46 protein-coding genes and 1 pseudogene (1 of these 47 running past the window's edge) are annotated in these 57,671 nt (G+C 63.8%); 22 read left to right on the top strand and 25 right to left on the bottom strand.

The features are described 5' to 3' along the window. A protein-coding gene (locus JKG68_RS17330) for an acyl-CoA dehydrogenase C-terminal domain-containing protein (protein ID WP_202062030.1) crosses the window boundary here: on the bottom strand, positions 1 to 141 show its 5' end (the start). It extends 1,653 nt beyond the left edge of the window; only the first 141 of its 1,794 coding nucleotides appear in the window; the start codon lies at positions 139 to 141; the stop codon falls past the left edge of the window. Positions 142 to 490: 349 nt separating this feature from the next. Next, entirely contained in the window at positions 491 to 901 is a 411-nt protein-coding gene (locus JKG68_RS17325; RefSeq protein WP_202062028.1) for a MerR family transcriptional regulator, read from the bottom strand. Between the two features lie 353 nt (positions 902 to 1,254). Here JKG68_RS17325 and JKG68_RS17320 point away from each other — a divergent pair, with 353 nt between their 5' ends. From JKG68_RS17320 to JKG68_RS17300, 5 genes are all read left to right on the top strand, one after another. After that, positions 1,255 to 4,494: an SEL1-like repeat protein gene (locus JKG68_RS17320; RefSeq protein ID WP_202062026.1), complete on the top strand. Its 3,240-nt coding sequence runs from the start codon at positions 1,255 to 1,257 to the stop codon at positions 4,492 to 4,494. Between the two features lie 102 nt (positions 4,495 to 4,596). Continuing rightward, positions 4,597 to 5,526, top strand: a complete 930-nt coding sequence (locus JKG68_RS17315) for a sulfite exporter TauE/SafE family protein (protein WP_202062024.1) — start codon at positions 4,597 to 4,599, stop codon at positions 5,524 to 5,526. After that, entirely contained in the window at positions 5,523 to 6,284 is a 762-nt protein-coding gene (locus tag JKG68_RS17310) for a TIGR02186 family protein (RefSeq protein ID WP_312890838.1), read from the top strand. The genes JKG68_RS17315 and JKG68_RS17310 overlap by 4 nt, the downstream gene beginning before the upstream one ends. An 83-nt stretch (positions 6,285 to 6,367) precedes the next feature. Further along, on the top strand, positions 6,368 to 7,345 hold the full coding sequence (locus JKG68_RS17305; RefSeq protein ID WP_202062022.1) for a nitrilase family protein: 978 nt from the start codon (positions 6,368 to 6,370) through the stop codon (positions 7,343 to 7,345). Between the two features lie 86 nt (positions 7,346 to 7,431). Continuing rightward, a complete protein-coding gene (locus JKG68_RS17300) occupies positions 7,432 to 8,037 on the top strand; it encodes a LysE family translocator (RefSeq protein WP_202062015.1) in 606 nt (201 codons plus the stop codon). A 4-nt stretch (positions 8,038 to 8,041) separates the two neighbouring features. Here the strand turns inward: JKG68_RS17300 and pdeM are convergent, their stop codons facing one another. Both pdeM and JKG68_RS17290 read right to left on the bottom strand, forming a co-directional pair. After that, the gene (gene pdeM, locus JKG68_RS17295) at positions 8,042 to 8,743 is read right to left on the bottom strand and encodes a ligase-associated DNA damage response endonuclease PdeM (protein ID WP_202062013.1); all 702 of its coding nucleotides are present in this window, start codon (positions 8,741 to 8,743) and stop codon (positions 8,042 to 8,044) included. Further along, entirely contained in the window at positions 8,740 to 11,448 is a 2,709-nt protein-coding gene (locus JKG68_RS17290; protein WP_202062011.1) for a ligase-associated DNA damage response DEXH box helicase, read from the bottom strand. Before JKG68_RS17290 ends, pdeM begins: the two co-directional genes overlap by 4 nt. A 388-nt stretch (positions 11,449 to 11,836) precedes the next feature. On the opposite strand from JKG68_RS17290, the pseudogene JKG68_RS17285 reads away from it, so the two are divergent. Beyond that, positions 11,837 to 12,655 (top strand): annotated as a pseudogene (locus JKG68_RS17285) (SDR family oxidoreductase). A gap of 57 nt (positions 12,656 to 12,712) precedes the next feature. Here JKG68_RS17285 and JKG68_RS17280 read toward each other — a convergent pair. Continuing rightward, on the bottom strand, positions 12,713 to 13,642 hold the full coding sequence (locus JKG68_RS17280) for a methyltransferase domain-containing protein (RefSeq protein ID WP_202062010.1): 930 nt from the start codon (positions 13,640 to 13,642) through the stop codon (positions 12,713 to 12,715). Positions 13,643 to 14,433: 791 nt separating this feature from the next. On the opposite strand from JKG68_RS17280, the gene JKG68_RS17275 reads away from it, so the two are divergent. From JKG68_RS17275 to JKG68_RS17260, 4 genes are all read left to right on the top strand, one after another. Next, complete coding sequence (locus tag JKG68_RS17275; protein WP_202062049.1) at positions 14,434 to 15,489, top strand: ligase-associated DNA damage response exonuclease; 1,056 nt, start codon at positions 14,434 to 14,436, stop codon at positions 15,487 to 15,489. Continuing rightward, complete coding sequence (locus tag JKG68_RS17270) at positions 15,486 to 17,246, top strand: cisplatin damage response ATP-dependent DNA ligase (protein ID WP_202062008.1); 1,761 nt, start codon at positions 15,486 to 15,488, stop codon at positions 17,244 to 17,246. The genes JKG68_RS17275 and JKG68_RS17270 overlap by 4 nt, the downstream gene beginning before the upstream one ends. Before the next feature lie 2 nt (positions 17,247 to 17,248). After that, positions 17,249 to 17,701, top strand: coding sequence for a secondary thiamine-phosphate synthase enzyme YjbQ (locus JKG68_RS17265; protein ID WP_202062047.1), 453 nt, complete (start codon positions 17,249 to 17,251; stop codon positions 17,699 to 17,701). Positions 17,702 to 17,829: 128 nt separating this feature from the next. Continuing rightward, on the top strand, positions 17,830 to 18,501 hold the full coding sequence (locus JKG68_RS17260; RefSeq protein WP_202062006.1) for a response regulator: 672 nt from the start codon (positions 17,830 to 17,832) through the stop codon (positions 18,499 to 18,501). Here JKG68_RS17260 and JKG68_RS17255 read toward each other — a convergent pair. Further along, entirely contained in the window at positions 18,498 to 19,439 is a 942-nt protein-coding gene (locus tag JKG68_RS17255) for an alpha/beta hydrolase (protein ID WP_202062004.1), read from the bottom strand. The genes JKG68_RS17260 and JKG68_RS17255 overlap by 4 nt on opposite strands. A 95-nt stretch (positions 19,440 to 19,534) precedes the next feature. Between JKG68_RS17255 and JKG68_RS17250 the strand changes: the two genes are divergently transcribed. Then, positions 19,535 to 19,795: a DUF6460 domain-containing protein gene (locus tag JKG68_RS17250; RefSeq protein WP_202062002.1), complete on the top strand. Its 261-nt coding sequence runs from the start codon at positions 19,535 to 19,537 to the stop codon at positions 19,793 to 19,795. A gap of 17 nt (positions 19,796 to 19,812) precedes the next feature. Beyond that, complete coding sequence (locus JKG68_RS17245) at positions 19,813 to 21,150, top strand: MATE family efflux transporter (protein ID WP_202062000.1); 1,338 nt, start codon at positions 19,813 to 19,815, stop codon at positions 21,148 to 21,150. Between the two features lie 12 nt (positions 21,151 to 21,162). On the opposite strand, the gene JKG68_RS17240 is transcribed toward JKG68_RS17245, so the two are convergent. Continuing rightward, positions 21,163 to 22,248, bottom strand: coding sequence for a quinone-dependent dihydroorotate dehydrogenase (locus tag JKG68_RS17240; RefSeq protein ID WP_202061998.1), 1,086 nt, complete (start codon positions 22,246 to 22,248; stop codon positions 21,163 to 21,165). Beyond that, the gene (locus JKG68_RS17235) at positions 22,245 to 22,589 is read right to left on the bottom strand and encodes a DUF952 domain-containing protein (RefSeq protein ID WP_202061996.1); all 345 of its coding nucleotides are present in this window, start codon (positions 22,587 to 22,589) and stop codon (positions 22,245 to 22,247) included. The genes JKG68_RS17240 and JKG68_RS17235 overlap by 4 nt, the downstream gene beginning before the upstream one ends. A gap of 152 nt (positions 22,590 to 22,741) precedes the next feature. Between JKG68_RS17235 and JKG68_RS17230 the strand changes: the two genes are divergently transcribed. Further along, positions 22,742 to 23,374, top strand: coding sequence for a S24 family peptidase (locus JKG68_RS17230; protein WP_202061994.1), 633 nt, complete (start codon positions 22,742 to 22,744; stop codon positions 23,372 to 23,374). A 112-nt stretch (positions 23,375 to 23,486) separates the two neighbouring features. Here JKG68_RS17230 and JKG68_RS17225 read toward each other — a convergent pair whose 3' ends face one another. Then, positions 23,487 to 25,208 (bottom strand): lysine--tRNA ligase, encoded by a 1,722-nt coding sequence (locus JKG68_RS17225; protein WP_202061993.1) that lies wholly within the window; start codon positions 25,206 to 25,208, stop codon positions 23,487 to 23,489. 102 nt (positions 25,209 to 25,310) lie between these two features. Then, positions 25,311 to 26,189, bottom strand: coding sequence for a transporter substrate-binding domain-containing protein (locus JKG68_RS17220; RefSeq protein WP_246515533.1), 879 nt, complete (start codon positions 26,187 to 26,189; stop codon positions 25,311 to 25,313). A 286-nt stretch (positions 26,190 to 26,475) separates the two neighbouring features. Between JKG68_RS17220 and JKG68_RS17215 the strand changes: the two genes are divergently transcribed. Further along, a complete protein-coding gene (locus tag JKG68_RS17215) occupies positions 26,476 to 28,140 on the top strand; it encodes a glycosyltransferase (protein WP_202061989.1) in 1,665 nt (554 codons plus the stop codon). Here JKG68_RS17215 and JKG68_RS17210 read toward each other — a convergent pair. The 3 genes from JKG68_RS17210 to JKG68_RS17200 form a co-directional block, all read right to left on the bottom strand. Continuing rightward, positions 28,083 to 28,250 carry a hypothetical protein gene (locus JKG68_RS17210; RefSeq protein ID WP_202061980.1) on the bottom strand — a complete coding sequence of 56 codons (168 nt, stop codon included), beginning with the start codon at positions 28,248 to 28,250 and terminating at the stop codon, positions 28,083 to 28,085. The two genes, JKG68_RS17215 and JKG68_RS17210, sit on opposite strands and share 58 nt — an antisense overlap. Before the next feature lie 64 nt (positions 28,251 to 28,314). Further along, a complete protein-coding gene (recD2, locus tag JKG68_RS17205) occupies positions 28,315 to 30,504 on the bottom strand; it encodes an SF1B family DNA helicase RecD2 (RefSeq protein WP_202061978.1) in 2,190 nt (729 codons plus the stop codon). 108 nt (positions 30,505 to 30,612) lie between these two features. Next, on the bottom strand, positions 30,613 to 31,278 hold the full coding sequence (locus JKG68_RS17200; RefSeq protein WP_202061976.1) for a trna delta -isopentenylpyrophosphate transferase: 666 nt from the start codon (positions 31,276 to 31,278) through the stop codon (positions 30,613 to 30,615). 363 nt (positions 31,279 to 31,641) lie between these two features. Here JKG68_RS17200 and JKG68_RS17195 point away from each other — a divergent pair, with 363 nt between their 5' ends. After that, positions 31,642 to 32,292: a hypothetical protein gene (locus JKG68_RS17195; RefSeq protein WP_202061974.1), complete on the top strand. Its 651-nt coding sequence runs from the start codon at positions 31,642 to 31,644 to the stop codon at positions 32,290 to 32,292. On the opposite strand, the gene JKG68_RS17190 is transcribed toward JKG68_RS17195, so the two are convergent. The 3 genes from JKG68_RS17190 to JKG68_RS17180 are packed head-to-tail and all read right to left on the bottom strand — an operon-like array spanning position 32,289 to position 35,409. Beyond that, positions 32,289 to 33,284 carry a metallophosphoesterase family protein gene (locus JKG68_RS17190; RefSeq protein WP_202061972.1) on the bottom strand — a complete coding sequence of 332 codons (996 nt, stop codon included), beginning with the start codon at positions 33,282 to 33,284 and terminating at the stop codon, positions 32,289 to 32,291. The two genes, JKG68_RS17195 and JKG68_RS17190, sit on opposite strands and share 4 nt — an antisense overlap. Then, positions 33,281 to 35,116 (bottom strand): AAA family ATPase, encoded by a 1,836-nt coding sequence (locus JKG68_RS17185; RefSeq protein WP_202061970.1) that lies wholly within the window; start codon positions 35,114 to 35,116, stop codon positions 33,281 to 33,283. Before JKG68_RS17185 ends, JKG68_RS17190 begins: the two co-directional genes overlap by 4 nt. Continuing rightward, positions 35,113 to 35,409: a hypothetical protein gene (locus JKG68_RS17180; RefSeq protein WP_202061968.1), complete on the bottom strand. Its 297-nt coding sequence runs from the start codon at positions 35,407 to 35,409 to the stop codon at positions 35,113 to 35,115. The genes JKG68_RS17185 and JKG68_RS17180 overlap by 4 nt, the downstream gene beginning before the upstream one ends. Before the next feature lie 287 nt (positions 35,410 to 35,696). On the opposite strand from JKG68_RS17180, the gene JKG68_RS17175 reads away from it, so the two are divergent. The 3 genes from JKG68_RS17175 to JKG68_RS17165 are packed head-to-tail and all read left to right on the top strand — an operon-like array spanning position 35,697 to position 37,020. Further along, positions 35,697 to 36,302 (top strand): hypothetical protein, encoded by a 606-nt coding sequence (locus tag JKG68_RS17175; RefSeq protein ID WP_202061966.1) that lies wholly within the window; start codon positions 35,697 to 35,699, stop codon positions 36,300 to 36,302. 5 nt (positions 36,303 to 36,307) lie between these two features. After that, complete coding sequence (locus tag JKG68_RS17170) at positions 36,308 to 36,715, top strand: hypothetical protein (protein ID WP_202061964.1); 408 nt, start codon at positions 36,308 to 36,310, stop codon at positions 36,713 to 36,715. A gap of 29 nt (positions 36,716 to 36,744) precedes the next feature. Next, a complete protein-coding gene (locus tag JKG68_RS17165; protein ID WP_202061962.1) occupies positions 36,745 to 37,020 on the top strand; it encodes a hypothetical protein in 276 nt (91 codons plus the stop codon). Positions 37,021 to 37,100: 80 nt separating this feature from the next. Here the strand turns inward: JKG68_RS17165 and JKG68_RS17160 are convergent, their stop codons facing one another. Next, positions 37,101 to 37,910, bottom strand: coding sequence for a class I SAM-dependent methyltransferase (locus JKG68_RS17160; RefSeq protein WP_202061960.1), 810 nt, complete (start codon positions 37,908 to 37,910; stop codon positions 37,101 to 37,103). A gap of 217 nt (positions 37,911 to 38,127) precedes the next feature. Here JKG68_RS17160 and ssb point away from each other — a divergent pair, with 217 nt between their 5' ends. After that, a complete protein-coding gene (gene ssb / locus JKG68_RS17155; RefSeq protein ID WP_202061958.1) occupies positions 38,128 to 38,625 on the top strand; it encodes a single-stranded DNA-binding protein in 498 nt (165 codons plus the stop codon). 94 nt (positions 38,626 to 38,719) lie between these two features. Here the strand turns inward: ssb and JKG68_RS17150 are convergent, their stop codons facing one another. Then, a complete protein-coding gene (locus tag JKG68_RS17150; protein ID WP_202061955.1) occupies positions 38,720 to 39,637 on the bottom strand; it encodes a hypothetical protein in 918 nt (305 codons plus the stop codon). 341 nt (positions 39,638 to 39,978) lie between these two features. Between JKG68_RS17150 and JKG68_RS17145 the strand changes: the two genes are divergently transcribed. Beyond that, positions 39,979 to 42,921, top strand: a complete 2,943-nt coding sequence (locus JKG68_RS17145) for a bifunctional diguanylate cyclase/phosphodiesterase (RefSeq protein ID WP_202061953.1) — start codon at positions 39,979 to 39,981, stop codon at positions 42,919 to 42,921. Positions 42,922 to 43,251: 330 nt separating this feature from the next. Here JKG68_RS17145 and JKG68_RS17140 read toward each other — a convergent pair whose 3' ends face one another. The 7 genes from JKG68_RS17140 to JKG68_RS17110 form a co-directional block, all read right to left on the bottom strand. After that, positions 43,252 to 48,333, bottom strand: a complete 5,082-nt coding sequence (locus JKG68_RS17140) for a cadherin-like domain-containing protein (RefSeq protein WP_202061944.1) — start codon at positions 48,331 to 48,333, stop codon at positions 43,252 to 43,254. A 40-nt stretch (positions 48,334 to 48,373) separates the two neighbouring features. Next, the gene (locus JKG68_RS17135; protein WP_202061942.1) at positions 48,374 to 49,483 is read right to left on the bottom strand and encodes an HlyD family secretion protein; all 1,110 of its coding nucleotides are present in this window, start codon (positions 49,481 to 49,483) and stop codon (positions 48,374 to 48,376) included. Positions 49,484 to 49,498: 15 nt separating this feature from the next. Then, the gene (wecB, locus tag JKG68_RS17130; RefSeq protein ID WP_202061940.1) at positions 49,499 to 50,623 is read right to left on the bottom strand and encodes a non-hydrolyzing UDP-N-acetylglucosamine 2-epimerase; all 1,125 of its coding nucleotides are present in this window, start codon (positions 50,621 to 50,623) and stop codon (positions 49,499 to 49,501) included. Positions 50,624 to 50,641: 18 nt separating this feature from the next. Further along, on the bottom strand, positions 50,642 to 50,830 hold the full coding sequence (locus JKG68_RS17125) for a hypothetical protein (RefSeq protein ID WP_202061938.1): 189 nt from the start codon (positions 50,828 to 50,830) through the stop codon (positions 50,642 to 50,644). A gap of 726 nt (positions 50,831 to 51,556) precedes the next feature. Next, the gene (locus tag JKG68_RS17120) at positions 51,557 to 52,078 is read right to left on the bottom strand and encodes a LuxR C-terminal-related transcriptional regulator (protein ID WP_281399144.1); all 522 of its coding nucleotides are present in this window, start codon (positions 52,076 to 52,078) and stop codon (positions 51,557 to 51,559) included. 6 nt (positions 52,079 to 52,084) lie between these two features. Then, entirely contained in the window at positions 52,085 to 52,225 is a 141-nt protein-coding gene (locus tag JKG68_RS17115; RefSeq protein ID WP_202061934.1) for a helix-turn-helix domain-containing protein, read from the bottom strand. Further along, positions 52,222 to 53,910 carry a sensor histidine kinase gene (locus tag JKG68_RS17110; protein ID WP_202061932.1) on the bottom strand — a complete coding sequence of 563 codons (1,689 nt, stop codon included), beginning with the start codon at positions 53,908 to 53,910 and terminating at the stop codon, positions 52,222 to 52,224. The genes JKG68_RS17115 and JKG68_RS17110 overlap by 4 nt, the downstream gene beginning before the upstream one ends. A gap of 533 nt (positions 53,911 to 54,443) precedes the next feature. Between JKG68_RS17110 and JKG68_RS17105 the strand changes: the two genes are divergently transcribed. Then, positions 54,444 to 55,490 carry a calcium-binding protein gene (locus JKG68_RS17105; protein WP_202061930.1) on the top strand — a complete coding sequence of 349 codons (1,047 nt, stop codon included), beginning with the start codon at positions 54,444 to 54,446 and terminating at the stop codon, positions 55,488 to 55,490. 339 nt (positions 55,491 to 55,829) lie between these two features. Beyond that, positions 55,830 to 57,167: a glycosyl transferase family protein gene (locus JKG68_RS17100; protein WP_202061928.1), complete on the top strand. Its 1,338-nt coding sequence runs from the start codon at positions 55,830 to 55,832 to the stop codon at positions 57,165 to 57,167. Positions 57,168 to 57,671 lie beyond the last annotated feature (504 nt).

Raw genomic sequence — 57,671 nt, 5'->3', positions numbered from 1 at the left:
CTTGGCGCCCTCGGCCAGGATCGCCTCCACCACGTCGGTCGTCGCATCGGCAAAGCCGGGCAGGTTGTTGTGACGCTCGATGGGGAAAACGTCGTTCAAGAGAAACATGACGTCTTCGACGGGGGCCTTGTAGACCGGCATTGCAGCTCCTCCAGGATCGAAAGCCGGCGCGTTCTTCCCCAAAGGCAAGCGCGTCGGCCCAGCAGATAGTTCACATATAAACTATCTCGCGATCTTGGAAAGAGGCAGGGCGACAAATCTTAGGCCGAGCAGACGAAAGTTCATGCTCGGCCGAGCGGCTAGGGTGAGGATCCGCAGAGGCCATCCTGCCATGTCGGGCAGACCGCGTCCCGCCGCTCCGTGAGAGCAGCACGGTCAAGCGGAGGATGCCGCAAACAAAAACGCCCCGACAGGATCAGGGCACGTTAGCCTGATCCTGTCGGGGCGCAGTTCGAAAGTTGCAGGTTGTGGCCTCGGGAGACTCCGAAGCTCAGGCTGCTTCGGCGAGGCTGCTGCGGCGGGCATGAAGCTCCGCGAGGGCCTGCTCGATCTCGGCCTTCTGCTGCTCGAGATGGCGGATCTGGTCTTCGATCTGGTCCAGGGAAAGCTTGAGGTTCATGGCCGGCCCGTTGCCCGACCGCTCCTCGGCCACCATGGCGCGGATTTCGGTGAGCGTGAAGCCGAGCTGCTTGCCCTTCAGGATCACCGAAAGGCGGTCACGGTCGCGGGCATCGTAGATGCGAGCAGTTCCGTCGCGGCGCGGGGACAGCAGGCCCCGGTCCTCGTAAAAGCGCAGGGTGCGCAGGGTGACCCCGAACTCGCGGGCAAGATCGCCGATCGTGTAAGATTTTGCACCTTCGCCGGCCTCGCCGGAGCTGGTGGTGACTGCATGATAGTTCATTGTCGCCCCGTCGTTACGATTATGAGCAGTGCCAAGGCACCTTCCCTCAGTAATGAAATAATATAACGTTTAGTTATGAACTTGCAAGAGTATTGCATACTTTCACTGCCGCAGGGGCAGAAAGATGCGACGGCGAAGGCTTCACCCAGGGTAAATCCCCGCTTCCGGGGCCGAACGACATCTTCGGAACCGCCATTTAACCCGTTTTTTACCACGCTGCCCGATTGTGCCGTTTGCGGCGGCAGGTCTGAAAGCGTTGTGATTCGCGCTTTCTGGAACCTGCACCGCCACGGTCGGCACGGGCACGGGACCATGCCGGCCTGAAGAGTTCCCGAGTACCCCGCAGGCCCGCCATGAGACGACACGTCCTCTCGAGACTAGACAGCCTGGATCTTGATGCCCGCGCGCTGGCCGCAGCCGCGGCTCGTCGGGCAGGCTTGAGCCTTGAGGAATGGGCGGCCGCCGTGCTGGGCGGAGACGGGTTCGAGGAGGAGGAGCACGGTTACGCGCCTCCGCCGCCCCGCCGGAAGGCCGGCAGCGACCTCGACAGCCTGATCGCCCGGATGTCCGGCGCCCCCCGCCTGAAGCCAAAGGGGGACTACGAGGCCCTCATGGCGGCCGTGGCGGCCGAGAGCGAGCGCCAGACCCAGGACCAGGCGTCCCGCACCGCGGTCGCGCTCGAATCCATGGCAAGCTGGATCGAACAGGCGGAGATCCGCCTGAACGAGAGCGCCCGCGCCTCGGTCGATCAGCAGGACCGCATCGCCGCGATCCTGGCGCAGGCCTTGTCGTCCCTGAAGGATCGGCTCGACTCGGTGGAGCGCCAGGTTGCCTCGGACAGGGCAGCGCCGCCGCGCATCGACTTTCCCATGGAGGAGGCCCTGAAGGCGCTTGCTCCGGTGTCCGAAACCCTGACGGGCCTGCGCAAGGACATGTCCCGGCTTGCGGCACGCCTGGAGCAGCCCAGCCCCGATTGGATCCCGGCGGTCAGCGGCATCCGCGCCGACATCGACGGCCTGCGGGCCGGCATGGAGAGCTTGGCGACCCGGGAGGAGATCGCAGGCCTCGATGCCGCCCTCGGCACCATCGCGAGGGATCTCGAGCAGGGGCAGGCCACCAAGGACCTTCGCACCCTCGCAGGTTCGATCGCCGCTCTGTACGGGCAGATCCAATCCGTCTCGGCGGACGTGAACGAGGGGCTGCACGGGCGGATCGGCCGCGAGATCGATCTCATCAAGGGCAAGATCGACAGGATGGCCGAGAGCGGCATCGACCGCTCCGTCATCGATTTCCTCAGCGGCCAGATCGTGGACATGCGCCAGGAGCTGGCCCATCGGGCCGAGCCCCAGCAGATGACGCAGCTGTCCGAGAACATCGGATCGCTGGGCCGCCAGATTGCGGAGCTTCGCCTCAATCAGGTGGGAAAAGGCGACCTTGCGGCCGTCAAGACCTCCCTCGACGATGTCTGCTCGGCTCTCTACGTCACCGCCACCGCCCAGGAGGCGAGCACGGTGTCCGAGCAATTGGAGGGGCTGGGCCACCGTCTCGACGTCCTGGCGCGCCGCCCCGAGCCGGCACCTTCCAACCTCGATCCGATCACCCGGCAGCTGGCGCTTCTGACGGACCGCATGGCGGACCTCGCCGGCAGCCGCCCCGAGGCGAGCGACGCCCTCTCGACGATGATGGAGCGGCTGTCCTCCCAGCTGCAGGCCGCCGCCGAGCGGGAGACCCCGTCGCAGGAAGCCCTGCAGGAAACCTTGACCCAGCGCTTCGACCGGATCGAGCACGAGCTCCGGCAGCTTGGCCAGCGCACGGACACGGCCGACATGGCTAAGATGCTCCACGCCATCGACGGGAAGCTTGAGCGCATCCCCGCCCAGCCCGCGGGCATCGATGCCCTGGAACGCCAGGTCAGGACCCTCGTGGATCGCCTCGCGCAAGCGCCGGCGGAGCCTCTTCACAAGGCTCTCGACGAGGCGACGGGCCACCTGAAGAACCTTCACGACGAGGCGGCCGGCATTGCGGAACGGGCCGCCCGGACCGCCCTGAACGACATCCGGTCCAGCCTGCCGGATCGTGGCGATCTCGACGCCCTCAAGCACGGCTTCGTGGAACTGAAGGCTCTTCACAACAGAACCGACAGGAAGACGCAGGACACCCTGCGCAACGTTCACGAGGCCCTGGAGGCGCTGGTCTCCCGCCTTCCGGGTCAAGCCGCTTTGGCGGCCGGCCCGGCGGCCAAAGCCGAGCCTGAACCCTTTTCGGACGCATTGCCTACAGCGGACCGGCTCGAAGCGGCGGTGCGCAGGCTCCACGCGGCCACCCTGTCCCACATCGAGGAGGTTTTTCCCTCCCGGCCGGAGATCGCCACGGGCGATTCCGGGGCTCCCCTGTCTACGGGCCCTGATGCGGCAGCCCTCAATGCAGCCCCCTCCCCGGCCCCGGAGGCTGGCCTTGGCCAGGTGCGCGCCAGCTTCATCGCGGCCGCCCGGCGAGCGGCGCAGACAACGGCGCCCGACGCCATCAGCCCCCCGTTGACGCAGGACGCAGACCGCGCCATCGGGGCCGGGCCGCCAAGCCCAGACCATCCCGCCCCGGAGTCCTCGTCCCTGTTCGAGCGCCTTCGCCGGACCTTCGACAGCCAGCGCCGCCCGCTCCTGTTCGGAATCGCCCTCCTGATCCTGGCAGCCGGCACCGCCCGGATCATTGCGAACGCAGAGAACTCTCCGGCTTCCGCCTCCGGAGCCGCAATCGAACGCCAGGACACGGGAGCGTCAGCCGGGGCCAAGCCCTCGGATCGGGCCGAGGCGTCCGGGGACGCGCTGGACACAAGGGTCCTGCACACCTCGAGCCTCGCCAGGGCATCCGCCTCGTCCGCTCCGCCGGCGGCCGGAAAGTTCATGGTCGATCCCGGCACGGTTGGCGGGATTCCGGCGGGAACGCCCGCTGCCTTGCGGCAGGCCGCCCTTTCCGGCGACGCAGCCGCCCTCTACGAGATTGCCGCACAGGCGGCCGACGGGCGCGGCATGGCGCAGGACGTGGCCCTGGCCGCTCGCCTGTTCGAAAGAGCATCCCAGGCGGGACTGCCTCCAGCCCAGGAGCGTCTCGCCATGCTCTATGAAAAGGGAACCGGCGTTCCGCGGGACCCCAAGCAGGCGGCCTCCTGGTACGAGCGGGCGGCCCTCGGCGGCAACATCCGCTCCATGCATAACCTGGCCACCCTGCTGGCCTCTGGAGGCACCGGGAAGCCGGACTACCCTGCCGCCCTGCGGTGGTTCGGCGAGGCCGCCGAGGCCGGGTTCCGGGACAGCCAGTTCAACATGGGCATCCTGCTCGGCCGCGGCATCGGAACGAAGCCCGATCCTGCAAAGGCCTTCCAGTGGTTCTCCCTTGCCGCGGCGCACGGCGATGCCGAAGCCGGCAGGAAGCGGGACGAAATGGCCGCGCGCCTGAGTGACGCCGATCTGAAGGCTGCGAAATCCGCCCTCGCTCAATGGCGGCCAAGGGCCGTCGATCCGGTCGCCAACGAGCCCCCGGCCGTTGCCGAGGGCCGGACGGCTGCCCTGGATCGAACCCCGGACGACAGGAGTTAAGGGCAGGTAGGCTCCGTCATCTTCCGTTCAGAACATGACCGTTACACGGCCTGCATGATGCTGTAACAACAATGTGGCTGCACCGGCCATAGGGGAACCGGGTTGCAAATCTATTTGCCTATCGCTGAAATGCCCGTGAGCGTTCTTCTCATCCTCGGGATGGGTGCGGCGGTGGGCTTCATCTCGGGCATTTTCGGCATCGGCGGCGGCTTCCTCATGACGCCGCTCCTGATCTTCCTCGGCATTCCCCCGGCGGTCGCGGTTGCCACCCAGTCGGCGCAGATCGTCGCCTCCTCCACCACCAGCGTGCTCGGCGCCATCCGGCGCAACGCCCTGGACCGCAAGCTTGGCGCGATCCTGGTGGCGGGCGGGTTCGTCGGCTCGGCTCTCGGAGTCTGGTTCTTTGCGGCCGCGCGCCGGGCGGGGCAGCTCGACCTCGTGATCGTCATCTCCTACGTGACGCTGTTTACCGTGGTGGGCAGCCTGATGCTCAAGGAGAGCATCCGGGAGTTCTGGCATCGGCGAAAGGGCGGCGCGGTGCGCCTGCGGCGCAAGGCGGGCGAGCATGCGCCCTATCTCGGCTGGCCCCTGCGCATGCGGTTCTACCGCTCCAAGCTTTATGTCAGCGTCATTCCGATCGTCGGGCTCTCGCTCTTCATCGGCTTCGCCGGTGCGCTGCTCGGCATCGGCGGCGGCTTCATCGTGGTGCCGGCGCTGCTCTACGTCTTCCGGGTGCCCACCACCGTCGTCGTGGGCACCTCCCAGTTCCAGATCGTCTGCACCACCCTGGTGGCCCTCATTCTCCATGCGGTGATGAACCAGGCGGTCGATTTCGTCCTGGCGATTCTTCTCATCATCGGCGGCGTCTTCGGGGCCCAGTTCGGGGCGCGCATGGGCCGCCACCTGAGAGCGGAGCTGTTCCGCTTCCTGCTGGCGATCCTGCTGCTGGCGGTGGGCCTGCGCTTCGGCCTCGAACTGATCATGCAGCCGGACGAGCCCTTCTCCATCACCGTGCAGGAGACGCGCACGTGAGGGCGGTCGGCATCCTCCTGATCCTGCTCGGCACCATGGCCTCCGCCGGGGCGGAAACCCTGATCACGTCCCTGTCGAACCACCGGGTGCTGATCAACTCCAACTACACGGGAACGCTGATTGCCGTGTTCGGCGCCATCGAGCGCGATGCCCAGACCGTGGCCCGCGGCACAGGCTACGACGTGGTGGTCACGGTGCGCGGACCGCGCCAGTTCCTCACCGTGCGCGAGCGGGAGCCGCTGGGGCCCATCTGGATCAACCAGGAACAGCAGAAGTTTCCGAGCGTTCCCGCCTATCTCAGCGTTCTGAGCTCCCGGTCGCTGGCGGAGATTACGAGCGATCAGCTGCGCCAGCGCCAGAAGATCGGCCTGAACGCGATCGTCAGCGCCTCGGACTTCACCAACCATCGCGGCGGCGCGGACAAGCCCTTCCGGGAAGCGCTCTACCGCATCAAGGCGCAGGAAGGCCTCTACCTGGAGGACGAGCGCGGCGTGACGTTCCTCACGCCCGATATCTTCCGCGCGAGCATCCCGCTTCCGGCCACGGCCCCGCCCGGCAACTACGACGTGGAGGTCACCCTTTTTGCAGACACCGTGATCCTCGCCCGCACGATCACGAATTTCGAATTGGTGAAGACCGGCTTCGAGGAGCAGGTGGGCGCGGTGGCCCGCGACTGGTCCCTGTTCTACGGCGTCGCGACGGCGGTGATCGCCCTGTTCTTCGGCTGGCTCGCCAACCTGATCTTCCGGCGCGATTAGCGAAGGGCGCGTCGCGCGTCCCCTCTTTACGATGCCGCTCCGGCGGGCGATCCTGCGCGCCGACCAACCATGAGGACAACCCGATGATGCTCCGCTGCGGAACGGTTCAGTTCCACCACAAGGCCGACGACAAGGCCTACAACATGTCGGTGGTGGAGCGCTTCTGCCGCGAGGCCGCCGAGCAGGGCGTGAAGATCCTCGCCTTTCCGGAGATGTGCCTGACCGGCTACTGGCATGTGCGCAACCTCGACCGCGCGCAGCTGGAAGAACTCGCCGAGCCGGTGCCGGCCGGCCCCTCCACCCAGGCCGTCACGAAGCTCTCGGCCCAATACGACATGGCCATCGGCGTTGGGCTGATCGAGCGCGGAGACGATGGGCGGCTCTTCAACACCTACGTGGTCTGCATGCCCGACGGGCAGGTTCACCGCCACCGCAAGCTCCATGCCTTCGAGCACGACGAGATTGCCAGCGGCGACGGCTACACGGTGTTCGACACGCCCTGGGGCGTGAAGATCGGCGTGCTCATCTGCTGGGACAACAACCTCGTGGAAAACGCCCGCGCCACGGCGCTGCTCGGCGCGGACGTGGTCATGGCGCCGCACCAGACCGGCGGCTGCAACTCCCGCAGCCCCCAGGCCATGGGGTTGATTGACCCGGCCCTCTGGGCGAACCGGCACACCGATCCCGACGCCATCGAGGCGGAGTTCCGTGGCCCTAAGGGCCGCGAGTGGCTCATGCGCTGGCTGCCCGCGCGGGCGCACGACAACGGCTTTTTCCTGCTCTTCAGCAACGGCGTCGGCGAGGACGACGGAGAGGTGCGCACCGGCAACGCCATGATAATCGACTGCTACGGGCGGATCGTCGAGGAGACCTGGAAGGCCGCAGACGCCCTCGTCGTCGCCGACCTCGATCTCGATCTGCTGCCCCTCGCCACGGGCCGGCGCTGGATCCGCGGCCGACGCCCCGACCTCTACGGATTGTTCACCCAGCCGCAGGGGCACGAGCTTGCTCCGCGGCAGGCGCGGTTCTCGGAGGCGCCCGTGGTGAAACCGGCAGGGTGACCTGACCAGAGCACGACTGGACGAGAGCCCGATCCTCTGCAAGACTGCGCCAATATAACGTATTGCCTTTGACGAGGAAGATGGGCATGCCTCTGGAGACCCTGGCGACCTTTTCTCTCGCGTTCTTCGTTTTCGCAATCAGTCCGGGCCCTGACAACCTCACCATTCTTTCCAAAACGATCACGCGCGGCCCTCGGTACGGCATCGCGTATGGCGCAGGTGTGGTGCTCAGCATCTTCGGCTTCGTCATCCTGTCGGCCATCGGCTTCAATGCGCTTGCCCAGCATATCAACGAGCATCTCCGCATCGTCCAATATGTGGGCGCGCTCTACCTGATCTATGCGGGCATCGCCATGTGGCGAGCCAGCAGCTCCATCGAACCGCGCTCCCTGCGCGGAGGGGTTCTCGGGCTTTTCGGTGCAGGATTTCTGCTCAACATCAGCAATCCCAAGATGCCCATCTTCTACCTGGCCCTCCTGCCGGCCGTTCTAGGCAAGGAGGATCTGACCCCTAGACGTGTGGGTCTGTTGCTCCTGCTCATCGCCGGCATCGAGGTCATCGTCATCGGCGCTCATGTCTTTCTCGCCTATCGCGCCAAGTCCTTCTTGAACGAACCGCGCCGTCTTCGGCTTCTCAATCGAGGCGCGGGATCCCTCATGATCGGCGCGGGCGTGCTGGTGGCAAGCCGTTGAAGCCTCAATCCCGGCAGAGCATCGCCTTGGCAATGGCGAAGATGCGCTCGGTGCCGATGAGATGGGCGGTGAACCCGTTGGCGAAGAGCGGCTTGAAGGCGGCGTCGCAGGCGTTCAGGCCGCCCGCATAGGCGCCGAGCGCCGGCATCACGCAGCGCTTGCCGTCGGTGAGGAAGCACCGCCGCCGGGTCGCGCGCCCGCGCATCACCACCTTGCCCACGGGATGCAGGTGACCGGCGACCTCCGCCTGCTCGCCCGCCAGCGGCTCGTGGCGCAGGGTCAAGGAGCCGAGCGCCATCTCCTCGACCACCTGACCGCCGATGCTGTCGGGCAGGATGCGGTCGTGATTGCCCGTGACCCAGATCCAGTCGCGCCCGGCCTGCACCTCGGAGAGCGTCCCACGCTCCTCGTCGCCCAGCCGGTCCGGGCCGCCGATGTCGTGGAACGAGTCGCCCAGCGCGATCACGGTCTTCGGATCGAACCGGAACACCGCATCCGACAGGGCCATCAGGGTCTCGCGGGTGTCGTAGGGCGGCAGCATCATGCCGCGGCGGGCAAAGGAGGAGCCCTTCTCGAAATGGAGATCGGCCACGAGCAGGGCATCATGCTCCGGGAGATACATCGCCCCCGTGAGGTCGAGCAGAGCCGCCTGCCCCTGGAGGGCGATTTCGTGGGTTGTCTGTTTGTTCTTGCGCAAAGCCGTCACGCCAAAGCCTCGTCGAGAAGCGCCGCCTCCGCCTCGGCCAGGATCTCGTCCGCGTTGTCGCTATAGACGCGCTCGCGGCCGATCTCCAGCATGACGGACACGCTCAAAGGAGAAACCCGGTCGAGCGGCTTGTGAATGATTCGCCCCCGGATGCGCTGTAGCATCATGCCGAGGCGCCTCACGTCGAGGAGTCCCGTTGCCGCATCCGCCCTGGCGGCGCGCAACAACACGTGATCGGGCTCGTGCTTGCGCAGCACGTCGTAGACGAGATCGGTGGAGATCGTGACCTGCTTACCGGTCTTCTGCTGGCCCGGGAACCGGCGCTCGATGAGACCCGCGATCACGGCGCACTGCCTGAAGGTGCGCTTCATGAGGGAGGATTCCGCCAGCCAATCCTCCAGGTCGTCGCCGAGCATGTCCTCGGAGAACAGCTCGTCCATGAAGCCGGGATCGCGGCCCGCGCGGGCGGCGATGTCGCCCGAGGCGTAGACCGCGATGCCGTAATCGTTGGCCACGAACCCGAGGGGCTTGAGCCCCGCCCGCTCCATGCGGCGGGTGAGCAGCATGCCCAGCGTCTGGTGCGCCAGCCTGCCCTCGAACGGAAAGCAGGTCATGTAGAACCGGTTGGCCCTGGGAAAGGTCTCGACCAGGAGGTCGCGCGGTCCCGGCACGATGGAGCGGCGGCGCTGCTGCAGGAGCCACTCGGTCATCTGGGGCGGCAGGCGGTCCCACTCGAACGGATCGGCGAGGATCGCCCGCACCCGGGCGGCCAGAAAGGTCGAGAGCGGGAACTTGCCGCCTTCATAGGACGGGACCATGGGGTCGGTGCCCGCGCGCGCGCGGGTGGCCAGCACCTCGTCCTCGGCGATGCCCTCGAAGCGCAGCACCTCGCCGGCGAACAGAAAGGTGTCCCCGGGCGTCAGCGTCTCGGCAAAGCCCTCCTCGATCTCGCCCAGGATGCGTCCGCGCGGCAGCACGGTGCCGGGCCGCGAGCGCATGCTCCGGCCGAGCCGCACCTTGATCATGCTGGATTCGACGATGGTGCCCACATTCATGCGGTATTGCTGCGCCACCCTGGCGTCGCGCACCCGCCACAACCCGTCATTGCCCTTCACGATCTTGGCGAAGCGCTCATAGGCGCGAAGGGAATAGCCGCCGGTGGCCACGAAGGCCACGCAGGCCTCGAAATCCTCCCAGGTCAGGCCCGCATAAGGCGCGGCCGCGCAAATCTCCTCGTAAAGCTCCTCCAGCCGGAAGGGATCGGCGCAGGCCATGCCGAGGATGTGCTGGCAGAGCACGTCGAGCGCCCCGATGCGCGCATCGGGCGTGTCCTGCGCCGCCTCGTGCACCGCGTCGAGCGCTGCGCGGCATTCGAGGATCTCGAAGCGGTTGGCGGGCACCAGATAAGCCTCGGACGGCTCGTCCATGCGGTGGTTCGAGCGGCCGATGCGCTGCATGATGCGGGAGGCCCCTTTCGGCGCGCCCACATTCACCACGAGGTCCACGTCGCCCCAGTCGATGCCGAGATCGAGCGTCGCCGTGCACACCACGGCCTTGAGCTTTCCCGCCGCCATAGCCTCCTCCACGCGGCGGCGCTGCGACACGTCGAGCGAGCCGTGATGCAGCGCGATGGCGAGGCCGTCCTCGTTCAGCTTCCACAGTTCCTGGAACGTGTATTCCGCCTGCAACCGCGTGTTGACGAAGACCAGCGTCGTCTTGTGCGTGCGGATGAGCTCGTAGATCGACGGCATGGAGAGCGAGGCCGTGTGGCCCGCGAGCGGCAGGCGCGCGTCGAGCTCCAGCATGCGGATGTCGGGCTGAGCGCCGCCCTGCACCACGACGAGGTCGGCGAGGCGGTCTTCATCCTCCCCTCGAATCTCGGGTGCTCCCGAGATTCGTTTTTGCTCTTCCAAGTCGGAAACATCCGACTTGGGTGGGGGAGGATCGGAGCGCGTCAGCGCTCCGGGGTGGGGTGGCAGCGCAACATTCGGAGAGGTCGCGGTTCCCACCCCCTCCCGCACCTCCGGTGCGACCTCCCCCCTCAAGGGGGAGATATTCGGGTCACGCTGCGGCACCAGATACTTTCGCAGGTCATCCGGCTCGCGCACGGTGGCCGACAGCCCCACCGCCGTGGCCTGCGGCGCAATCGTCATCAGCCTTGCCAGCCCCAGCGACAGCAGGTCGCCGCGCTTCGAGGTGACGAGCGAATGCAGCTCGTCCAGCACCACGCGGCGCAGGTCCTTGAAGAACTCCCGCGCCTCCGCGTGGGCCAGCAGCAGCGCCAGCTGCTCCGGCGTGGTGAGCAGGATGTCCGGCGGCCGCTCGATCTGCCGCGCGCGCTTGTGGGACGGCGTGTCGCCCGTGCGCGTCTCGATGCGGATCGGCAGCGCCATTTCCTGCACCGGCGTCTCGAGGTTGCGGGCGATGTCGGTGGCCAGCGCCTTCAGGGGCGAGATGTAGAGGGTGTGGAGCCCGCGCTTGTCCTTGGCCGTGCCGCGGCCCGGTCCCCGCTCCGCCAGCTCCACGAGGCTCGGCAGGAAGCCGGCAAGCGTCTTGCCGGCGCCCGTGGGCGCCACGAGCAGCACGGAGCGCCCTTGCCCGGCTTTGGCGAGCAGGTCCAACTGGTGCTCACGCGGCTTCCAGCCTCGATGCTTGAACCAGTCACGGAAGGTTTTGGGGAGAAGGGAAGCGGAAGCTTTCGGCATGCAGGATCGAAGATAGGGCTCCTCGGCGGTTCCGCTATGGGCGGGACATCGGGATTTCCTCGGTGTCATTCCCGGCAGCACACGAAGGCGGAAGGGACAGGAACCCACATGCTGAGGGTGAACATGGATCCCCTTCCCTCGCTGCGCTCGCCAGGGATGACAGCGGAGCACTAACCTGGGTGTCATTCCCGGCCGCAGCGCAGCGGAGGGGAAGGGAATCCACTCACGCGCGCAAAGCCATGAAGCGCCTTCCCCTGCTTCGCCCGAGGACGGCATTGGCCGTGCCGCCTCGGATCATGTGAACGGCCTCGTCTACCCACTTGCCATCCGGGCCGGGATCGATTCAGCTCAACCAACGCCAACCACGACAATGAGAAGGCAGAGCGCCATGCCGCACGACACCCAGTTCGAAAACGCCGTCGCCGTCGTCACGGGAGGCACGCAAGGATTGGGGGAGGCCATTGCCCGGATGCTCGCCGAGCGCGGCGCCAAGGGCCTCGTGATCTGCGGGCGCAACGAGGAGCGCGGGCATGCGGTGGCGCGGGAGCTTTCCAACCAAGGCTGCCAGACCGAATTCGTGCGGGCCGATCTCGAAAGCGTCGAGGAGGCGCGTCAGGTCACGGCGCGGGCCGACAGCGTGTTCGGGCGCATCGACGCCCTGGTGAACGCGGCCGGCATCACCGACCGCGGCACCATCTTCGACACCACCCCGGAGCTGTTCGACCGCATGTTCGCCGTGAACGTGCGCTCGCCGTTCTTCCTGATGCAGGAGGCCGCCAAGATCATGCGGCGCGAGAAGATCGAGGGCGCGATGGTGAACATCCTGTCCATGTCGGCCCATGGCGGCTAGCCGTTCATCACGGCCTATAGCGGCTCCAAGGGCGCGCTCGCCACGCTCACCAAGAACGCGGCCTTCAGCCTGATGCCCTGGCGCATTCGCGTGAACGCGCTGAACATCGGCTGGATGGACACGCCGGGCGAGCACCGGACCATGAAGACCTATCACGACGCGCCCGACGACTGGCTCGAGAGGGCCGCGCAGCAGCAGCCCTTCGGCCGCCTGCTCGATCCGACGGAGGTGGCCCGCGCGGTGGCCTTCCTGGCCTCACCCGAGTCCGGCATGATGACCGGGTCCGTGATCGACTTCGACCAGTCGGTGGCGGGCTGCTACGAGAGCGCCCCGCACCCGTCGATGCCGGCGCCGTAAACCTCCCACGCAAACACCTTCTCAGGATGGGATTGGGGGCGACCGAACCGAAGGTTCCTAGCGCTGCAGCACGCCGAGGAACCCGGGAACCGGCACGCCGCGATCTTCCCGGGTCGAGACCCGCTCGAAGATCGCCACCGTGAGACCGGAAGCCTCGGCGAGGCCGCGCAGATAGCTCTCGCCGTGGGCGTAGCGGGGATCCTCCCCGAGAACGAAGCCCTCGCCCTCATGGGCCTGCACGGTGAACGCGAAGAGACCCTCGCGGCTCAGAACCCGATGCGCCTCGCGGAACACCGCATCGAGCGCCGCCATGTAGACGAACACGTCTGCCGCCACCAGGAGATCGGCCTCGGCCGCTGCGCGTCCGCTCAGGAAACCCACGAGCTCGCCCTCGTGCAGGGCCTCGTAGAGCCCTGTCTTCTGCGCCTTTTCCAGCATGCGGGGCGAGAGATCGACCCCTTCGATGGCGGAGCACGCCCCCTCCAGCGCCTGCGCCATCAAGCCGGTGCCGCAGCCGAGATCGAGGGTGAGGCCGAAGCGGTAATCCCGGCTCTGCCAGGAGCAGGCCCGGCGCAACGCATCCGCGATGAGCTCCGGCCCGCGATAGGCCAGGCTCCCGGTGAGATGCCGGTCGAACTTGGGCGCGTAATCGTCGAACAGCGCCCGCACATAGCCGTCCGTGATCGCCTCGTCGGGAGGAAGCGCCCCAAGCTTGGCGAGATCGAGACGAACGCCGAGAGCGTCCTCGGGCTCCAGGGCCAACGCCTGGCGAAGGGCGCTCACCGCCTCTTCCCGCGCCCCCGTCTCGGCCAGGGAGCGCCCCAGCATGGCGTGCGCTGCCGCAAAGCCCGGCACGAGCTCGAGCACCTGCCGCGCCAGGTCGGCGGCGGCCTCGAAATCCCGCTCGTCGAAAGCCGCGCGGGCATATTCGTAGCGGCGGTCGGCACGGAAATCGCCGGAGGATCGGACATTGGAGGTCGAAGACATGGCTTTTGGATGCGGGAGACCGGAGGGGCTGTCAATGGCACCGGCCGAGGGTCGGGGAGCGGCGGCACATTCAGGCTGTCGTCCCCGGCGGCAGAAGGCCTGGAGAGGGGATCCACCCACATGCCGAGCGCCATGGATTCCCTTCCCCTCCGCTGACGCTCCGGCCGGGAATGACACCGAGGGCGGAGCTGCGGGGGCAGAACCGGGAGGTCAGCGCCCCGCTGTCATCCCCGGCGAGCGCAGCGAGGGAAGGGGATCCATAGCCGCTGACAGCGCAGGAGGAGCACAGCCGCCCGGCACCATCTCCTGCGACCATCCTGGTTCCGGCACCCCGCCTGCCCAGGCACGACACGGCTGGGCCGGTGCGATGTTCCACGTTTGTTCTTGACAAACCTCCTCTTCTTAGCTATATCGTTGCACAGCCTGGTCCTGACGAGGGGCGCGCTCGCGAGGCGTCGCAGTGTGGGAGCAGGCACGGTCCTGTGCATGAGCGTGACGCAGGCTCATGGGGCAGGAGGCCCTGGTGAGGGGCCGGAAGCGGGTTGGGCCCAAGGCCTCCAGCATGGCCGCCTTGGGCCAGCGCCGCACCGGTCGCACCAGTCCGCCTGAAAAGAACCGTGCGCGAAGAGGCAGTTCGGCTCTTCCCTTTCATACCACAGCGAGCCGGGCTGCAGCTTGCGCCACCCTCGTGTGCTCTTCAGGCTCGCAGCGCAACGCTGCGGGCCCGAAGGCCCATGCGTGACTGCGCCCCTTGGCCTGACATCGCGGAGCACAACCCTATATTCCCACCCATGGCGCTGCGTTCCACCGACATCCTCACCCAGACCCCGCAAGGGCTCTATTGCCCCCTTGGCGATTTCCACATCGATCCGGTCCGCCCGGTGAAGCGGGCGCTCATCACCCATGGCCATTCGGACCATGCCCGCGCGGGCCACCAATCGGTCATGGCGACCCGGCAGACCCTGCTCATCATGGGCGTGCGCTACGGCGAGGATTTCGCGGGCTCCACGCAGGAGGCGGCGCTGGGCGAGAGCATCCGCGTCGGCGACGTGACCGTGCGCTTCACCCCTGCGGGCCATGTGCTGGGCTCGGCGCAGATCGCCATCGAGGCCGGCGGCACCCGGGTCGTGGTGTCGGGCGACTACAAGCGCGCCGAGGACCCCACCTGCCTCCCCTACGAGGTCGTGCCCTGCGACGTCTTCATCACGGAAGCAACCTTCGGCCTGCCGGTCTTCCGCCATCCGGATACCCGCGCCGAGGTCCGCAAGCTGCTGAATTCCGTGGCCCTCTTTCCCGAGCGCGCCCACATTGTCGGAGCCTATGCGCTCGGCAAGGCCCAGCGGGTCATGGCCCTTCTCAGGGAGGAAGGCTACGACCAGCCGATCTACCTGCATGGCGCCATGGAGCGGCTGACCGAGTTCTACAAGGCGGAGGGCATCCCCTTGGGCGACACGCCGAAGGTGGTGGCATCCGAGCGCTCCAAGCTCGCCGGCGCCATCGTGGTCTGCCCGCCCTCCTCCATCCAGGACCTCTGGTCCCGCCGCTTTCCCGACCCGGTCACGTGCTTTGCCTCCGGCTGGATGCGGGTTCGTGCCAGGGCCCGGCAGAAGGGCGTGGAGCTGCCGCTGGTGATCTCCGACCATTCCGACTGGGACGATCTCTGCCGCACGATCCGGGAGACCGGCGCGGGCGAGGTCTGGGTCACCCACGGGCAGGAGGATGCCCTGGTCCATTGGTGCACCACCCACGGCATCAGGGCACGGCCCCTGCACATGCTGGGCTACGGCGACGAGGGCGAGGCCGAGGAGGCGCAGGCCGCAACCGAGCAGGCCGGGGGTGCCGCATGAACCGCTTCGCCGCCCTCCTCGACCGGCTGATGTTCGAGCCGCGCCGCAACGCGAAGCTGCGGCTGCTCATGGACTACTTCAGCCATACTCCCGACCCGGACCGCGGCTATGCGCTCGCCGCCATGACCGGCGCCCTCATGTTCAAGGAGGCCAAGCCCGGCCTCATCCGGGGCTTGGTCGAGGAGCGGACCGACCCGGAGCTGTTTCGCATGTCGTACCACTATGTGGGCGACCTCGCCGAGACGGTAGCGCTGATCTGGCCCGCGCCGGGGCATGATGCGGCGGCCAGGATCGCAAACAGCGCCGACAGGCCCTCTCCCCCACAGGAAGGGACGGGACAGGCGCCGGCCATCGGCCACAACAACCCGCCGCCCCATGTGCCGACCCTCACCGAGGTCATCGAAGCCCTGGCGACCACGAGCAAGAGCGACCTGCCGGCTCGGGTTGCGGGGTGGATGGACGCCCTCGACGAGACGGGGCGCTGGGCCCTGATCAAGCTCATCACCCGGGAGCTGCGGGTCGGCGTCTCGGCGCGGCTCGCCAAGACAGCGGTCGCCCAGATGGGGCAGATCGAGCCCGACGAGGTCGAGCTGGTCTGGCACGGGCTGGAGGCGCCTTACGAGGAGCTCTTCGCCTGGGTGGAAGGCCGGGGCCCCAAGCCCGAGTCCGGCAACCCGGCCCCCTTTCGTCCCTCCATGCTGTCGCATCCCCTGGAGGACGAGGATTTCGGCAAGCTCGACGCGTCCGAGTTCCTGGCCGAGTGGAAATGGGACGGCATTCGCCTCCAGGCGGCCTCGGGGCACGGCAGCGACGGGCGCCCGGTGAGGCGCATCTACTCGCGCACCGGCGAGGATGTCTCCCGCGCGTTTCCCGATCTCGTGGAGGCGCTTGCCTTCGAGGGCGCCATCGACGGGGAGCTGCTGATCGTGCGCGAGGGCCGGGTGCAGAGCTTCAACGTGCTCCAGCAGCGCCTGAACCGGAAAGCCGTGACGCCCAAGCTCATCGCCGAGTTTCCCGCACACTTGCGCGTCTACGACATCCTGTTCGAGGGCGAGGAGGACCTGCGCGCCCTCCCCTTCGCCGAGCGGCGGCGGCGCCTGGAGGCGCTTGTCACGCGGCTCGACGATCCCCGCATCGACCTGTCGCCCATGGTGCCCTTCTCGTCTTGGGAGGATCTGGCGGCGGCCCGCGCCGACCCGGCCGCCGTCGGCGCAGGTCCCGATGCGGACGCCATCGAGGGCTGCATGGTGAAGCGGGCGAACAGCCCCTACCTGCCGGGCCGCCCCAAGGGCTACTGGTACAAGTGGAAGCGCGACCCCTACCTCGTCGATGCGGTGATGATGTACGGCCAGCGCGGGCACGGGAAGCGCTCGTCCTTCTACTCCGACTACACCTTCGGGGTCTGGCGCGGCGGACCGGGGGAGGAGGAGCTGGTGCCCGTGGGCAAGGCCTATCACGGCTTCACCGACGAGGAGCTGGTCAAGCTCGACCGGTATGTGCGCAACCATACGGTCAAGCGCTTCGGCCCGGTCAGGGAGGTTGAATACGGCCGTGACCGGGGCCTGGTGCTGGAGGTGGCTTTCGAGGGCCTGCAGCGCTCGACCCGGCATAAATCGGGCGTGGCCATGCGCTTTCCCCGCATCAACCGCATCCGCTGGGACAAGCCGGCGGCGGAAGCCGACCGGATCGAGACCCTGGAAAAGATCCTGGAGCGGGGCGAACAAGAGGTTCACCCGTTGAAGGATCAGGAGGCGTGATGATGCTGAATGTGGAAACCCTCGTCGAGGGCAGCGTGACCCAGCAGGTCAACGGCCGGCTTCTGGTGGAAACCGACGGCCAGGGCCTGACCGAGATCACGGAAGCCGTGTCGCGCTGGGTGTTCGGGACCGGCATCCTGCATGGCCTCCTGACGGTTTTCTGCCGGCACACCTCGGCCTCCCTCATCATCCAGGAGAATGCCGACCCGGACGTGCGCCGGGATCTCATGACCGCCTTCGACCGGCTGGCGCCGCGGGATGCGGGCTATATCCACGCCGCCGAAGGCCCGGACGACATGCCCGCCCATATCCGGACGGTGCTGTCCGGGGTCTCCTTGAGCATTCCGGTGATGGAGGGCCAGATGGTTTTGGGAACCTGGCAGGGCCTCTACCTCGCCGAGCACCGGGACAGGCCGCACCGCCGCGACCTTATTGTGCACCTGATCGGGGCATAATCCGCATCCCGAACCCCTTTACCCCCTGCGGTTTCTGGTAGAATGGCGGCGGTTTTCGATTGCCGCCTTGCAATTTCGCCGGGGATGCGGCTAAGGCTCAGGGAAGCCTCTCGTGGGAGAAGACAAGCGTGCAGAGTCAAACCACCACGATCATCATCGCCGATGACCATCCGTTGTTTCGTGGAGCCCTGAGGCAGGCTGTTGCCTCCATGATGCCCCAGGCCCGGGTGGTCGAGGCGAGCGGCATGGATGAGCTGAACGCGACTTTGACCCAGGAGCGGGACGTCGACCTGATCCTGCTCGACCTGACCATGCCGGGTGTGCAGGGATTCTCCGGCCTGATGTCGCTGAGAGCCCAATACCCGGAACTGCCGGTCGTGATCGTGTCCGCAACGGAAGAGGCCACCGTGATCCGCCGCGCCATGGATTTCGGCGCCTCCGGCTTCATCCCGAAATCCATCGACATCGACAGCATCGGCGGCGCCATCCAGGCGGTGCTCGCGGGCGACACCTGGACCCCGCCGGACGTGGACCTGTCCGCCTCGGAAGACGCGGAAACGGCCGATTTGGTCCGCCGCCTCGGCACCCTGACGCCCCAGCAGGTGCGGGTGCTCACCATGCTGTCCGAGGGCCTGCTCAACAAGCAGATCGCCTACGAGCTCGGCGTGTCGGAAGCCACCGTGAAGGCTCACGTCTCCGCCATCCTCGACAAGCTGGGCGTCGACAGCCGCACCCAGGCCGTGATCGCCGCCTCCAAGATCGGCGTGACCCAGCGCCCCTCCCCGGCCGGGGCCGATTAGAGTTCCTCGATAAACCCATCGATCCGCGACAGCGCCTGCTCGGTGAGCGCGCTGTCGAAGCGGATGAACACGTGGCAGCCGCCCGGCCAGACTGCGAGATCCGCCTTGTTGCCGGCGGCCACCCAGCGGGAGGCCATGAACAGGGTGTCGTCGAGCAGCAGGTCGCGGGTACCCACCGAGAACAGCGCCGGCGGCAGGCCCTTAAGGTCTGCATAGAGCGGCGACACCGCGGGGTCGCGCCGGTCGAGATCCGGCTCGCAGAAATTGTCCGCGAAAACCTTGACCCCTGGGGTGTTCAGGATGAGCGGCTCGTCGCCCCAATTAGCCACGCTCGGGGTCATGCTGACGTCGTAGCAGCCGGCGAAGAGGTTCGCGCCCCGGAACGGCTTGAGGCCGTGCTTGTCGCGCAGACGCAGCAGGGTCAGGGCAGACAGATGCGCTCCGGCCGACTCGCCGCCGATGAACAGGCGCGAGGTACCGAACCGGCTCTCGGCCTCGCGCAGGAGCCACAGGGCCGCCGCCTCGCAATCGTCGGGGCCGGCCGGGAAAGGGTGTTCGGGCGCCAGCCGGTATTCCACCGACACCACGGCCAGGCCGCACCGTTCGGCCAGTCGATCGAGCCAGGGGTCCTGCTCGTCCGCCGTGCCCCAGGTCCAGCCGCCGCCATGGATGTGGAAATAGACGCCGCGCGGGTTCTCGGGAGCGATGATGCGCAAGGGGATCGGCCCGCCGGGGCCATCGATCGCGATGGTCGTGGCCCGGGGGCTCTTCGGCATGAGCGGGAAAGGCCCCAGGCCTTTCCGGCGGTTCTCCCGCACCACCTCGGGAGGCATGGTCCAGAGAGCTCCCAGATTGGAGAGCTTTGCCACGATCTCGGCGTTCTGGGCGCGGATCTCGTCGCTGATGGCGGAGGGGTCGAAAAGGGCGGGATCGATCATGCGAGGCTCAAGGTGGTTGCGTTCATCGCCGGCCCTTGCGATGAAGCACACGCAATGCCCCAGGTCCAGTTACGCTTTCTGACAAGATGAGAAGCATGTCCAACTTGAACCGTTTTCTCGGCGGCTCACCCGGCTCCGTGCTGGTGAAGCTCGTCTTCCTGTCCCTGCTCGTCGGCGCCTTCATGGCTTTCCTCGACATCACGCCCTTTGGGCTGATCGAAGGCCTGTTCGACTGGATCAGCTCCGTCCTGGATCTCAGCTTCGAAACCGTGCGGGAGGTGGGCGTCTGGGTGCTTTATGGCGCAATCATCGTCGTGCCGCTCTGGCTCCTCTCCCGCCTGTTCAGCCGCCGCTGATCGTTTCGAGGATCGGCATGGACGGCGCTCCCCTGGCTCAGAGGCCCGAAATCTCCCACCGGCGGATGCTCGCACTCGCCCTGCCGATGACCCTGTCGCACGTGACGACGCCCCTGCTGGGCCTCGTCGACGCGACGGTGATCGGGCGGCTGGGAGAGGCGCATCTTCTTGGCGCCGTGGCGCTGGGCGCCGTCATCTTCGATTTCGTGTTCTGGAGCTTCGGCTCCCTGCGCATGGCAACCGCAGGCCTCACGGCTCAGGCCACCGGCGCGGGCAACCGGCACGAGGTCGACCTGACCCTTGCTCGCGCCCTCCTGGTGGCGGGATTGACAGGCCTTCTGCTGATCCTGCTGCAATGGCCGATCGCCGCCATCGCGTTTTCCATGGCGGGTGCGAGCCAGGCCGTGACGGATGCGCTGTCCACCTACTTCTTCATCCGCATCTGGGCTGCACCGTTTACGCTAGCCAATTACGTGATCCTCGGCTCGACGCTTGGACGCGGCCGCACCGATCTCGGCCTCTTTCTGCAGGTGGCGATCAACGTGGCCAACATCGTGCTGACCATGATGCTGGTTCTCGGCTTTGGGCTCGGCATCACCGGGGCCGCCATCGGCACGGCCCTGGCGGAGGTGCTGGGCGCGGGCCTCGGCATCCTGGTTCTGCGCCGCCTCGGCTCGAACCCTTTCGCCGTCGCCCTGCCGGAGGTGATGAACCGGGCGGCCATGCTGCAGACGCTCGCCATGAACCGGGACATCATGATCCGCAACGTGGCGCTGATCCTGGCCTTCTCCATCTTCAGCGCGCTCGGCGCGAGATCGGGCGACGTGACGCTCGCGGCGAATGCGGTGCTCTACAACATGTTCCTGATCGGCGGCTATTTCCTCGACGGCTTTGCCACCGCGGCCGAGACCCTGTGCGGCCAGAGCATCGGCGCGCGGGACGAGCGGGGTTTCCGCCGGGCCATTCGCCTGAGCCTGGGATGGAGTCTTGGATTTGGCCTTGCCGTATCGGCAGTCTTCCTGATCGGCGGCGGGATGTTCATCGACTTCGTGTCGACCAATCCGGACGTGCGAGCCTATGCGCGGGACTACCTGATCTTCGCAGCCCTGACGCCCCTCTTCGGCGCCGCCGCCTTTGCCTTCGACGGCATCTATACGGGCGCTACATGGACCCGGTCGATGCGCGACCTCATGGTAGCGTCCTTCCTGGCCTATGGGGCGGTTCTGCTCGCGGCGGGAGGCCTCGGCAACACGGCTTTGTGGATCGCGCTGCTCGTCTTCCTGAGCGCGAGAGGCATCGGCCAGTTCATTCTCTATCCGCGGCTGGCCAAGAGGACCTTCGCCAGCCTGTCGTGATCGCGGTGTCGCTCAAAAGCGGCCCTGCGCGATTGCAGAGGCATCGCGGCCAAGGACTTGAGCCATTGAGGTCTTCTCAGCTTCAAGCGTCCGCAGCAGGCCGCTCTTGATGTCACCGATGAGACCCGGTCCCTTGTAGACCATGGCCGAGTAGAGTTGCACGAGACTCGCCCCCGCGCGGATCTTCGTCCAGGCGGCTTCCGCGGAAGCGACGCCACCAACACCGATGAGCGGGATCTTGCGCTCCACGCGCAGGAAGGTCTCAGCGAGCAGCTTGGTCGACGGCACGAAGAGCGGCTTGCCCGACAGGCCACCGGTTTCCGATGCGAGGGTTTTTTCTCTTAGGCTGTCCGGGCGGGCAATCGTGGTGTTGGAGACGATGAGTCCATCGATGCCGCGCTGGAGCGCAGCGGCGACAATGGCATCGAGCGTGTCGAGCGAAATGTCAGGCGCGATCTTGAGCAGGATAATCGTCTTCTGCCGGCCCTGATCGGCCTTGTCGCGCGCCTCGATGCTGCGGGCGAGAAGATCGTCGAGGAAAGCCTCTCCTTGCAGATCGCGCAGGCCCGGCGTGTTGGGGGAGGACACGTTGATCGTCAGGAAAGTGGCCAGCCCGCACAGGCGCTCGACGCACAGGGCATAATCGGCGATGCGGTCAGTCGAGTCCTTGTTCGCCCCGATATTCACGCCGACGATTCCCGGTCGTCCTCTGCGGCGGGAGAGACGCTCGCACGCGATGGCGAGACCATCGCTGTTGAGACCGAAGCGGTTGATCACCGCCTCGTCGCGGGTCAGCCGAAAAACCCGCGGGCGCGGGTTGCCCTCTTGCGGCTTCGGCACGACACCACCGAGTTCCACGAAGCCGAAACCAAGGGCTAGGAGCTGGTCGGGAACCTCGCACTGCTTGTCGAAGCCCGCCGCAAGCCCGACCGGATTGGGAAACGCCTTACCGAACACATTCAACCCGAGCCTCGGGTCGTCCGCTGGCGCGGACGTCACGGGCATCAGCGAAAGGCCTCTGATCGTCAGCTGATGCGCCGTCTCCGCATCGAGCGCGTGAAGAGCGGGTTTCGCCAGGGAAAAGAGCGCGCCGATCATGGAGCAAGATCCGGAAAAGCGTGTTGACCATCGGTGCCGAGAGGAAGCGGCTTCACCCACAGCACGGCGGACAGGTTCAAGGGAGCGTAGAGATGCGGAAACAGATCCCCACCGCGTGAGCTTTCATATCGCAATGCATCGCCCAGCGAGTCGGCATCGATGGCGATCAGCAACAGATCGTCTTGTCCGGCAAAATGCCTTGCTGCCGTTTCAAAAACCTGCTCGGCGGTAGAAAAGTGGAGGTACCCATCCTGGATATCGATGGGAGCTCCCTGAAAAGATCCGGCGTTTTCAGCCTCCCGCCACAGAAAAGCGGGGCAAATTTTGTAAATAATGCTCATGGAATTCAGGTAACCGTGCGTCGCTTCTGGAGCAATCCCTATTAGACATATTGTCTCAATAGTTAGTTGCCAGTTGTTTAGCCTTAGAACACTCTTAATTCCTAATCATAGGTTCGCTTTCAGTAATTTCGCTCTAGGCGAAGGTTTGTACAATGTTATCTCACGAGCGCGTTTGGGCTGCTATCGATGCGTTGGCCTCTCGTCATGGCATGACCGCATCCGGACTGGCTCGCAAGGCTGGTCTCGACGCGACCAGCTTCAATAAATCGAAACGCGTCAGTCCCGAGGGCCGGGAGCGCTGGCCCTCGACGGAGTCGATTTCCAAGATCCTGAAAGCCACCGGTGCGACCCTGGAGGACTTCCTGCGTCTCGTCGAGCCCTCGGGCTCCCTGCGCCGCTCCATGATCCCGCTGATCGGCATGGAGGAAGCAGCCTCCGGCAAGATCTTCAACGAGGAGGGCCTGCCGAGCGGCGGCCCCGGCTGGGACGAGATCGAGTTTCCCGATTTCGGCCAGGAGAAGGTGTTTGCCCTTGAGGTCACAGGAGACGGCTTGGCTCCGCTCTACCGAGACGGGGACATTCTCATCGTCTCGCCGACGGCCAGCACGCGCAAGGGCGACAGGATCGTCGTGTGCACGACCACCGGGGAGATCCTGGCCAAGGAGCTCAAGCGCCGCTCGGCCAAGACCGTGGAGATGACGTCCCTCGGCAAGGATCAGGAGGACCAGGTGATCTCGACGGAAGAGATCGTATGGGCTGCCCGGGTCATGTGGGCGCGCCAATAGTCTTTTGCGCATCGTGGGAAAAGGTGAACCCGGTTTTTCGCACGATGCGCTCGTTCAAGAATGAGCAGCGGAAAGCCTCCAAGAGTGCAAATTCACTTTTGGGTCCGATGCTCTAGGCCGCGCGCTCCTTCAGGAAGGCCTCGTGCTCGCGCACGAGATCGCCGGCCAAGGCTTTCCTGATCAGCGCCCGCGACTCCTTCACGCCGTACAGGGCCACGAAGGAACCGAAGCGCGGACCGCGAGGCTCGCCGAGCAGAACCTGATAGATCGTGTTGAACCATTCGATGGACACGCCGGGGCGCTCGGGCGTTGCGCCCTTGGCCTTGAAATCCTGATAGCGCGGCTCGGTGCGTCCGACATTGTAGATCTCGTCCTGGATCGCCTCCGCCGTTGCAGGGCGGCCTTCCGCCTCGAACGATCCGAGCGCCTCCTCCAGGCGCCGCAGGGAAGCGGCCTCGACCTCGTCGGGCAGACGATAGGTCTTCTGCGGCTTCACGAAATCCTCGAAGTAGCGCACGGCCCGCTTCGCAAGGCTGTCGAGACGCGGATGGGTCTCGGGCGAGACGCCCGGCGCGTAGCGGCGGATGAAGCCCCAGAGCACGCCGGGATCTTCCGAATTCGCCACGGCCACCAGGTTGAGGAGCATGGAGAAGGAGATCGTCGTGCCAGGCTGATTGCCTCCGCCTGACGACACCAGCTCGGGAGCCGGCGGGTTGCCCGCATGGAGATGCCAAACCGGGTTCATCAGGCGCATCCTGGCGTCCTGCGCCGGGTACTTCTCCAGGAATGTCAGGTAATCGTCCACCTGCCGCGGGATCACGTCGAAATAGAGCTTCTTCGCCTCGCGCGGCTTGTTGAACATGAACAGCCTGAGGCTGTCCGGCGTGCCGTAGGTGAGCCACTCGTCGATGGTCAGCCCGTTGCCCTTGGATTTGGAGATCTTCTGGCCCTTGTCGTCCAGGAAGAGTTCGTAGTTGAACCCGTCCGGCGGCAGGCCGCCGAGAGCCTTGGCGATCTCGCCCGAGAGCTTCACGCTGTCGATGAGGTCCTTGCCGGCCATCTCGTAGTCGACGCCGAGCGCTACCCAGCGCATGGCCCAATCGGGCTTCCATTGCAGCTTGGCATGGCCGCCGGTCACCGGCGTCTCGAAGCGCTCGCCCGTCGCCGGGTCGCGCCAGACGATGGTGCCCGCGTCCAACTTGCGTTCGTCGATGGGCACCTGCATCACGATGCCGGTCTTCGGATGAACCGGCAGGAAGGGCGAGTAGGACTGCTGACGCTCCTCGCGCAGGGACGGCAGCATGATCGCCATCACCGCATCGTAGCGCTCGAGCACCGTGAGCAGGGTCTTGTCGAACCGGCCTGCCTTGTAGCACTCGGTGGCGGACAGGAACTCGTAATCGAACCCGAAGGCATCGAGGAATTCGCGCAGGCGGGCATTGTTGTGGTGCGCGAAGCTCTCGTGCGTCCCGAACGGATCCGGCACCTGGGTCAAGGGCTTGCCGAGAGCGGAGGCGACCAGCTCCTTGTTGGGCACGTTGTCCGGAACCTTGCGCAGGCCGTCCATGTCGTCCGAGAAGGCGATGAGGCGGGTCGGGATGGTGTCTCCGGTCAGAACCCGGAAAGCATTGCGCACCATGCTGGTGCGGGCCACCTCGCCGAAGGTGCCGATATGCGGCAGGCCCGAGGGGCCATAGCCGGTCTCGAACAGGGCCTCCTTCTTTCCGGTCCGTTTGAGCCGCTCGACGAGCTTGCGCGCCTCCTCGAAAGGCCAGGCGGTGGCAGTCTGGGCGGCTTCAATCAGAGCGGGATCGAGAGACAAAGGTTGAGACATGGGCCTATGCTTGCAGGAAATGCTTCCAGAAGCGCGGCACACTAGGGACCGGACACGCAAGGGTCAATGCGGTAACCGGTCTGTCCCTGGGCGGAGCAAGCGCTAGAAGGGACTGACAGGGAAGAAGCGCAGATAAAGCTCGGCGTATTTTCCTTCCTTCCAAAGCTGCTGCAGGGCGAAGTCGAGGGCCCGGCGCAAGGCCTCGTCGTCCGTCCGGGTGATGAATCCGATCCCCTCCCCGAAAAAGCGGCTCTCCAGATAAGGACCGCCGGAGAAGTCGCAGCAGCCGCCGGCCTCCTCCCCGCCGATCCAGAGGGCCAGGCCGAGGCCGTCGGCAAACAGGTAGTCGATCTCGCCCGCCTTGAGAGCTGTCTGCGCGGCAACAAGCTCAGGATAGGGCTTGAGCGCCGCACCGGGAACGAAAGCCTTGACGAAGGCCTCGTGGGCCGTGCCCTGGACGACGCCGATGTTCTTGCCGCTCAAAGCCTTTGCGTCGGGAGAGGGCTGATTGCGATCCCGACGGACGGCAAAGCGCGCCGGGATCTTGAAATAGGGGCTGGTCACGGCAAAGCGTTGCCTGAGGTCGGCCGTCACGGGAATGGCTGCGGCCACCACGTCGCCCTGGCGCTCGCTCAAGGCGTCGAGCAACGTGTCGAAGCGGCGGACCTGCACCGTGCAGGTCAGGGTCAAACGCTCGCAGGCGGCCCGGGCGAGCTCAACCGACAGTCCGGTCGGGTTGCCGTCCAATCCTGGAAAGTGCAGCGGCGGGAAATCGTCGTCCACAAGGAAGCGGATCGTGCGCGTCGCCGGCAGCTCCGGCCGTTCGAGCTGAGCCCGTGGATCCCAGAAGTTCGGGATGGCCACACCCTGAGCCTGGGCGGTCCCGAGCAGCAGAAAGAGCGACAAGGCTGACCAGCCGAGGCGAGAGGGCTTGATCTTGTGCCGAAAGCAGGCGACCAATGTAACGATATTCTGAACCATCAAGACGCCATTCTCTTGCACGCTGCTACGCATCGCCGACGAACACTTCCAACCCGTGTCCCTCGCTCATGAGGCAGGGTCTAGCGGAGAGACGCTCACAGTCAACAGCGCTGCCAATCGAGATCGGCTTCCTGGCCCATCATGGCCACGCGCCGGAATCCTTGCATCAGGCTGCTATCCTGGCCCAATGGACAGGGGTCTCGGCAGACGAGTTTCTCCTCAAACACGGTCTCGTCGACGAGAACGCCTTCTATCGGGCCCTCGCGGCCGAGCTTCAGATGCCTTTTTGGCAACTCCCCGCCTGTCAGCGGCAGCACAATATCCCGGAAGCATCCTGGCAGGCTTGGCGCCCCTGACGGGGCATGGCTACGTGCTGGCCCCTCGTGGGGCTTCGCTCGTCCACCTCCTGAAGGCCCGCCCTCGTGGCCGGCCGCTTGCGATCACGACGCCATCGCGTTTGGCAAGGGCTGTCTTTCAGGCCCAAGCGCCCTCAATCGCCCATCGCGCAGCCTTTGACCTGCCCAAACGAGCGCCCGATCTTTCTGCCCGGAATGGCATCAGCCCGTTTCAGCTGGCCGTGCTGTCGGCTCTGGCCATGGTCCTCTCATTTGGCGGCTTTCTGGCTCCAGGCCTTACCCTGGGGATCCTGGGAGCTTCCATGAGCCTTCTGTTTCTCGGGATCATCGTTCTCCGTCTTGCGGCATCGCTTCTGGACAACCCTGTGGAGCCGGCGATCCGGACGCTCCGTGTCGAGGACGCCGCCCTGCCGGTCTACACGATCATCGTCGCGCTCTATCGGGAAAAGCGCATCGCGGCGCGCCTCATCGACGCCTTGGCGCGGATCGACTACCCCGCGGCCAAACTGGACATCAAGCTCGTGCTCGAGACCGACGATCTGGAAACGCTCGAGGCTCTCGGCTCCATCGCCATGCCCGGCAATATCGATAGGGTGATCGCCCCGAGGGGCGCACCACGCACCAAGCCGCGGGCCCTCAACGTCGCCCTACCCCTGGCACGTGGGCAGTATACCGTCATCTACGATGCCGAAGACGTGCCGGATCCCGGGCAGTTGCGCCTGGCTGCGGCACGGTTTGCACAGCTTCCGTCGAAGGTCGCCTGTCTTCAGGCCCGGCTCACCATCGACAACACCGACGATTCCTGGCTGACGCGACTCTTCACCATCGAATATGCCGCCCTGTTCGATGTGCTCAATCCAGGGTTCGCGGAGATCGGCAGCCCGATCCCCTTAGGTGGAACGTCCAACCATTTTCGCACCTCGGTGTTGAGGGACATCCATGGCTGGGATGCCTGGAACGTGACGGAAGATGCCGATCTGGGCCTGCGCCTCGCCCGCCTCGGGCACGACGTGATGGATCTTCCCTCCTCCACCCTTGAGGAGGCGCCGAGCACCCTCAGGGCCTGGATGCGCCAGCGGACACGATGGATGAAAGGCTATGTGCAGACCAGCATCAGCCATTCGCGCAAGCCCTGGACCATGCTCTCACAGCTGGGGATCTGGCGCTTCTATGCGGCGCTGGTCCTGAGCATGGGAAGCGTTCTCAGTGCCCTCGTCTACCCGATCCTGACCGGGATGTTGGTGACGGCATGGGGTTACGGAGCCTCCCGGCCCCCGCATTCGCGCTGGGAGGCCGCCGTGCATGCCTGCAGCCTGACCCTGTTCTTCTTCGGCGCGGCATCGATCTTCATTCCAGCCTGCCTAGCCCTTCACAGACGCGGCCTCTGGCGGCTGCTGCCCTGGGTTCCGTTGCTGCCTGTTTACTATGTGCTCGTCAGCATGGCGGCCTGGCGGGCCTTATGGGAGCTGGCCGTCGCGCCGTTCCGCTGGAACAAGACGAGCCATGGCCTCGCCCGCACATCGCGGGCCGGGTTGTTTCAGAAGCACCAGGCCAGGCTGGTCAGCACGAGATCGTTGAAGACCGCGCCGCCATAGCGCCACCATAGGAGACCGCCCGACCCGAGCAGGCACAGGAGGGCTCCTGCGAGCAGGCTCATGCGAACCCGCCGCTCCTGCTGGGGGATATTTCCGGTCTCGATGCTCATCGCGGCTCTTCGGGCGTGTATCGAAGAACTCATTATAGGCCACCTCAGACGCGGATGAAAGGGATCAGGCCTGAAGCCAGTTCCGCAGCCTGGACAAGCGGGGCTCCTCCTCGTGCGCAACCGCCTGAGACAGCGCCGCCCGGCTCCCCACCAGAACGACGAGGCGGCTGGCCCGCGTGACGCCCGTATAGAGAAGCTTGCGCCGCAGCATGGAGACCTGCTGGAGCGCGACAGGGATGATCACCGCCGGATACTCCGACCCTTGCGCCTTATGGATCGTCACCGCATAGGCCAGGGCCAGTTCGTCGAGTTCCTTGAGCGTGTAGACCACGAGCCTGTCATCGAACGCGACCGTGAGCTCGCCATGGTCGCGGCTCACCTCGCGCACGATGCCGACCTCGCCGTTGTACACGTCGCGCTCGTAATCGTTCCTCACCTGCATGACCTTGTCGCCTGGCCCGTAGACCCAGCCGGCTCTGTGCAGGCTTTCAAGGCCGGGAGGATTGAACAGCTGCTGCAGCTCGCCGTTCAGCATATGCGTGCCGAGGCGTCCCCGGTTCATGGGACACAGCACCTGGATGTCGCGCACGGGATCGAGGCCGAACCGTTTCGGGATCCGGTCGCGCATGAGGATCGTCATCTTGGTCATCGCGTCCGCCGGAGTGTCCGCCTCGACGAAGTAGAAGTCCGAATCCGCCTGGTGCTCCAGATCGGGCACCAGCCCGCGATTGATGGCGTGAGCGACCGTGATGATGCGGCTTTCCCGCTCCTGCCGGAACACCTCCTTCAGGTGCACGACCGGAACGGCACCGGACGCGATGATGTCGGCGAGGATCTGTCCGGGACCGATGGAGGGGAGCTGATCCACGTCGCCGACGAGCAGCAGGGAGGCCTCGTCGGGAAGGGCGCGCAGGAGCGCCGCCATGAGGCGGATGTCGAGCATCGAGGCCTCATCCACGACGAGAAGGTGGCAGTCGAGCGGAGCCTTCGCGTTGCGCCGAAACCCGCCCTCGGAGGCTTCCAGGAGCCGGTGAACGGTCTTGGCGGGAAAACCCGTGCTTTCCGCAAGGCGCTTTGCGGCCCGCCCCGTCGGCGCGCACAGGGCGATCGTCAGCTCGTGACGCGTGCAGAGATGCGTGAGACTTTTGATGAGGGTCGTCTTGCCGACACCCGGGCCGCCCGTGACGACGAGCACTTTGGCGCGGCAGGCCGCCGCGAGAGCCTCACGCTGGCTCGGCGAATAGGAAACACCGGTAGCCGCCTCCGCGTCCGCGATCACCTGGGCGCTGTCGAGCCTGCCCCAGGGATGCATGCCTGCCGCGATCTCCTTCAAACGCTGCGCGATATAGAGCTCAGCCCCGTAGAGGCTCTTGAGAAAGACGCAGCGACGTCCGTCGATGTCGTCGGAGACAAGCTGTCCTGCCGCGCATTGGGCATCGAGCACGGGCTTCAGCCGAGCCTCGGGGATGTCCAGCAGCGCGCCTGCCTGCCGCAGCAGGTCCTCCGCCGGCAGACCCGAATGTCCCTCTCTCACGGCCTCCGTCAGAACGCTCGTGAGACCGGCCTGCAGCCGCACCTCCGCGGTCGGCTCGATCTCGAGCCGCATGGCCACCTGATCGGCCAGGGGGAACTCGAAGCCCGGAATGTCCAGGGCGAGCCTGTAGGGATTGACCTGGACGATGTCGATGGCGCCGACTCCGTAGGCACGATAGACCCGCGTGAGCAGAAAGCCGCCGATGCCGTTCGCATTCAGGAAGGCTGCGATATCCTTGAGCGCCCGATGCTCGGCCCAGGCCTCGCCGATGCTCAAGGCCTTCGCCATGCCGATGCCGTGGACACGGGTCAGCTCGTGCGGCTTCTTTTCGATCACCTCGAGGATGCGCGACCCGAAGGAGGCGATGAGCCTTTGCGCAACGGCTGGTCCGACGCCCTTCAGAAGGCCGGAGCCGAGAAACCGCTGCAGGTCTTCAGAAGTGGTCGGGGTCGAGGTTGCGAGCTGGTTGGCGCGAAACTGCACCCCGTGATTGCGGTCGTGCAGCCACTCTCCATTCGCTTCGACAACCTCGCCGATGGCAACCGATGGGGCATGGCCGACAACGGCAACGGGCTTGCGGTGTCCACGCGCCTTGACGCGCAGCACACAGAAGCCGGTCTCATCGTTGTGAAACGTCACCCGCTCGATGGAGCCGACCAGATGTTCGGCTAAGGACAGCGCCTCCTGATCGGAGGCCGCTAGGGCGGAGGACTTCGGCATCGATCAGCGAAACCATGGGCGCCGGAACGCAAAGGAAGATCAAAAGGAACGGAAACATCAAACGAAAACGAGGCGGCTCATGCCGCCTCGCCTATTGTCGCAACCAGATCAAGCTGCCTTCTTGGTCGGCCAGCCGAGCTCGACGAGACGAGCCTTGGCGAAATCGCGGATCTCGTCGCGAATGCCTTCCGGCAGATCGTTGAGGGTCTTCTGCGTATCGGCATGCAGCATCAGATCCGTGACCGCATTGATGGTCTTGGCTTTGGTGATCTTCTGCTTCAGCTCGTCCTCGACCTTGCCGTTAGAGCTTGCCGCTTCGACCTTGCCCTTCTGGGGCTCGGTCTTCTCAAGCTCCACATGCGGATCGGCAAAGCCGGGCCGTCCCTGCTTGAACTCGTCGGCTTCCTCTTCCGAGTAGACATAGCCATGCAGCTCGATGAGCTTGAGGATCACGCGATCCTTGGCCCGCTTCTCGGCCATGGCGTAGACGTAAGCCGCCTGCTTGCCGGAGACACGATAGTTGACGCCGATCAAGGCTTCGCCGATCGACCACTCCACGCGATCACCCATACGGCCCGTCACCTGGATGACGGCCTCGTCACGCTCGGCGCGGATGATCTTGGGCTCGTCGAAGATGACCTTGGCTTGAGCCGCGATGCGTTCGAGGCTCTTGTGGTAGATGACGGCCGTGCCCTGGACGCGCCAGACGTTCCCGGCCATCGGCTCGCCGAACTTCGCAAGCACCTCGGATATTTTCTTGTCGGTCGTATTCATCCTCGATCCTAACTTTCACAGCAGCCCGCACACCGGTTCCGCGCTCGTCCCATGGCCTTGTTTGCAGCAGGCGCGTTCGATCTTTGTTCTATAGCAAATTCTGCCCCGAAGGTCCAATTTGGAACGGCTGCGCCGAGCGCAAAACTCTATCAAAATAAATAACTTAGCAGATGCGATGTTTTGTCCCAAGCAACCTGAAGCTGGACTACAAGAACTCACCTCGCATGTGCACCTTAAAGACCAGCAGGGGTTTGACCAAAGTCTTATTGTTCTATATATGTTCTCATCACAACATCGGGCTAAAATTTGCCGGAGCTCTGGCCAGCCTGCCCCATCACCCCAACTGCCATGCTGGAGGACCTGATGTCCGCGCAAGCGATCCTCGACCTGTCAGATCGACGCACCGCCCGCCGCCCGGGAGCGCGCCGCGCCTTGAAGCGTCCGGTGACGCCGCTTACGCGTAACGCTCTGATCGCGGACTATCTGGCGATCTGCGGGCTCGATCCCGAGGTGGAGACCCTGCGAGCGCCTGCCGAACCAGCCACGTTCGCCATCGGCGAGGAGACGGTCGAGCATGTGGCCGACTTCGAGGTCGTGAGAGACGGCCAGTCTTTTCTGGTCGATGTGGTGACGGACGAGGATCTCCAGACCCACCCGCTGCGTGCCGCCGCCATCCACGGCATCTCCTCGTTGGACGGACGTGCGTTCATCTTCGAAACGGCCGCCACCATCCGGGCGGAGCCGCGGTTCACGACGGTGCGCCTGATCATGGCCTGCAAGCGCACGCCTGTGACGGCAGGAGACCGGGTGCGCGTCCTGCATCAGCTCGATGAGGTTGGGGCCATGCGTCTGGTGGATTGCGCCAGCGCCGTCATGAACACGCAGGACGGTGTCGCAGCCGTTCTGGCGCTTGCCTGCGAGGGGCTGATTGCGGTTGACATCAGCCGTCCCGTCCTGCCCGAGACGCAGGTGCGCCGCCGTCGTCTGCCCTACACCGATCCGTTCTCGTTTTAAGAGGCGTGTCGCTCCACCGCCTGGCCGAGGAGCGAGCGCACGATGGCGCGCACGGCGTCCGGCGTATCGTCCGACGCAAACTTAGCCTCAATCTCATCGCGAACGATCGATCCGTCGCCGCTGCGTTTCAGCTCGGTCGAGGATTCCGCCTGCAGCAACGTCACGAAGGCGCTTTCGATCTCACGGGCCACGACAGCACCGTCAGCCGCATCGACCACGCGGCCCGTGAGATCGAAGATATTGCTCTCAAACGGCAAAGCCTGCGCTTCGAGCTCACCGCCGCCATCGAGAATCCAGGCGCGCGGAACATGATCCGCCAGATCTACCGACTGGCGCGTGATGTTGCCGGGGTTCATCCAGCGCGTACGCCCTGCCAGTATGGATTTCTGCGTCTTGTGGATGTGCCCGTTGATGAGAACGTCGCAGCCCTCGACCGCAAAGGGCGGCACCGCACCCGGATAGCCGCCGTCGAAAGCGATGTCATGGTGCGTGAACCATGCCTGGAGATCGGTGCCCGTGAACGAGCCGCGCGCATCGGCCGGGATCGACTGGCCATAGGGTGTCATGCCGACGCCCACACGGCGCGCGCCGATCTGGAACTCCGCCACAGGAGCCGATGTGGCCACCACATCCACCACATCGCACAGGCCCAGGAGCGCCAGCGAGTCGCTGTCGGTCAGCATAGTGTGCTGAATGTCGTGATTGCCAACATTGACGATGGGACGGTGACGGAAGCCTTTCAGAACCCGGATCAGCTGGTTCTTCAGCGCCACATCCGGCTCGACAGGCCTGTCGAAGAGATCCCCCAGGATGATCACGGCCAGCTGCCGCTCATTGGCGATGGACACGCAGCGCTCGAGCTTGCCCAGCACCGCCTGCGGCCAGACGCTGTCCTTGCGCCGCCCCGGGCGCCGGGAGCCCACATGCGGATCCCCGATCACGAGAATGCCGTTGCAGGCGACGGAAGGAAGGCGATCTCCGGACAGGATCATGCGGTCAGCCGCTCCGAGGGTGTGGCGTGATGGGAGGAATGGGCGTGGTGGTCCAACAGATTCTCTGGCTTCACGGGCGACCCGCAGGTGGGGCAGAGCCCGCCGGTTTCCTCGACCAGACGAGCCATCTCGGCCTGAACGGATTTCAGCCCTTCATCGATCTGCGCCACGCGGCCCTCGGCAATGTGAGCGGCGCTACGGAGATCGGTGAGACGCTTTAGGATATCTTGTGCCGAGGCCGTGTTTTCAAGAGCAGGGACCGCTTCGGGAAGGCCTTGCAGCGCCGCCAGACGCGCCCTGCCGAGGGCGAGGCCACGGCTGAGCTGAAGCACCCTCTGCCCCAGACGCTCACGCTCGCGGGAGCGCTCGACGGTGCGGGTGAGGTTTGCAAGCTGCTCTGCCTGTGGCAGCCCTGCTGTGATGGCGGCCCGCGCCTGCGCCGCTTTCAAGCGACGCCTGATCTCGGCAAGCCGTGACGCATGACCTTGCAGCCTCTCCAGGCGCGTGGCGGCAGCCTTGAGATGCTCGGCCTGACCACGGGCGCTGGAGAGTTTCTCCTTCAGGCTGTCGAGCGCCTCGAGACCTTCAAGGGTTTCGGAAACCCCGATCAGCTCGCGCTCGCCATGGCGCACGACATCGTTGTCCCGCCGGCAGCGCTCGCGATGAATGACGAGCATGTCGCGGATATAGCCTGCCTCCTGGCCGATGGACAGAACGGCCGAGCGCCGGGATGGGGTCTCGCCCAGCAGGAACACGGGAAACTTTTGGTGGGCGATGTGAACGTCGAGATCCTCGACCTTTCTGATGCGGATGAGATCGGCCACCCAGTCCGGCACGACGCGCCCGCCGGTCTCGTAGCGCATTCCCCTTTCCTCGACGACAGAGCCATCCGCCTCGTGCAGGGACCAGATGTTGACCGGCGAGCGGCGGGGCTGGCGCGTGAAGCGCAAGAGTCTGTTGCCGGCAACGCCGATCTCGACGGTGGCGGCCTTTGCGCCCGCACGAACGAGGCTGTCGCGGGCCTCCCCGTAGAACACCGCCCGCAGGGCGCGGATGAAGGTGGACTTGCCGCGATTGTTCGGACCGATCAGCGCATTCACGCCCGGGCTCAAGGGAAGCGTCGCATCCCCATAGGCCTGCACGTTGACGAGGCGGATGAACCGCAAGCCCGGCTGCGCCGGGTCCCAGGCCGCGCCGGTGTCCGAGGATTGCACCTCGACGCCTGACGCAGGCTCGCCAACGATGCGCGCGATATGGAACTTGCCCGAGAATTGGGAGAGGTCATGGTGCGAGACCGCCAGGCATTGCACGCCCAAGCGCGCCGCGCCGTCCTCGAGCACCGTGTAGAAGGACGAGACCCGATCCGGCGCGATCCAGCAATCCGCCTCGTCGAGGGCGAGGAAGCGGGCCACATCCGCCTTGACCACGGCGATCAACCGCAGCGCCATGCCGATCACGTTGGTGAGCGCACCGCCATTGTCCTCCAGCACATCCTCGAGGGTGCCGTCCGGACGGCGCACGCAGATATCGAGCGACGCCAGGCCGCGCTCCGTCGATAGTTCAAGCGCCACGGGTTTCTCGCCCGGCAGAACCTCCTGCACCAGAGCCGTCAGCAAGGTCTCGAAGGCAGACAGGCTGCGGCGGCTGGCGGAGCCATGTACCGCTTCGATAAAGGCTTCCACCTCATCCTTCACGGCAAGACGGCCCTTGGCGAGCTCGATCTCCCGGGTCAGCTCCTTGTGCCGCGCCTGAAGGGCATCGCGCCGTCCTTCCAGGCGCGCAAGAGAGGCCTCGGCACGGGTGAGGTCGTGGGTGACGGAGGTTGCGATCAACGCTCGTCTCCGAGCTGCCTGAGGCGAGTTTCGACATCGCGCAGGGCCGTGCCGAACTCCTCCGCGAGCTTGGCGTTGCGCGCCTGAGCCTCCTCGATCAGCTTCTGGATTTCAGCCGCATCGTCCGTGCCGAGTTCGGACAGGGCAAGAGCCCGCGCCTCCTCGAGCTCGCGGCTCAGACGCTCCACCTCGCCCTCGGCACGGATGCGCTCGGACCGAAGCTTGTCGAAGGCCTTGCGCATCTCTTCGAGGCGCCGGAGCTGATCCGTTTCGATGCGTGTCAGGCTTGTCATGGGGTCGCGGCTCCGCTGCAGATGAATGGTCGAGCTTCAGTTATCGTCAGCGATATTTCGTCGCAACGACTTTGCCTCTTTTTGGTCTGGATCTCGGGCGATCTCTTCAATCCTGCGCCCCGAGCTCCCACATAGTATCGGTTACTCCAAGATTACAGTCTCACACAACGGACTTTGCTTGACACAGAGTCCGTTAAGGCTATGTTCTTGTTTTGTTCGTGCTGTTTCTAGGCCTCCCATGTGACGCCATTAGGGCAGCCCTGACCATCGCCGCAAAGGATCTCGTGATGACCGCCATGACGGAAGAACGACCGATCTTCGAGAACGAGGAATGGCTCGTGATCGAGAGCGGCCTCGAGCACAAGAGGACAGGCTACTTCATCGAACGCGAGAGCCTGGGCCAGCGCCGTGAGGACGGGCTGTGGACGTGGCCCCTGCATATGGCGGAAAAGAGCTGGTGCGGCATGCAGCCGTTTTCCGAGGCCTTCTCCTGCGCAGCCTCCGTGTACGGCATCGACACGGGAGCGGAACTGGCACAAACCCTCAAGGTGGCGCGGTGCGAAGTTTCAGCCTGGCCGCAGCGCGCGAAACAGGGCTTCAGCCCGGTTCCGTTGTTGCCGCGCACCTTGCATTCGCAGGCGTCGAACCCCATCTTAGTTGAGCCGCGTTCTTCGGAAAAACCCTTGAGCAGTCAAGGTTTTCAGAACTCGGACGACGTGTGGCGCATGCGGTCACAAACAAGCCCGCGCCCGTTTTCGACAACCCAGCGTAATCGTCCCGATCGCCCGAATACGGCAAGAGAAGCCGCCGCCCAATGGCGAGCGCCGCGCCAGATTCGAAAGACTGGGACGAAGCTTGTTCAGCTGCTTCAGGCAGCCTGGAACATACGGTGAGCTGAATGCCTGGCTTTGGACTTGAACAGATGATGCGCGCAGGCGCATTCCAGGGCGACATCTCCGGAGCGGAGATTGCAGCGCCCGAGACGGCTGACGAGTTCGCGCAGCATGTGATCGATACGATCTGTCATGCCAGCGTGACGCCTTCCGTCGGCCGCCGCACGTTCGAGCGCTGCATGCGCGCATTGGACTTCGGCTCCACGGCAAGGGTCGGGTTTCGGCATCCTGCCAAGGCGGAAGCCATCGACATGATCTGGCGCGAGCGCGAGCGCCTTTTCGACGAATACAAGGCCAGCCAAGACAAGCTGCGCTTTCTGGCGACGCTGCCCTGGATCGGCCCCGTGACGAAACATTCTCTGGCTCGCCGGCTCGGTCTTATCACCGAGCATGGGCAACGAGCCGTTGCTTGAAACAACACAACAAGAAGAGGTATCAACCCATGGCTAAGGTTCGCGCAAGCGATGTCGGCTTCTGCGTTGTCGATGGCAACGCCAATGTCATTGCGGACAACCTCGTCCACCGCATCCGCGAGGCTGCCGTGGAGATGGAGTCCCAGGTCAACCGCCTTTATCGTGGCCGTCAGGCCTACGATCTCGAGGAGGGCACCAAGCTTGATCTCACGAAGGCGATCGAGCAGTTGAACTACATGGCGCGCACCTTGCGCGAGGTTCAAAGCGAGCAATCCAAGGTGGTCTATCTGCAGGCTGCCGAGTAGCAGCTGGCTTCCTGAAATAGCGGTGATGACCTCACCGCTATTTTTTTATGAGCCGCGATCGAAATCCCGGAAGGCTCCGTCTAATCCTTTGTCGCCAGGACAAACAGCACCAGCGGGGCATGCTGGTACCAGCGGTCGAGCCAGCCATGCTGGCGAGCCAGTTCCTCACGAGGCCGCGGCTCCTCGATCCTCCCGATCCGGAAGCCTGCTCCGGTGACCGCGTTGATGTAGTCGGACAAGGTGCGCGGGAAGCGCGGCACCGCGAATGGCGCAACGTACTCCTGCAATTCACTCGTGTTGGGGCGCCTGCCGAAGCGCCAGTATTCGACAAAAGGCTCCTTGTCGAAATAGCGCCCGACGCGCAGCCTGACATGAGCGCCCTCCTCGTCCCTCAGCCAGCGGTTGGCTGGCGTGACGAAGCAGGGATGCAGAACGCTGAAGCAAAGCTCGCCGCCCGGCCTCAGGACGCGATACGCCTCCTGCATGGCGGCAGGAAAGTCAGGCCCATCCATCAGCGCCATGGTCGACAAAGCACAGTCGAACCGCTCGCCTTCGAAGGCAGAGAGCTCGCTGTAAGAGCCGATTTCATAGGCGATGCCGAGAGGCTCCTCGGCTTCTGTCTGCCGAGCGCGCCTGATCATCTCCTCCGACAGATCGACACCGGTCATGTGACCGCCGAGCTTTCCGAAGCGGCGGGTGTTGGAGCCCTCCCCGCAGCCCAGATCGATCACCTGCTTCCCTTGGATCGAGGGCATGAAGTCAAGGTAGGCCGGCAGCGTGTAAAGCTCGCGATAAAAGTCGAACCCCGATCTGACCTCCTGCGCCCACAGCTCCGCATTGCTGTTCCAGGCCGCTGCGACAGCGGCTTCATCCAAAGTTTTGTTCGTCATCGTGCCTCCAGATGCCATGCTCCGCATTCGATCTTTATATCGTTTTGTTTCAGCCTGAGCACCCGATAGGCGAAGCAAAATATCCTTGAGTTTTCAAAGGAACAAATGTAGAACGATAGGCGATGTCCCTCTCGGACAGGAGTGTGCAACCGACCTGAAAACGTGAAGCATCCGCGATGCTTCAGCCGTTCAGGAGAGATGAAGTGGAGAGACTGCGATGGCAGGCAGTGTGAACAAGGTGATATTGGTGGGCAATCTGGGGCGTGACCCTGAGGTTCGCCGTCTGGGCAACGGGGAGCCGGTGGTGAACCTGCGGATTGCCACGTCCGAGACCTGGAAGGACAAGGGCACGGGCGAGCGCAAGGAGAAGACCGAGTGGCACTCGGTGGTGATCTTCAACGAGAACCTGGGCCGGGTGGCGGAGCAGTACCTGAAGAAGGGCTCCAAGGTGTACATCGAGGGCCAGCTGCAGACGCGCAAGTGGACGGACCAGCAGGGTCAGGAGAAGTACAGCACGGAGGTGGTGCTGCAGCGCTTCCGCGGTGAGCTGACGATCCTGGACAGCCGCGGCGGCGGAGCCTCGGAGTTCGGCGACGAGGAGCCGGGTCAGGTCGCAAGAGGCGGCGAATTCGGGCGATCCCCTCCCATGGAGCGCAGGCCGGAGCCGGCCGGCGCTTCCCGCCACAGCGATTTCGACGACGACATCCCCTTCTAAGACATGCTCTTCTAAACGGGGCTCAATTCTCCTCAAGGATCCGGGCATGCCGTGCCCGGATTTTTTGTGTCCGGCTTCCGCGATGGGGCCGTCGTCAAACCTCCAGGGAAGCCTTGCGGGCGAACTGGCGCGAGCGCTGTGCCCGCTCCACCTCGCGCAGCTTGCGGGCCCTCTCCTGTAGCTCCTCGCGGCTTGCCCACCACCAGCCCCGGCTTGACCTTGCTTCCGGCTCCTCGTCGCCCGAAACAGGCCTGGTGCGATAGATCTCCTGCAGGGTCGGCATCCGCCACCGCGCCCAGACATAACGGGATGGCTCGTCCCTCACGAAAGGATGGAGATCCAGCAGCGAGGGCTCGTCGATGATAGCCTCGCTGTCGATGTCCTCGAATACCACGACGCCCCACAGTCTCGTGGCCAGGGGAACCCCTAGGGGCGGAAGGTCATCGCCCGGCACCGGGTGGCGTCTGCGGCGGCGCTCCGCCTGGATGTGAAGGCTTTCCTCGGAAGCCCTCGCCTTTTGCTCCTCACGCCTGCGCTTTCGTTCCGCAGGCTCGTTGCGCCGGGCGGCCTCTTCGATCTCCGGCCAGCGCGACTTCAGCTCCTCGTAGGAGCGAAACGGCACCCGCCATATCCTCTCCTGAGGATCCCAGTGCGCCCAGGGGATCTCCCGCAGGACCTCGACGACCGTGCGCGAATACGGGGTGCGCACCTTCAGGTCGTCGGCGATCGTCAGATAAGGGCTCTCCAGCGGCTCGAAGGTGAAAGCGTCGCGCCCCTTGGCATCCGCATGCCGGTCCAGGGTTTCCAGTTCCTGAGCCATCCAGGTGTCGAGCCGCCGGACCGCCGTGGTTCCCGGCACGAACCACATCTGCTCGTCCGCGCGCCAGCGGGCTCGGGTGAAGGCCTCGCGAAAGCGCCGCACAAGATCGCGGTCGTAAGGAAAGACCGCAAAGGCGCCCGGCCGCTCCTCGTCATCGGACGGAGTGATCTGGAAGGCGGATGCAATCTCCATCGGGTGCCAGCTCTGCAGGCCTTCAAAAGGAACACGTCACAGAGCACAACAGCGCACAACCGGATTGGATCCAGAAGCGGCAAAACCCGATGCCGCCCCAAGGACCGGCGAACCACAGCCAAGCAATGGCAACGAAACAGTTAATATGTCCCGAGATCCTAGCCCTTGCTCCACAAGCAAAAAGGCCACATCAAAAAATCGACCTTAGGGGTTCAACCTCAGATATACTCGATACGCCTAATTTTTAAGAAAATAGTCCATGATACAACATTCGTGCCATTGTCTTTACGCCCTCCATCAGCATCCTTTTCACAAACGAGACCATTGAGGGATCTGATCCAATGACGGACCTGATCGTGAAGCTGCGCACCCCTGCCTGGCAGGAAGCGGACCGCCTCGCAGTCCTGCGCAGCTTTGAAATCCTCGATACGGAGCCGGAAAGGGCCTTCGACGATATCGCGAGGATCGCGGCAAGAGTCTGCCGGACCTCGATCGCCATCATCAATCTCGTCGACGAGCATCGGCAGTGGTTCAAGGCCATCGTCGGGGCAAACACTCGGGAAACGTCACTGGATACGGCCTTCTGCGCGCAAGCCATCCTGGAGCTTGGACCGTTCGTCATCCCGGACGCGCTCGAGGATCCCCGCTTCGCCTGCAATCCCTTTGTGCGGGGAGAGCCGCACCTTCGCTTTTATGCAGGAGCCGTGATCGAGACGGACGAAGGCCTGCCCCTCGGGACCTTGTGCGTTCTGGACCCGAAGCCCCGGCCTGAGGGGCTGACGCAGGAGCAGTCTGAAACCCTCGTGGCGCTGGCCCGATCCGTGATGAGCGAGATCAAGCTCAGGCAGGCCGACCGGCGCCTTGCGAAGCAGGAGACCACGTTCGCCGACCTGGCGGATGCTCTGCCGCACATGGTCTGGTCCGCCCGCCCGGACGGGAACGACGATCACTCCAACAAGTGGTGGTACGAGTTCACCGGTGCCCCATCGGGCTCATCTTCGGGAGCAGGCTGGATCCAGATGGTGCATCCCGATGACAGGGAGCGGACCTGGGAGAGATGGCAGCACTGTGCCAGGACCGGCACCGCTTATGAGGCCACGTGCCGCCTGCGCCACCATTCGGGTGAGTACAGATGGATCCTCGCCCGTGCGCTGCCCCGTCATGACGCGGGAGGCAGGGTTGAGCACTGGTTCGGCACCTACACGGATATCCACGAATGGAAGGCCGCCGAGGCGGCCGCCGCGCAGAGCCATGAGAGATACAAGGCCCTGCTCGAGGCAAGTGCCGTCGTGTTCTGGCTTGCCTCACCGGACGGGATGATCACCCATCTGGAGGGCACGATCGAGATCGGCGGGCAATCGGGGGATGCCTATACAGGGACAGGCTGGCTCGAATCCGTTCATCCTGATGATCTCGCTAGGGTCTTTGCCGCCTGGCAGTCGGTGCTGTCATCGGGCGTTGCCTATCAGAACGAGTTCAGGATCAGGCTCGCCAAGGGTGAGTATCGCTGGATGCTCGCCAATGCGGTGCCCCTGAGAAATCCTGACGGGAGCATCCGAGAGTGGGTTGGAAGCGTCTCGGATGTTCATGACAGGAAACTCGCGGAGGAGAAGCTCCGGTCCAGCGAGGAACGCCTGAGGCTGGCGCTGCAGGCAGGGCGCATGTTCGCCTGGCAGCAAGATCTCACAACGGACTACATCACACGGTCCCAGAACTCCGTCGCGCTGCTCGGCATCGGATCGAGCCCGCTGGCCGATTTCCTCGAGCGGGTGCACCCTGACGATCGTCCCATGCGGCAGCATTTCGCCCGGCGGATCACGGCGCATGGATCCCATACATCCGAGTTCCGCTACATCCTGCCCAGTGGCAAGACCCTGTGGTTCGGATCGCGCGCCGAGATGACCTCCCCCAACACAGTGGTCGGCGTCACATTCGACATCACGGATCGCAAGGCCGCGGAGGAGGAGGTGTGGCGGGCTGCCAATCACGACTCCCTGACGGGCTTGGCCAACCGTGTTCTGTTCCACAGCCGCCTCGAAAAGGAGCTCGGGGACGCGCGCAGGGAAAAGGCGAGCGTCAGCCTTCTGCTGGTTGATCTGGACGACTTCAAGGATGTCAACGACACCCTCGGCCATGACGCCGGCGATGCCCTGCTGAAGGAAACGGCCCGGCGGCTGTCGGCCCTTGTCCAGGACTGCGGCACGATCGCAAGACTGGGCGGCGACGAATTCGCGATTCTGATCACGGATCGCCGCAGCTTGGAAGACGCAACACAGCTTGCGGAACGGATCACCGCGAAGCTGCGCGAACCATTCACCTATCGAAAGCGGACGGTCGCCAGCCGGGCAAGCATCGGCGTGGCCGCATTTCCAGAGCACAATTCCGAACCGGCGGAATTGATGAAGAGCGCCGACATCGCGCTTTACCGCGCCAAGGCTCAGGGGCGCAATCGGGTTCTCACCTACTCCCCCGACATGCGCCGGGACATCGAGGAGCGCGTCTCCCTTGGAGCTCAGCTTCGCGAGGCCATCGACAAAAGCCAGATGGTTCCATTCTACCAGCCCAAGATTTGTCTCTCGACCGGAAGGATTACCGGCTTCGAAGCGCTGGCCCGCTGGCGACACCCCGACAAGGGCATCCTGACCCCGGCCTTTTTCGGCGCCGCCTTCGGGGATGCGGAGCTCGCCCCATCCATTCGACGGCAACTCATGGGCAAGATCGCGGCCGATATGCGTCATTGGCTCGATCAGGACCTTGATTACGGCCGGATCGCCATCAACCTCTCCTCTGCCGATTTCGGCCAGCCGCGCCTGTCGGAGGAAATTCTGGAGACCCTTGAGCAGGCGCAGGTTCCCGTTGAGCGTTTCGAAGTCGAGGTTACCGAGACGGTGCTCCTGGGCCGGAGCTCGGAGTGCGTCTCGGCAGTTCTGAACCAGCTTCGCGACCGGGGCATTCGCATTGCGCTGGACGACTTCGGAACCGGATACGCCTCTCTCATGCATCTCAAGCAGTTTCCGGTCGATCACGTCAAAATCGATCGAACCTTCATCAAGGATCTCGACAGCAGCACGGAGGATGAGGCCATCGTCGCGGCCGTGATCGGCCTCGGACGAAGCCTGCACCTTCAGGTGACCGCCGAGGGCGTCGAGACGAAGATGCAGGAGCGGCGACTGCGGGCGCTAGGCTGCCACGACGCACAAGGATTCTTGTATGCGGCCCCGGTTCCAGGCGAGAGGGTTAGGGAGGTGCTTGCCGCATTCGGGCACCTGAACCGCAGCAGCTGATCGATCCCGATCTTTGCTCACGGCATCCCGGCCCCTGAACGTAGAAAGCTCTCGGGCATCTGTGCCCGAGAGCTTTGTTGTTTCGGTTGCGCGGGCATCTCCCGTGAAACCATGAAGGACCCCAGGCATCCGCGCGGGGCAACTTGCAGATCTCGTTGCCGCCACCCTGGTCGTTGCTAAAGAGCGCGCTCTGCGCGTTCGCCGTGGGCGCTGGCGCGATCCTCTGATTTCGGGAGGAGTGCGATGCGGTTCGCTTCAAAATGAAGTGGTCGTGAAAAGAGGGGCGCAAGGCCCCTCTTTTCATATCATTGCCTTGTTGCCTTGTTGCCTTTAGGCGACGAACATCCAGTCGCTGGTGGTCAGTGCGGCGTTCTTCACCGTCACCGTGCCGCCCGTGCTGGTAGAGATCACGGTATCGGTGCCCCGCATTTCCGATGTGACCGTTTGACCGCCCAGGAAGTGCAGCTTGTCCACGCCCTTGGTGAAGCCAGTGATCGTGTCACTGCCCACATCACCGTAGAAGTTGACGTGCTGAGCACCCGCGCCGAAGTTGTAGATGTCGTTGCCTCCGCCCTGGTCATTGATATAGAGACCGCTCTTCGCGTTCACCGTGTCGTTGCCAGCGCCACCCGTGATGACCGAGGTGAGAGCTTCCTGACCGCTTCCCGTGAAATCGAACGTGTCGTCACCGCCGAGCCCGTTGAGAAAGAGCTTCTTGTTGGTGGCTTCGACCGTAATCACGTTCTTCTGATCGTCGCCGTTCACCGTCAGAACTCGACCGGCTGTTGTAGAAGACACGCCCTTCAGGGTGATGTTCTCCACGTTCACGATAGGCTTCCCGGCATAGGGCGTGCTCGCAACGGTCCCACCCAGGGTGATGGAATTCGTTCCGCTGCCAAGAGCAAAGGCGTTGAACACAACCGTGTCGTTTCCATCGCCGCCGTTGATCGGGAAGAAGTCCGTCTGGCTGGGCGTGGTCGTGCTGGTGGCGATGATCGTCTCATCGGCTCCATTGGTGATGCCGTGCACGTTGAACGTGATCTTCTCAGGAGCAGACCACAATCCTTCGTAATCCTTCACCGCATACTCGAAGCTGATCGGCTTGACTTCACCACGGTTCATCGAGGACAGGAACTCCTTGTTCCCTTCGAAGTGGAAAGTCCGACCATCGGGCTTGAGCGTCACGGTGCCGCCCTCAACCGGCTGGTTGACGATCTTGTATTCGGTGATCGCGAAAGTCCCCTCGTCGTAGCCGTTGCCCTGGATGTCCGCGACCGGGTTATCCTCCCAGACCTGCGTGCTCAGAGCCATCGCAACCGGAGGCTGGTTCGGCGGAGCAGGCTCGTTGTCCGTGATGGTTGCCCAACCTGACGGCGGGAACACCTCCTGATACGCAGGATCGTCCGTTACGATCGGCTCGAAGTAGATGGGCGTGCCGTAGCCATCGGGCTGATATTCCGCGTTGTCGACGGGCACCACGCTCACGGTCTGGGGCTTATTCCAGTTATCCGGCGTGAAGGTAAGGGTCGGCGTCGGAAGTGCTTCTCCGCCGTTGACCGAGAACAGAACTCCGCCATCCGAGCCCATGCTGATGGTCACAGGCGCAGTCGGCTTGCCGGTCAGGACAACTGTAGTTGCGTCAGCCGGTCCACCCTCAGCAAGGTCGAAGCTGAGCTTGGATACCGAGATTCCGGCGGGACCGGTCGGCTCTTCTTCCGTAGGATGGTCATCGTCCTGAATGGTGACGGTCGAAGTCGCCTTCGCGATGGTCGCGTTGCCATCAACACCCGTGATCTTGAAGTTGATGGTTTCATCACCCTCAACATCCACGTCATCAAAGACGTGGGTGATGACCGTCAATTCGGTGTCGCCCTCCATGAACCAGAGTTCGCCGGAGACGGCATTCGCATAGTCGGCCCCTTCGGTTGCCGAGCCATCCGACATCTCCCACTGGACCAACACATCGCTCGTGGCAGGTGCGGACAACTTGACCTTGAAGCCAACCTGTCCACCGTCCACGTTTTCCATAACGATGCCATCTTCTGCCGAAACAGTTAGCGCCGCAGGAGGAGGAGGCGTCACAACGCTATCGTTGTCCTTGATCGTCACATACGTTGTGGGCTTGTCCGTAATCGTGGCCCCGACCGGGTTTGAGATCGAAACCCCAAACACCTCGTCGCCTTCCTTGATGGTGTCTTCAAGAGCATCCACTGTGATGGTTCTCGAAGTCTCGCCCGGAGCGAACGTCACCGTGCCTGAGGCCCCACGATAATCCGTGCCATCCGAGGGGCTTGTCGCCCACTCAGCCGTGACCGGCGTATCGGATGCCTTCGACAAAGTGATGGTGATGCTTGCCGATGCACCCTCATTGAGGTTGATGTTCTCAACCGCCATCGAGAGAACAGGCAACTCCGGCGGAGGAGTTACAACGCCATCGTTGTCGAGAACGTCACCTGTTGCCGAGATCGGATCTTCATAGAGGTAGGTGCCGTTCTCCTTCAGCGTCACCGTCAGGGTTTCAGCCTGCTCAATGTCCGCATCATCGGCCAGCACGACCCTCATGTACGCCCACTGCGAGGAGCCCTCGAAGCGCGCAGCCCCACCCTCGACGCCATTCCACTTGATCGCGGCGATGTCGCTGGGGTCAAGACCCGTCATCTCGTAAATGATGGGCAGGTTGCCGTCACCGGCATCCGAGCGGTAGAAGGCGAACTCCATCTCGCCGCCTTCGGTCACATTACCGCTCTTGTTGGCAACGCTCACGTAAGGCATGACCGGCTGAGCGCCAGCATCCGTGATGGTGACCGGGATCTCATCCGCCCACACATCACCAAAACGCGCGTCGTTGCTCGAAACGATGAAGCCAACGGCGTCGGCATGCGGGCCTTCGGAGATTGCATCATCTTCCGAGCGCACCGTCACGGTCTGCGGGGTGTTCCAGTTCTGGGCAGTAAACACCAGATTGGAGTTGCCGTTCGGGCCGAGAGCCATAAGCTCATTGCCGGTATAAACGGTCACCGTCACATCCGAAGTCGGAGGCGAGTCCAGCTTCACCGTGAACGTGTCGGTCGCAGCACCTTCCGTCACCGCAAGGCTGGTCTTCGAGACCACGATGTTACCGGGAGGCAGCGGGCCAGCATCGTCGTTGGTGATCGTGCCAACACCCGTGCCGTCCGCGATGTCCGCGCCTTCTGCGCTGACGATCTTGACATCAAAGGTCTTGGTCAGTTCAGGAGTCGTGTCCTCAATCGTGGCGATGGAGATGTTCTTGCTGGTCTGACCGGCAAGGAATATCACCTCATTGGTCTGGTAGACGAGATCGCCATCGGTGGTGGTGCCGTGCACGGTCTCGTAGGTCACGGTGACCGGCGAAGTCGGAGCCTTGTCCAACTTGATGTTGAAGGTCAGGCTGTTGCCTTCAGGAGCCGTGGCATCGCCAATGGAAACCTTCGGCAGGACCGGAGCCACATCGTTGTCCATGAGGTTTGTTATCGCCCCGATACCGGACGGAGTGTAGCCATTGCCCGCTGCGACATTCACCACAAGGGTTTCTGTGCTTTCAACGGAGGTGTCTTCCGTTGTCTGGATCGTGAATTTTGCCGTGGACGATCCCGCTGCGAATGTTGCTGTAGCCGGAGCAGTATAGTCCTGGCCAGCCGTCGCCGTGCCGCCCACCGTCACGTTGATGGTGAGTTCAGCAGAGGTGTCTCCCGTGCGGGAGAACGTATAGACGGCACCGCCACCTTCATTCGCCTGAATGGGCATGTCGGAGAGAGTGACTACCGGAACTTGCGGAGGCGGTTCATCCGCGTCGTTGTCGCTGATGCTGGTGGTCACGGTAAAGTTGGAGCCTACCGTGTAGCCGTTGCCCTGTGCCACATCGACCTGAATGGTTTCGGACGGCTCGAACGAAAGGTCGTCTGTGGTCTGAACAGTGTAGGTTGCCGTGGCAGATCCAGCCGCGAACGCGACCTTGCCCGGAGCGCCATTGTGGTCCGTGCCCGGCGTTGCCGTTCCGGTCACATTGACATTGATTTCCAGAGCAGCCGAGGTGTCGCCACTACGCGAGAACGTATAGGTGACCGCATCGCCTTCCGTGACTTCGGTGGGCAGAGACTTGCCGGTAGCCACGATGTTGATTTCAGGCACTTCAGCCGCAGGAGGCGGCTCCACGGCCGGAACCGTGATGTTGTTCAAGACAACCTTGACAACCTGGGACGAGCCGTCGTTGTCCTTGGCGACATAGAAAAACTCATCGGTTCCCTTGAAGCCGTTGGCTTCATTCGCCCAATCGGCCAGGACATAGGTGAAGGTGCCATCGGCATTGACCGTGACCGAGCCCCAGCCGGGGTTCCACATCTTCTCAGCCGTCATGGCATCGCCATTGGTCGCGGTGTCATTGGCCAGAAGGCTGGTCGTGCTGGTGAACGAGCGGGTGCCGTCGAGCGTAACGGTCTCGAAGGTGTCGGCCTGGGCCATCGGCGCAGCTTCGCCGACCGGCTCTTCGCCGCCGGTCGCGGCCGGAATCGTCAGGCTGACCTTGACGATCTCGGTTTCGCTGACCTTGTAGAAGAACTCATCCGTGCCCTTGAAATCATTGGCCGGAGTCGCCCAATCGGCCAGCACATAATTGAAGGTGCCATCGGCGTTGAACGTCACGGTGCCCCAGCCAGGGTTGTAGACGAGAGTCGGCGTGACGCCCTCAACGTTCGCGTCGTTGGCGAGAACGGTGGAGCCGCTGTAGTTCTGGCCGCTGGTGTGGGTCAGGGTGATCGTGTCGGCGTTCGCGTCGGGGCCGGTGCTGCCGCCGGTCTCGCCGCCGCCCGTCGTGGTCTTCTCGCCCTTGATGGTCACCTTGACCGGCTGAGACTCGACGCCGTTGGCGTCTTTGACGGTGTAGAAAAAGGCGTCTTCGCCCGTATAGGTATCATACGGAGTGTAAACGAAAGAACCGTCCGCCTTGAAGTCCAGGGCGCCGTAGGACGGGTTGTAAAGGATGTGCGCGGAGGCAGCGTTCGTGTCGTTTCCGAGCACGTTGCCCTGCGCCGCAGCACCGTTCATGTCGAAGGTATCGGCTGCCGCGACAGGGGTAGAAGAGCCGCCCGTGCCGCCGCCGGTGGCCTTGGTCACCGTGATCGTGACGGCGATGGGTTCGGAGACCTCCGAGCCATCGGTGGCCGTGTAGTAGAAGGTATCCTCGCCCGTCCAGTTCGGGTCGTACGGCTTGTAGGTAAAGGTGCCGTCCTCATTGAAGGTCAATGCCCCGTGACCGGCATTGTAGAGGAGCTTCGCCGTGAGCGGATGACCGTCCGCATCCGTGTCGTTCTTAAGCACATTGGTATCACCCGCTACGGTCAGGATTGAACCCTGCTCGAGCGTGTATTGATCACCGGTCACAATAGGGGCAGCCATAATCTCTCTCCTCTTGAATATTGCTTGGTTGAAATTTCAATCAGGTGGCCGGGCGGCCGTCCGAGCGCGTCAGCAGAGCGTCGGAGATGCGGCCTTCTTGGATCGCCCCATTGGCCCAGGCGATGACCGAGTTGCCGATCTTGCGCACCACGTCCGTGAAGCCGGTCTTGCAGCCCGTCACGTAGCAGCTCGTGACCTCGATCTTCTGATCGACGGCGAAGTTGGCCTTGTCTTCCAGTTGGATCCGAACCATCTGGCCGCGTGTGCGGGCGCGGTTCGGGTTCTGGAACTCGGACGGCAGGGCTTCCGTCACCGGCAGAACTTTCTGGATGTGGGCCGTGATGGTTTGGCCGCGCGCCTTCACGGCAACCGGCTGGCCCTCCTCCACGTCGAACAGGTAGCTGTCCGGCAGGTAGGCGAGCACATAGGGCTCGCCCGTGTGGATCTGCGCCACCTTGGACGTGCCGGGCGCGAGAACCTCGCCCACGGACCCGACAGTCGCACCGATCGTGCCTGCCACAGGAGCCCGCAGCACCCCCTGCTCGTAGATCGACTGCAGGTTCGCGTAGCTGGCCTGGATCTCCTTCAAGGCCTCCTGCGCGCCCTTGAGCTCCGTGTCCAGCGAGGTCTGCTCGGCAGAGAGGGTCAGCGCGCGCTCGGACGAGGCTAGGGATTGCGTGGACACCTCCTGCAAGGTCTTCTCCACGGCGAGCCCCCGGGACTTCGCCTGCTGCATGTCCTCGAGATAATCCGCGGCCACCAGGGCGTTCTGCTCCACAAGCGGCAGGAGCCTCTTGACCACTCCCTGGCGGCCTTTGAGCTGCGCCACGCGAGCCTGAAGGCGGGCCTTCTCGGACGACAGTTCGGCCATGGTTCGCGACAGGGTGGCGGACTCGACCACGGCGATCCTGTCGCCGGCTTCCACATGATCGCCCGGCTTGACGAGCACCTGACGGACACGGGCGTCGAACGGCGAGGCCACGACCACCTTCTCCTGGGCGACGAGGTCGTCCGCGGTGAGCACGAACTTGTCTCCGGAAAGCCCGTAGGCCACGGCGCTGCCGCCGCCGATCATCACCGTTCCGAGAACCAGAACCTTCTTGAGGCGCTTCCACACGACGCTGCTGGCCTGCAGTTGATTGTCACTCACAGTCGAACTCCTGGATCAGGCGGCGATGAGCGACTGCTCGCCCGACGCCGTGAGATGATGGGCGATCTGAGCAGCGGCATCCCCGCGCCCGAATGGATTGGCTTTGTGCAGGAGCTGCACCGCGTCGGACGATGTGAGCTTGCGCACGCCGTCCACGATGGCATCGAAGTCGGAGCCGACGAGGCGTCCGAAACCCGCCTCGATCACCTCGGGGCGCTCCGTCGTATCGCGGGTGATCAGGATCGGCAGACCGAAGGTCGGGGCCTCTTCCTGAACGCCGCCCGAGTCGCTGACCACGACAGACGCTCGGCTGAGCAGGTGCACGAAGTCGGGATACTGGAGCGGCTTGAGGAGACGCACGTTCGGTACGTCCCCGAGATATTCGAGCACGGTGGCGCGAACCTCGGGATTGAGATGGACCGGCAGGACGATCAGCTTGTCGCCGTCGCGACCAAGCTCGCCCAGTGCCCGGAGCACGTTGCGAATGGGCTCTCCGATGTTCTCGCGACGATGCAGCGTCGCCAGGATCAGCTTCTTGTCATTCGGCAGGTCCGCAACCTCGGGATCGAGCGGCCGATAGTTCGGTCCGATCGTCTTGCGGGTATACAGAAGGGCGTCCACAACCGTGTTGCCGACGTTGAGCACCTTCTCAGGGGCGATGCCTTCCGCAAGCAGATTGTCCCGCGATGCCTTCGTCGGGGCAAAATGCAGGGTGGTGGCGAGTGCGATCATGCGCCGGTTGAACTCTTCCGGCCACGGCGAATACATGTTGTCCGTGCGCAATCCGGCCTCCACGTGGGCCACAGGCACGTGGTTCAGGAACCCTGCGGTCGCCGCCGCCGCGGCAGTCGCCGTATCGCCTTGGACGACAACCCAATCGTACTTGTTGGTCTTGAGGAGACGCTCGATCTGCTGGCACATCAGGCTGTATTTCCCGGCAAGCCCGGGCTCGCTCATGATGTCGGTGCCGTTGTGCGTGACGTTGATCTCGAACAGGTCGAGCAAGCCGGCAGCCAGCTCGATGTGCTGACCGGTCCAGAACACGTCGAGTTCAACGCCGGGTTTGCGGCTCAATTCCCGACAAACAGGACCAAGCTTGATGATCTCGGGGCGTGTGCCGAAGGCAACCAGGATGCGCATTGTCTTGAATTTCCTCTATCAGCGAGTTTGCCGGGTGCGGCGCTTGTTCGTGTCGACGTCGATGCCCTCAGGGGCTGCGAAGTAAGGCGTGAACCACCGGCCTTCGCTGCTCTTCCCGCGCCTGGGAGCGAAGAAGGGAACATGAAATCCCGCGTCGAGCTTCTCCTGTTCGGTCAGGGGCACACGCTTCTCGTTTTTCTGTGTCATTGTCCGTCACCGCTTAAGGCACATGAGGTTTTCAGGCCGAGCGAAAGCACGGCGCCTAATGGTGCACCGCGTTCCGGCTCATGTAAGAGATCTGAGTTCGCGCAATAAAAGCCTGTGCTTCCGACCCAGGCTAAACATGCTTCGGCAATATCCCGCGCAATGCTTCCTGTTCTGCGGAAGCGCTTCGCAGGATCACTGCACAACAACTCATCTGAAGCAGCGCGGCTCGTATCTGGCCGGAGCACACGACATACGTCGCGGCAAGAACGGGGCGGCTACTCGGTTCTGCTCCGCACAGAGCAGCGTTCCACGCCGCGCTAGGCGCGAGCCTAGGCGTGAATTCGCCGTATCTGGTTGAAAGCGTAGCTTACTTGCCCCGGTGATCGTCTTTTTTGCTGCCAGTCGCCTCGGGAGCGGACCGGCTAGATGTCGTGATCGACGTTGAGCCCTTTTGACCTAAGACCGGATCGGTTCATATCTATCTGATGGTATAGACCGCGATAAATACTCGCCTGTCTCTTTCCGGCGCCCGAAAGACCAAGGTTTCTTATAGAAACAGCCTCTATAACCAATGGTATATTCAGTTGTTCTTCGTCCCGGGTATCATGCCTCTTTGCAATTGGCCCATCGTCCGCTGCTGCGGCAGGGGCCGGCATGCTACTCAAGCGCGTTCGAGCCGCCTTGGCGACCTGCCGAGCCTGGTTCCATGATAAGGCCCTCTTGGGACTATCCGACGTTGGGCAACTGATCCCGGTAGCTGAGCGACAGGGCCGTCAAAGCGGTTCGATTGCCGACGTCGAGCTTTCTGTAGATATTGTGGAGATGAATTTTGACGGTGCCGTCGGTCACCCCGAGGTGCCGTGCGATTTCCTTGTTCGACAGGCCCTCCGCCACGAGGGACACGATCTCCCGCTCCCGAGCCGTCAATGCATTCTCCACCTGGCCGGTCTTGGCACGCTTTTCCCCTTCGCGCTCGAGGGCTGCCCCAACAAGGTCCGAGGGGAGCCAGCGCCGTCCCGCCGACACGGACCGCATGCATTCGAGAAGAGTATCGGCCGCAGCGTCCTTGAGCATCAGCCCGTACACCCCACGCTCCACGGCTTCCACGATCTGGTGATCGCCTGCGGACGCCGTAAGGAGAATGACCCGCGTGCGAAGATTGCGGCTGCCGATGTCTTTGAGCACCTCGACTCCCGTGCAGCCCGGCATGGAAACATCCAGGATCGCCAGGTCGGGCTGAAGCTCCAGGATCGCCTAGAGGGCCGCCGTACCATTGGGACGCGTTGCCACGACCTCAAACATGGGATCGGTCCGGATCAAAGCCTGCAGACCACCAAGGAAAACCGGATGATCGTCCGCGAGAACGACCCGCAACGCTGGTGTGACTGCTCTCATAATGGAACCTCGACATGGATCTTCGTGCCTGATTTGGAGGTCTGCAGAGTAAGGGCTCCTCCCATGGCCTCGGCGCGGGTCCGCAACGAGACCGGGCCCAAGCTTCTGGCCGACATTTCCTTTCCTGAGTAAGAGCCGTGCAGATCCTTGAACCCAAGGCCATTGTCGACGACTGTCAGGGAAAGCCGATCCGGTGCGGCCTTGATGGCGACCTCGATCTGCGAGGCTCTGCCGTGACGCACGGCGTTCGATGTCGCCTCGGCAAGGAAATGGCGCAGGTTGCGTGCTGTCTCTGCGGATACTTGCAAATCGGGCGGTTCAACCGTGATGTGGACCGGGCATGCCCAGAGCTGCCTCAGATGCTTCAGAAGCTTGTCCACTTCTGCCGCAAGGTCGACCTGCTCCGCCAGGGCCTTGGCACGGGATCGGCTGCTCTCGACGAAAGCCCGGATTCGCTGCTGTTCCTCGGAAAGAAGCTGGCGCGTTTGGCTCAGCTGCTCGGCGATGCCGGCTTCGGCGCGACCCGAGCTCAGGCTCAGGTGAATGTTGGCCGCAGCCAGCCCCTGCAGGACCCCATCGTGAAGATCGCGCGCGAGGCGCTCCCTTTCTCTCGAGCCGGCTGCGGCTTCAAGCTCGTTGCGCAGCCAGTAGTGCTCCAAGTCGACGCCGATGCGAGCCGCAATGAGTTCGGCCAGCAACAGATCGTTCTGATCATTCGCTTCCATGTCCAGAAGGAAAACCCGGCCTCGGCAAACAGGCAGGAAGAAAGGTGCGCTGATCGTGCTCTGAATCGAGAATGCCTTCCGCAGATCCTCATTGATCAAGTCGCTGGCGGTTTCTCCTTCGACGGCCGGCAGGTCCGCAGTGCCGCCTCCGAGCGGAACCACGAAGGTTTTGCGGACCAGATGTTCGGCCACGAGCGTGCCGAAGCGGTCAGGGGGCTCCCGGCTGTATTCGAGCCCGGCCGACGACCAAAGGGCCACGTCGCGGAACGGCTCCTCGAACGGCTCCCACACGATGAGCACCCGCGGCGCTCCCATGATGTGGGCCGCATGGGCGAGGGCGGACCTGATGGGAACCTGCAAGCCCTGGCCATGGTCCGGCCCAGGCCAGGCAGCAAGCTTCGCGAGCTGCTTGCGGCCGCGTTCCTTGAAGGCGCTTACATAGGCCAGCATGACGCCGGCAACGACCAGATATGCCGGTCGAAAGACGGTGCGGTTCAAGTCCCCGAATTGCGTGGGAGCGGACCGACCTCCCATCAGCAGGACGAACGTGATGAAGATCAGAACCAGGAGGATCGCGGTCTGGATGGCGCCGCGCCAGCCCCACCGAAGCGAGGCCGATAAAAGGATGAACGTGAAGAAAATGAAGTATGGGCTGTTTGGCCCATCGTTGAAATGCATCAGAAGGCAGACGCAACTGATATCGACCGTATGTGCGAGGAGCTGTTCCCAACGCTTTGGCGGCCGGGCGACCACGATACAGAAGCTCAAGATGGCGAAGGCGAAGTAGCTGCTCGCAACGATATACGTGACCTGCGCATCGTAGATGTCGTGGGGCCGATCCAGGATGGTGGCGTAAAGCGCGAAAGCCGTGAGGGTCAGCCGCGCAAAGGCAATTACGCGCTCTGGCGGTAAGTTAAAGATCCTCTCAGGATAGACCTGACGTTTGATCCACGAAGGCATCCCTATATTCTGTACATGGCAGCAGAAAGTTAGAACCCCCCATGGAAGTAGAACCCATAGCTATTCAGGGGAAGGAACCCTGCAGGCCCGATCACTAAAACTTTACTTAGAGGCGGGATAGTAGACCCTATTACTCCTCTGGAGTTACTCGGTAGTATTATCTTTTCTCACGATCTAAACTTTAGTCGGATGCGCGGGCTTTCGCTGACCACACAGCCTCCAGGCAGCCCGGCATAGGCCGCGAAGCAAGCGGGGAGCGTCGCTGCCTCAGCCTTGGTCAAGCCTGAGGTCTTGCTTTGCGCCTTGAGGGCCGTACGAGGGCTGCATAGCTTCTGTTCGCATCGGCCAATCTCTGATATGATTGCGGCCCCGCCCAGTTCAGCGACACCAATTGTTTTTTTCGCGTTGATCCAACTGAAGTCCTGCAGGGTTTTCTTGGTACCTTTCAGGCCTGTGACCGGAACCGTATCGAGGACCTGCCCTCTCGAAAGGGCCTTCCCATGTTTTCAAACAAAGCTCTGCGGCTAACTCCCATGGCGGCGACGTCCCCGAGCGAAACACATGCCGCCCTCGTCGTCTCCCAAAGCAGTTATACCGGCGTCTCCTTCGAAGCGGATTTCGCAACCATTTCGCAATTGCGAACAGGCTCGCCCCCGAACCCGTGGGAATGCGCCTGGGCCGTGTTCGGCTACACCGACAACAGCCATTTCTACTACGTGGCCTTCAAGCCGAATGGCTGGGAGCTTGGCAAGGTGGACCCAGCCTACCCGGGTGGCCAGCGGTTCCTGGCCACCGGCAGCGACACGACCTTTGCGGTCGGCTCCAAACATACCTTTCAGATCACCCAGACCGGGGCGACGATCACCGTGGCGGCGGACGGCAAGGTGCTGACCACCTTTACCGATATGGAGCGCCCCTATCTGAGCGGAAAGCTTGGCTTCTACACCGAGGATGCAGAGGTCATATTCGATACCGTAAAAGGCTCGGTCACCGAGTCCTTCGAGGCCTACCCTGTTCAAACGTTCCAGGACGGAGCCCTTCTGGGCTCGACCTGGGAGACACCCTTCGTAGGCTACGGCCGTGCGGAAATCTTCGAATTCAGCAGCACGGAGCCTAGCACGCAGATCGTGTTCACCGGCACCATGAAGGCGGATTATCTCGTCGGAAACGAGCTGAACAATACCATCTACGGCAAGGAAGGCAGCGATAACTTGAACGGCGCTGCAGGCAACGATCTCATTTTCGGAGGGACGGAGGCGGACGCCATGGCCGGCGGCTACGGTCGTGACATCTTTGCCTTCAACACAGTGACCGAGGCCAGAGGCGACAAGATCGTAGACTGGTATGCCGATGTCATCGACCTGGCAAAGATCGACGCTAACAGCAACGCTGGAGGCAACAATGCTTTCGCCTTCATCGGCACTCGAGGTTTCAACGGCAGGGGACAACTCCACTACGTCCAAGATCCTGCAAAGGGTGAGACCTATATCGAAGGAAACGTGTCGGGAGATCTGGCGCCGGATTTCCACATCGCGTTGACCGGTCTGCACATGCTCTTCGCGACGAACTTCGTCCTCTAGGAACACCGGCCGTCCAAGCAGGCCACAGACGTCGCCCGCCGGATGCCCCGTTGGCTATACCATCCGGTAGATATGAACGCCTTCGATCTTCAGCCAAAAGGGTTCAACGTCGATCGCACCAAGCGGCTCGCAGTCATGGTGACGATCGCGGTGCGCTACCGGCCAAGCTGAGCCTTCAACACACAAGCTGAAATGTCATTGCATGGGCCAAAGCCCGGCTGAAACGCCGGGCCGAGCCGGTGAGGCGGGCTTGCGGCGCAGCGCCGGCCAAGTGGCGACGCGGCCAGGGTGAGTTGTACGGGACCGGGATCGAATTGCTTTCGCGGAGTTAAAGTCCAGATGAACGAGTTTCTCCTCACGACCATGTTTGTGGTCAGCGTTCTGATCAACATCTCGTCCATCGACGATGCCCTGATCGACCTGATCGCATTCGGGATCATGCGCTCTGGACTGAAGGATCTGGAGGATGGCTCTGAGATCCAGGTTCCTCCCACGGCCGTTTTCGTGGCCAACTGGCATGAGGAGGAGGTTCTCGGCAAAATGGTCGAGGGCAACCTTCAGCGCATCCCATACCAGAACGTGATGCTGTATCTCGGTGTCTACCCCAACGATACGGGGACCCTGCGGGTCGCCAGGGAGCTGGGGGAAAAATATCCGGACCGCGTCCGGGTGATCGTGAACACCCTGTCCGGCCCGACCTCGAAGGGGCAGATGCTCAACGAGATGTTCCGGCAGGTGTTCGCCGGCGACGACTGCCCCGAGATGGCCGTGCTGCACGACAGCGAGGACATCATCGATCCGCGCACCTTCCTGGTTTATGCCAGCTACGCCAAGGAGCACGACTTCATTCAGGTGCCGGTTTTCTCCCTCAACCGAGGCAAGGGCGCTTATGTGGCGTCCACCTACATGGATGAGTTCGCGGAACGCCACACGCGCGAGATGATCGTGCGCAACGCCGTCGGGGCCAACATCCCCTCCGCCGGGGTGGGAACGTGCATGACCAAGAAGCTGCTCAAGCATTTCCTGGCAACACGGGGACAGGTGCTGATGTCCGGCACGGTTACCGAGGACTACATCCTGGGTGTCGAGGCCAAGCGCGCCGGGTTCAAGTCGGCCTTCGCGGCGGTGTCGGCTAACGCCGAGGACTCAGGGTTGGATTTCGTGGCCACCCGGGAGTTCTTTCCGAAAACCCTAGCGGCCTCGATCAAGCAGAAGACCCGCTGGGTGTACGGCATCAACTTCGAGGCGACGCACAAGCTCGGCTGGGAAGGGGATCTCTGGGACAAGTATTTCTTCATGCGCGACCGCAAGGGCGTCATCACCAACTTCCTGCCGCCTATTTCCCTGGTGCTGCTGATCCTGCTGGTGTTCGGCTTCGTCGATCCTGCTTACATGCCCTATCAGATCGAGGGTCTCCTGGCGGTCTCGCTGTGGATCAACTTCATCGCTCTGTTCTCCCGCTTCTTCATCCGAGTGTCGGCGTGCCGGCAAGTCTACGGAATGTACGATCTCTACGGGGTTATGGTGCGGTGGCCGGTGGGGATGTTCATCAATGCGGCTGCCGTGTTCCGCGCATGGAAAACCTACATCGGAGAGTCGAAATTCGCGACGCGTCCCATCGTGTGGTCCAAAACTGCCCACGAACTCCCGGAGGACTTCATGAGCGCAAAAAGATAGCCTGCCTGGGTACCGGGCTAGCAGAGCCCCTGCCCCGTTGGGAGAAGACGGAGCAAGGCTCCAGGGTGAGGCGGCTTAACACGCGCTCCTAAGCCCGTGCCGAGACTCTGGCAGAAAGCCCAGGAGCCCTCTTGGTGGCTCTTGTCGGTTGGCAGAAATCTCTCGAGCGGGATGTCACCGCTCCGAGCCCTCCCCTGCAGGAGCGAAGGTGGTATTGATTGTAGCTCCATGAGCGGCTTGTCGGGTTCAACCGACTCAACCCTGCGACAGCGAGCGGATAGCGAGATAAGCCCGCGCATTTTATCTTTTAGCGGCTTGGACATTATCTGAGGGGATCGTAGCGCAACTCTCGCATTTCTCGTGCGGCGTGGCTTGTGTGTGACGGCAGGCCTGCACTGGCCTGCAGGAGCGTGCGCCCACGTGTTGCGTCCTGTTCTGATACGACAAAGCCCCCGGCGTTTTTGTGCTCGGGGGCTATGTGGTGTGGATTGGTTGCGGGGACAG

It is taken from the genome of Microvirga aerilata (assembly GCF_016743775.1).
Taxonomy (GTDB): domain Bacteria; phylum Pseudomonadota; class Alphaproteobacteria; order Rhizobiales; family Beijerinckiaceae; genus Microvirga; species Microvirga aerilata.
This window is presented reverse-complemented; position numbering and strand designations above follow the sequence as displayed.

Excerpts from the sequence above, each read along its gene's own strand:
- JKG68_RS17325 (WP_202062028.1), bottom strand. The coding sequence starts at position 901 with ATGAACTATCATGCAGTCACCACCAGCTCCGGCGAGGCCGGCGAAGGT.
- JKG68_RS17320 (WP_202062026.1), top strand. The coding sequence starts at position 1,255 with ATGAGACGACACGTCCTCTCGAGACTAGACAGCCTGGATCTTGATGCC.
- JKG68_RS17305 (WP_202062022.1), top strand. The coding sequence starts at position 6,368 with ATGATGCTCCGCTGCGGAACGGTTCAGTTCCACCACAAGGCCGACGAC.
- JKG68_RS17300 (WP_202062015.1), top strand. The coding sequence starts at position 7,432 with ATGCCTCTGGAGACCCTGGCGACCTTTTCTCTCGCGTTCTTCGTTTTC.
- JKG68_RS17290 (WP_202062011.1), bottom strand. The coding sequence starts at position 11,448 with ATGCCGAAAGCTTCCGCTTCCCTTCTCCCCAAAACCTTCCGTGACTGG.
- JKG68_RS17280 (WP_202062010.1), bottom strand. The coding sequence starts at position 13,642 with ATGTCTTCGACCTCCAATGTCCGATCCTCCGGCGATTTCCGTGCCGAC.
- JKG68_RS17275 (WP_202062049.1), top strand. The coding sequence starts at position 14,434 with ATGGCGCTGCGTTCCACCGACATCCTCACCCAGACCCCGCAAGGGCTC.
- JKG68_RS17270 (WP_202062008.1), top strand. The coding sequence starts at position 15,486 with ATGAACCGCTTCGCCGCCCTCCTCGACCGGCTGATGTTCGAGCCGCGC.
- JKG68_RS17265 (WP_202062047.1), top strand. The coding sequence starts at position 17,249 with ATGCTGAATGTGGAAACCCTCGTCGAGGGCAGCGTGACCCAGCAGGTC.
- JKG68_RS17255 (WP_202062004.1), bottom strand. The coding sequence starts at position 19,439 with ATGATCGATCCCGCCCTTTTCGACCCCTCCGCCATCAGCGACGAGATC.
- JKG68_RS17250 (WP_202062002.1), top strand. The coding sequence starts at position 19,535 with ATGTCCAACTTGAACCGTTTTCTCGGCGGCTCACCCGGCTCCGTGCTG.
- JKG68_RS17245 (WP_202062000.1), top strand. The coding sequence starts at position 19,813 with ATGGACGGCGCTCCCCTGGCTCAGAGGCCCGAAATCTCCCACCGGCGG.
- JKG68_RS17240 (WP_202061998.1), bottom strand. The coding sequence starts at position 22,248 with ATGATCGGCGCGCTCTTTTCCCTGGCGAAACCCGCTCTTCACGCGCTC.
- JKG68_RS17235 (WP_202061996.1), bottom strand. The coding sequence starts at position 22,589 with ATGAGCATTATTTACAAAATTTGCCCCGCTTTTCTGTGGCGGGAGGCT.
- JKG68_RS17230 (WP_202061994.1), top strand. The coding sequence starts at position 22,742 with ATGTTATCTCACGAGCGCGTTTGGGCTGCTATCGATGCGTTGGCCTCT.
- JKG68_RS17225 (WP_202061993.1), bottom strand. The coding sequence starts at position 25,208 with ATGTCTCAACCTTTGTCTCTCGATCCCGCTCTGATTGAAGCCGCCCAG.
- JKG68_RS17220 (WP_246515533.1), bottom strand. The coding sequence starts at position 26,189 with ATGGTTCAGAATATCGTTACATTGGTCGCCTGCTTTCGGCACAAGATC.
- JKG68_RS17210 (WP_202061980.1), bottom strand. The coding sequence starts at position 28,250 with ATGAGCATCGAGACCGGAAATATCCCCCAGCAGGAGCGGCGGGTTCGC.
- recD2 (WP_202061978.1), bottom strand. The coding sequence starts at position 30,504 with ATGCCGAAGTCCTCCGCCCTAGCGGCCTCCGATCAGGAGGCGCTGTCC.
- JKG68_RS17200 (WP_202061976.1), bottom strand. The coding sequence starts at position 31,278 with ATGAATACGACCGACAAGAAAATATCCGAGGTGCTTGCGAAGTTCGGC.
- JKG68_RS17195 (WP_202061974.1), top strand. The coding sequence starts at position 31,642 with ATGTCCGCGCAAGCGATCCTCGACCTGTCAGATCGACGCACCGCCCGC.
- JKG68_RS17190 (WP_202061972.1), bottom strand. The coding sequence starts at position 33,284 with ATGATCCTGTCCGGAGATCGCCTTCCTTCCGTCGCCTGCAACGGCATT.
- JKG68_RS17180 (WP_202061968.1), bottom strand. The coding sequence starts at position 35,409 with ATGACAAGCCTGACACGCATCGAAACGGATCAGCTCCGGCGCCTCGAA.
- JKG68_RS17175 (WP_202061966.1), top strand. The coding sequence starts at position 35,697 with ATGACCGCCATGACGGAAGAACGACCGATCTTCGAGAACGAGGAATGG.
- JKG68_RS17170 (WP_202061964.1), top strand. The coding sequence starts at position 36,308 with ATGCCTGGCTTTGGACTTGAACAGATGATGCGCGCAGGCGCATTCCAG.
- JKG68_RS17165 (WP_202061962.1), top strand. The coding sequence starts at position 36,745 with ATGGCTAAGGTTCGCGCAAGCGATGTCGGCTTCTGCGTTGTCGATGGC.
- JKG68_RS17160 (WP_202061960.1), bottom strand. The coding sequence starts at position 37,910 with ATGACGAACAAAACTTTGGATGAAGCCGCTGTCGCAGCGGCCTGGAAC.
- ssb (WP_202061958.1), top strand. The coding sequence starts at position 38,128 with ATGGCAGGCAGTGTGAACAAGGTGATATTGGTGGGCAATCTGGGGCGT.
- JKG68_RS17150 (WP_202061955.1), bottom strand. The coding sequence starts at position 39,637 with ATGGAGATTGCATCCGCCTTCCAGATCACTCCGTCCGATGACGAGGAG.
- JKG68_RS17145 (WP_202061953.1), top strand. The coding sequence starts at position 39,979 with ATGACGGACCTGATCGTGAAGCTGCGCACCCCTGCCTGGCAGGAAGCG.
- JKG68_RS17140 (WP_202061944.1), bottom strand. The coding sequence starts at position 48,333 with ATGGCTGCCCCTATTGTGACCGGTGATCAATACACGCTCGAGCAGGGT.
- wecB (WP_202061940.1), bottom strand. The coding sequence starts at position 50,623 with ATGCGCATCCTGGTTGCCTTCGGCACACGCCCCGAGATCATCAAGCTT.
- JKG68_RS17125 (WP_202061938.1), bottom strand. The coding sequence starts at position 50,830 with ATGACACAGAAAAACGAGAAGCGTGTGCCCCTGACCGAACAGGAGAAG.
- JKG68_RS17115 (WP_202061934.1), bottom strand. The coding sequence starts at position 52,225 with ATGAGAGCAGTCACACCAGCGTTGCGGGTCGTTCTCGCGGACGATCAT.
- JKG68_RS17110 (WP_202061932.1), bottom strand. The coding sequence starts at position 53,910 with ATGCCTTCGTGGATCAAACGTCAGGTCTATCCTGAGAGGATCTTTAAC.
- JKG68_RS17105 (WP_202061930.1), top strand. The coding sequence starts at position 54,444 with ATGGCGGCGACGTCCCCGAGCGAAACACATGCCGCCCTCGTCGTCTCC.
- JKG68_RS17100 (WP_202061928.1), top strand. The coding sequence starts at position 55,830 with ATGAACGAGTTTCTCCTCACGACCATGTTTGTGGTCAGCGTTCTGATC.